This is a genomic window from Psychrobacter aquaticus CMS 56 (assembly GCF_000471625.1).
In the GTDB taxonomy this organism is placed as follows: Bacteria; Pseudomonadota; Gammaproteobacteria; order Pseudomonadales; family Moraxellaceae; genus Psychrobacter; species Psychrobacter aquaticus.
Genome location: NZ_AUSW01000006.1, coordinates 1 through 57,671, shown reverse-complemented (window position 1 = coordinate 57,671; position 57,671 = coordinate 1). Strand labels below are relative to the sequence as shown.

Here is a 57,671-nt window from a genome sequence, read left to right as displayed (position 1 = left end):
TGTTCATCAAGAAGCGCATAAGGGTATTTATCGACACAATGGACGCTGGGCTGCGGTACTGAATTTTCGCGATGGTGTACAAGCGAGCAATGACGAGCGCTCACGTGGAGCGTTAGTAACTGAATTTTTAACCAGCTGTTTAAGTCCGATGGATTTTGCACGCAACATTGATTTGCAAGCCTATGCAGGCTTCAACCTTATCGTTGGCGATGCGACACAAGCCGTTATCATCAATAATCGTGGTCATGCGCCCACGCCATTATATGCAGGGCTGCATGTTATCTCTAATGGCCAGCCAGAGGATAGTTGGTTTAAAACTGAACGGTTACGTGGCAGGTTGCGGCAAGAAGTGCTGCCACTAATTGCTGAGAATAACTCGCCTGAATACTGGCAACAAGCTGCTTTTAACGTATTATCCGATCACACAAAAGCGCCAGTAGACGAACTACCTGACACCGGTATGGCGTTTGAGATTGAGCAAACACTGTCTTCTGTTTATATCGAACCTGTTGCTTTTGGCCATAATGGAAAAAATGTACCAAATTATGGCACACGTACCCAAAGTATTTTAACATTGAGCAAACATAGTAATAAAAGCGCTCATGTGACTGCTGAAATTATTAGCCGAGAGTTTGATGACTGTTCAAAATGACTACAGTTGAGTCGCTATACAACGAACACAAAGTTGTTAGGATAAATGTCGTATCTTCTCACTGCGTAAGCAAAGCAACCGAGCAAGAACACCCATAAAAATACCCACGTTAATTGCTAAAATCTCTAACAATTAACGTGGGTATCGTTTGTGACATTATCAATCAAGACGCTGATTACATCAGCAAATGATTGTCTTGTTGAGGAATAATCAGCTCTTGCTTTAGGGGGAGTTCGCGTACCAATTCTTGTAAGGCACGACGGTATACCCCTCGTTTAAAGTGAATCACTTGTCCGAGTGGATACCAGTAGCTGACCCATTGCCAATGGTCAAATTCAGGTTTCCCTTCATCAAAGCGGATGTGTTGGGTATTCGGCTCATCTAAGCGTAGCAAAAACCATTTTTGTTTTTGCCCAATACACAAAGGGTGCTGTCCATGCCGCACATAGCGTTTTGGCAGACGATAGCGCAACCAATCTTGCGTCACTGCCAATAAGTCTACGTGACGCGGATGTAGGCCGACCTCTTCCCAGAGCTCGCGATACATTGCATCCATCGGCGTCTCCCCGCGGTCGATACCACCTTGCGGAAACTGCCAAGCGTTGTGACCAATACGTTTTGCCCACAGTACTTGCCCTTGTGTATTTGCCAAGATGATGCCGACATTGGCGCGAAAGCCGTCTGCATCTATCATGACTAAACCTTTTTAATTTGTTTAAAATATTGCTTATTTAAACAGGACATCGTGATAGCAATCATAATTATTATAAGGTGATTATTATCGATATCAGGTAAAAATAAGATTAATTACGCTTATTAAACCAAGAAACAAGCAAAATGTGTAACAGTATTTTGCTATAAAATGTTTCACGAGTTTTACGGTTTAAAATCAGTAAGTTATAATTAGACTTTTGTAAGTTTTTTTAAAAATATTACGATATAGAGAGGTTGGCGTTAGCATGTGAACTGGCTAACTACTTATCAAGCCAGCTATAAAATATTATTTGTGAAAAGCAAATTGTTGAGAAATAAGGATATTAATGTTCATTGCTACCATGATGACGACAATATCAGACACGGACGTTATAAAATCTCGCTTTTGCTTATGCTACACTAGGCAAACTGCATATATTTCAGACAATAAAAATAGGCAACGTGCCCATTGATATAAGGATAAGCTAAGATGTCAGAATCAAAAGCAAGCGTTACATGGCAAGAAAATAAAGCATTCATGGGCGTATCACCGTCAGGACATAACGTACAAATCGATGCCGATAAAGGAGAAGGTGCCAGCCCAATGGAACTGATTTTGTTAGGGCTTGGTGGCTGTGCCAGTTATGATGTGGTATCGATTCTACAAAAATCTCGTCAAGAGGTACAAGACGTGCGTTGTGAGCTGACCGCACAGCGTGCCGAAACCGTACCAGCGGTATACACTGATATCCATATGCATTTCATCGTGACGGGTCAAGACATTAAAGACAAGCAAGTTGAAAAAGCCATTCATTTATCAGCAGAAAAATACTGCTCGGCCAGTCGGATGCTGGTACAAGGCGGTGTAAATATTACTCATGATTTTGAAGTTATTGCAGGGTAGGGGCAAAGATACTAATGAATGCAATCTTTGGATTGGTCTCTGATACAGCTGCGTCAGCAATTTGGGCAATGGTGGTGGCAAGCTTGTTGCCATTAGCAATGGCTTTGACAGCGAAAATGTTTGGCGGGTTTCATCTGGCTGACAACTCGCATCCGCGTGATTTTTTGCAAAATACGACAGGTGCGGCAGCTCGTGCTAACGCAGCACAGCAAAACAGTTATGAAACGTTGCCAGTATTTTTGGCCGCAGTCTTGGTGGCGATGTTGTTCTTTGTGCCGCAACTGATTATCAACACGTTGGCTTGGCTGTATGTATTGATTCGGATCGGCTATTGCGTGGCTTACATCACCAACTTGGCAACGTTCCGCTCTATTCTTTGGGTGTTATCGATTGCTTGTTGTGTGATGTTATTTTATTTAGCGATTCGCGTGAGCGTTTAACGTCAAACATATATAGCGGTTATCTTTTCAAAATGAAGGCAGTTGATTATTATCAGACACTGGCTTGCAGTGCGCTAATAATGACTGCTCTATTTTTTTCTCGTTTGATACCTTCCCATAGTGTCTGAGCCTCGCTATAACCTTTGGTTAGCATGCCTAGCCATTGCTTATAGCGACCGACCAAGACCACATCGCTTTTGGCCGCGCCCTCTAAAAATTTAATTTGATGAGCAATCAAGTCCGTCCATAATAATGTAGTTAGGTTTTCTGAATTTTTATTATTGTCATTATCGACTCTTGCCACCAGATCAGGACGCGTGACTGCGCCGCGACCTAACATCAAATGCTGCGTACCTGCTTGCATCATACAATTCTGTGCTTGCTCAGCGTTCCAAATCTCACCATTGGCAATGACTGGAATACTTAGCGAATTAAAATTCTGAATTTTGTCCCAATAAGCTGGCGGCTTATAGCCTTGGGTCTTGGTGCGCGCATGAATGGTTAGCCAATCCGCCCCACTATCAGCAATCGCGCCGCGAATGTCATCCATCTTGCTGGTATCGGTATAACCCAAGCGAATTTTTGCGGATACTGGGATATGAGCAGGAACGGCTCGGCGTACGGCGCTGATAATCTCGTACATGACTTCTGGTTCATCAAGCAATACGGAGCCGCCGCGATGACTATTAACCGTCTTGGCAGGACAACCAAAATTGATATCGATGGCTGGTGCGCCAAGCTCGGCAGCATAAGCGGCATTTTCTGCCATGAGCTGAGCTTCACTACCAAGCAGTTGCACGTGAATTGGCGTGCCAGAAGCAGTCTTGGCATCATGATGCAGCTCGGGGACGTACTTATAAAATACATGCGCGGGCAAGACGTGCTGCGTTACGCGGATAAACTCACTGACCGACCAATCATAAGGACGCCCCAAATCTGCTGCAATTTGGGTCAAAATTTGGCGCATGAGCGGATCGGTTAACCCTTCCATTGGTGCAAGGAGGCGGACGGGATTGGCGAAGAATTGGTGTATGGTGTTTTGGCGTACTTGAAGTGGCTGATTATTATTCATGGCGCAGTAATCGTCATTAAAAATTGAGGTGGTAAAAGGGTTTTAGAGGGTAACAATGCGCATGTGCTCATGCTAACAAGAATGAGAATATTAAGAATTGCCGAAAATCACTTTTTTGCCCGTCTGTAACCCTGATATCAAGTCTTTGATATTATGAATGTCTAAATTGCTCTGCGCACGCGTACAAGCCACGTAGAGCAGGCGCAACTCTTCTGGGCTGATTTTGACCGCGTTGGTGGTGATATCATAATAGAAATCATCATCAAGCTGTACCTTCCCCCATTCGAGCCCTTTTGCCTTATGTGCCGTGGAGATGACATAATCGGCATTTTCGATACTGGTCAGGCTATTGACCGCTTGACTGAGTACATTGGTACCATGATCATCAACCAGTTTGACCAGTGTTTTTAGGTCGCTGCCCTCATTGGTTTCCGCATATTCTTGTACATCACCCCAATTGTAAAAATACGCCAGCTCAGGCACGCCATAAGCTGATTTGCCGTTTTTTAAGTTTTCAGCAGCCTGACAGAATTTGAGCATACGATCGGTATCGGCTTGTAGCGCCACGCGGTGGCCAAGCTTCAGTCCTGTCAACAACTGCGTCATGGCAGCGGCATTGGTACGGCACAAAATGGCATCTTTTTTACTGTGTACCATGCCTTTGTCAGTAGAGGATTGTTTATTAGGATTGCCTTTTAAGGGTACGTCTTCTTGTAATGCTTTTAATAGCGTGTTGGCCACTTCCGCAATCGGTTCGCCAAAGCGAAAAGACTGCGTCAATAAGGTTTGCGGCAATGGTAGTTTTTTCATTGCATTGACCGCGCCGCGCCATTCATAAATTTGCTGATGAGCGTCACCCACATAAATGACCTGCCTTGGCTGCTGCGTCAAGATTCCCATCATTAATGGGTCAGCATCTTGCGCCTCATCAAATAAAATAAAGTCTGCAGGAATACTAGGTTTAGACAACGCCCAAAGCTTCAAATAAATATCATGACCAATACCAGCAGGATGACGGGCATCAATCGACTGTAGCCAGCGCTGTTCCACAGCAGGGTAGAGCATTTCACGCAGCTGCTCTGCGTCCGACGCATCAAGCCAACTCGGAAATAGTATGTGCCGAGGCGCAGGATAGCTGGCATGAGTACTACAGAAGTTGCTTACCGCATCACTGACAAAACGTGAGAGTCGAGCTGGCGTGAGCGTAATATATTTATTCACTCCCTCCATTTGCCGACGTACTTGCACCGGTCGCAATCCTAAATCATCACCAAGACGCTTAGGTGAAAAACGGGGCAAGGACAGTTTTGCGGTAATATCACGAGCAACATGGCGATAAGCAAGCGAGTGAAACGTGCGACATTCTACATGTGGTGGAAATTTCTGCCGAGCATCATTGGCAATCGCTTTGTTAAAAGCCAAATACAAACCCCGTCCGCGTAGACGTTCGCCGATTAGTTTGAGCGTTGTCGTTTTGCCAGCACCTGCATAAGCGACCACTTTAAATGACTGATGATCCATAGCCATATTCAGCGCATTCAGCTGCTCATCAGTGGGATCGCTCATATAAGCTGGCATAGATGCGGACATAATAAAGCTACCTAAAGTACAAAAAATGAGTAAAAACAACGGAGGCAAAAAAAGCCACTGAATAAACAATGGCTGGCGGATGATGGCGATGCTTAAGCGTCACAATAAGCTTTTTATTCTTTCTCTGCAACCAGAGGAGGATTGGACTCTTCTTTAATTAAGATTTTGGCCAAAAATAAACCAAGCTCAAACAATAACCACATTGGAATCGCTAGCATCAACATCGATATGCCATCAGGTGGCGTAACGACTGCGGCCACCGCAAAACAACCAACAATAATATATCGGCGTTTTTCCTCTAGGCTCTGAATGGAGACAATGCGCGCCAATATCAACAGCAAGGTAACAACTGGAATCTCAAATGTTAACCCAAACACCATAAACAGTTTCAGTGCAAAGCTTAGATAGCTGTCGATATCTGTCATCGGCAATACGTTTTGTGGCGCAAACGTGATAAAGAATTTCAACACTCCTTTAAGCACAATAAAATAAGAAAAAGCCACACCAGCATAAAATAAGAAGATGGAAGACATCAGTACTGGGATGGCAATTTTCTTTTCTTTTTTGTATAGACCGGGTGCAACAAACGACCAGATTTGATACAGGATAAAGGGCATCGCCAAAAATGCGGCAACAAATACGGTCAGACGTATCGGTGCCATAAAGTTCGAAGTGATGTCTGTCGCAATCATGGTTGAATTGGCGGGCAACTGTGCAACTAAGGGATTTGATAAGAAATTATATAGCTCGCGTGAAAACCCTGCCAAAGCTAAGAAGATCACTAAGACAGCTACACATATCTTGATTAAGTGCCGACGCAGCTCAATCAGATGTTCGGTGATAGGCATGTCAGCCAATGTGCTTAACACATCGGTAGATTCATCATTAGGAGTGGTCGCGGTCGCGGCTTTGATATCTGAATCAGCAATATCTGAATCGGTGACTTTTTCTTGGCGGCTTTTTTTGCGTTTGAATAACATCATGAATCAGTCACCTGTTCCTTTACAGCAAACTCTTTACCTAAATGACTGTTTAATAAAGCATCAGCCTTATAATTAGGTAAATACGGCGGTACGGGCAGACGACGGGCTTTATCATAAGCGCCAAGACGGAACCACATGTTTTCCCACGGTCGGGTGGTGAGAGGTTGAATAGTTTGACGAGTATCATTACGAGAAGCGTTTTTTATATTCTCGTCATCCCCTTTCTTAGCAACTTGTTCAGTACCTTGTATTGATAACGGCTCATGATTTTGTGATTGTTTATCCTGAACGTCTTCATTGTTAGCAATGTCGCTCTCGCCACGTTTATTATTAGACGCAGTTTGCGACGGCTTTAAATTCTGGCTCTGAGAATGCTCAAACTCTTTCATGTTGCCGCGTATCTCTGCCATTTCTCGCCTCATATCCGCCTCAGTTTGACGAATTTTGGCAAGCTCTTTTTGCATGAGTTGCCGTGTCTCAGCCAAGTCAAGCTCAGCCTCTATTTCAGACTGCAAAGTAGAGACCGTCCGGCGTATTTTGGCATACCATTGCCCAGCCGTACGCGCTGCCTGAGGCAGTTTTTCTGGGCCCAAGACAATTAAGGCAATGACGCCAAAGAGAAGTAATTCCGAGAACCCAATATCAAACATAATGGTTGAATGTCACTATCTAAGTGCTAAGTGTGGCAGGCTAAGTGCCGCAGGTATTATACGTTGTGCTTATCATCAACAGGGGTGGCGCTGATATCGACATCACTAATTTTGGTGCTTGCTGAGTGATTTGTATTTGTCGTTCGTGCATTGCCATCGTGGTCAAGGACAACCTGCTTTTTAGCATGATCTGTATTTTCGTCTTTGACGGCTTCTTTAAAACCTTTGACAGCGCCGCCCAAATCCTTGCCAGCGTTTCTAAGTTTTGAAGTGCCAAATACGACAACGACAACCACTAGTAATATCAGCCAATGCGTAATAGAAAAACTGCCCATAATGGTATCCTTGTAACTTAGTTTTCAATCTTTATATGAATGCTTTGTGTTTGTAAGAAAACTTACCTATAGTCAGTTCAAAATAAAAAAGTCATTCATATAGTTGTTCAAAGTAACGTACGACTGACATAATTCTTTCAATTGGAACGACTACATTAAACAAAAAACATCGACATATAATACGAGGTAAAACAGAGCTATATTATAACCTGCAGTTATGACAAAAAGGTGAAAACAACAATAATCAAACAGGGTAGTTGCTTAATTTATAGTCAAGCCACTATAAAAGAGCGTCAGCGAGACTGGCATCAATTTCTCGCAGCCTCTGTCGGCGTAAACACAGCAAGCTAGAAAAATTTATACCAGTTCCGTATCATGATGTCGTGTATTCATTTTACTTGGTATCGACTATTGAGTAGCTTAAGTTATCTAGCCGCTTTTTCATCGATACCTGAGAGACCAAAGCGCCGTCCCAGCTCGTTCAACACGGCGTCTGACTCTATGTCGAACCACGCTAAACCAACTAATGTGTGAAACCAGACATCTGCCACTTCATAGATGAGCTCATGGCGTGCTTCGTCGTATTGAGCTTTGTCTTTACTTTCATCACAATTGGCAAAATCTTTGGCAGCGATGATACTCTCTACGCTTTCCTCGCCAACTTTCTCTAAAATTTTATTCAAACCTTTTGCGTATAAACTGGCGACATAAGAGCTGTCGCTATCTGCCTGCTTACGTTCTGCTAAGACTTGGTCAAGCTGTTGTAACACAGAATAATTGTTGGTTTGAATGTGAGTAGTGTCAGAATCGGTGTCGGCCGTATTATTCGCCGTCGTATCGTCGGCTTGCAGGTGAGTATGGCTTGACTTGTTTGAGGTATAAATATCGGTAGGGTCTTTTAATACCTTGTCAACGGTTTGCCACTCAGGTGTTTGTCCAGACAAATCTAAACGCTGATAAAAACAAGACTCTCGCCCTGTGTGACAGGCGATACCACCTGCCTGAGTGACACTAAGAACGATTACATCTGCATCACAGTCCAAGCGAATATCGTGTACGGTCTGCGTATGCCCTGATGACTCACCTTTATGCCATAATTTGGCGCGTGAACGGGAAAAATAAACTGCTGTCTGCGTTTGTGCGGTCAGTTGTAAGGCTTCAGCGTTCATCCAAGCCATCATCAAAATACGCCCAGACTCATGATCTTGCGCGATAGCAGGGATCAAGCCATCAGCATTAAAATTTACGGCAGCCAGCCAAGTAGGTAAAGTCATCATTTATCCGTCTTCTTTATGGGTAAAAATAATAGGTTGTTCTGATATAGTCAATTCACGATAAAGTGAATACTGTTAGGACAAATTTTCGCAGCCTCTGGCAGCAACGGCACAGCAAACAAGAAAAGTTATGCTAACAGCATTTTATAATAGTTATATCTCTTTTATTTAGGATCAACTGTAGCGTTTGGCTTGTCTCATAGTCCATCTTATACTTAAACATAGCTTAAGCTGACATTCAATCTATTTGGGAGAGAATCTGCAACTCGATGACAATTTTGATGGCAAAGTTTATTAAGATAGCTTTTACTGCTAGATTATTATAGTTGTTGTTTACTTGGCTAGGAATAAAAGTTTCCTTGGCAAAACAGCGCACTATCTGCTAAAATAGCGCCTCCCACCTCGAGGCAAATAGAGGTTTAGGGCTTGTTTTTATAGCCACTATCCGTTATTGACTATTTGACGACCAGGTTCTATCAAAGACAAAGAGGCAAATCATCATGAAAGTTAAGATGAAAACCAGAAGCGGTGCAGCTAAACGCTTCAAAAAAACAGCGAACGGCTTTAAGCGTAAGCAAGCATTCAAAAGCCATATCTTGACCAAGAAATCAGCTAAGCGTATTCGCCAGTTGCGCGGTCTAAAGATGGTGGACAAGTCTGACGAAGCAGCAGTTCGTCGTATGTGCCCATACATCTAGTAGGCTATCGTCATTTATCTTTAATTAAGCGCTGTTTAATGAATAGCGACTGAATTAAAAACATCTGACTTTGCAATCTGATAACGATGTCTATTATTCAATGACATCGTGATTCGTTTAACAGTAATTAAAGAAATCTTGGAGTAATTTATGGCCCGTGTAAAACGTGGTGTACAGGCGAATCGTCGTCACAAAAAAATCCTAAAACGCGCAAAAGGCTACTACGGTGCCCGTTCACGTGTTTACCGCGTAGCGGTACAGGCAGTGACCAAAGCTGGTCAATATGCTTATCGTGACCGTCGCAACAAAAAACGTACTTTCCGTCGTCTTTGGATTGCACGTATCAATGCTGGTGCACGCTTAAACGGCTTAAGCTATAGCCGCTTTATCAATGGCATGAAAAAAGCTAACATCGCAATCGATCGTCGCGTACTTGCTGACATCGCTATGCATGATGCAGCGACTTTCACCGCATTGGTCGAAAAAGCAAAAGCGGAATTGGCCTAAATATTAACCGTCCTTTAGGTATCACGCTTCTTTAAGCAGTTATCTAGATGGATAGGACTAATATTGATTAATAGTATGATATTAATAAAAGCTACCGCTGGTCGGTGGCTTTTTTTATAGTATTAATTTTAATATGATATAGTCAGGTCAATATAAAAAAGAGTCAGCGAAACGGGGGTAAATTTACTGTCACCTCTGTCTGCGCAGGCACAGTAAGCAAGAAAAATTTGTACCAGTCTCTCGCTATAATGCTGTAGCTCTTTTATTTAGGATCAACAATAGCGTTGATAATCAATCAGGATTTAAGCTGTCTAAATATTCAAGCCATTTATATCATTGGCTTTTTTTAAAATGGTTGGGTAAATGGTTTGCAATATTTGGTCAAATCCCTACAATTAATAGTCCGTTCAAATCAGGAATAATGCGTCTTATGACTAACCCTGCTGCCACCAACGACTTGTCGGCGCTACCGACCTTGTCTTCAGAGCTCAATGAGCTTAACGAAGCTCAACTCACCGAATTTGCAAATGCTGCTGAAGCGTTCATTGTACAAGTCACTGATGCGCGTACACTGCAAGATTTGCGTGTGCAATTGACTGGTAAAAAAAGCCTATTAACTGGCTGGTCAAAGCAAATGGGAAAACTAGATGCTGATGACAAAAAAACCTACGGCGGCTGGTTGCATCAGGTGCGTAGCCGCATTCAGCAAACACTGACAGACCAACAGCAACAGCTAGAAGTAGCAGCGCTTAATGCCAAGCTAGAAAGCGAAAGCATTGACATTACCTTACCTGCTCGCGGTGGTCAAAAAGGTCACTTGCATCCAGTCACGATGATTACCCAGCGTATGCAGCAGTATTTTATTCAAGCAGGATTTAACGTGGCAACTGGCCCCGAAGTCGAGAGCGACTACTATAACTTTGAGGCGCTTAATATCCCGTCGCACCATCCTGCACGCGCGATGCATGACACCTTTTATTTTGATGCACATTATCTATTACGTACGCACACCAGTCCGGTACAGATTCGTACGATGGAGAAAAATGAGCCACCGATTCGTATTGTTTGCCCCGGTCGTGTGTACCGCAATGACTCTGACCAAACCCATTCACCGATGTTTCATCAGCTAGAAGGGCTTATGGTGACTGAGTCGAGCACTTTCGCTGAGCTAAAAGGCTTGATTAGTGAGTTTTTAGAAGCGTTTTTTGCCAAAGAACTGACCGTGCGTTTTCGTCCGTCATTTTTCCCATTTACTGAGCCTTCTGCTGAAGTAGATATCCTCGATGATAATGGTAAATGGCTTGAAGTCATGGGCTGCGGTATGGTGCATCCACAAGTACTAACCAATTGCGGTATTGATGCTGAAAAATATACAGGCTTTGCTTTTGGGATGGGTATTGAGCGCTTTGCGATGCTGTATTATGGTATCGATGATTTGCGTTTGTTTTTCCAAAACGACGTACGCTTCTTAAAACAGTTTGGCTAGATTGTCGCTTTCGGTTGTTAATATGCATACGACTACCTTTACTCCAAAATCTTTATTATAAAATTCTGATCCGAGATATTTATGAAAATTAGCGAACAATGGTTACGTCAATGGGTAAATCCCAAGAATACCAGTGAGCAATTGGCTGAACAGTTAACCATGGCAGGGTTAGAGATTGACGATCGTTATGCGGTTGCTCGTGCCTTTAGTGGTGTGGTCGTTGGTGAAGTCATCAGCGTCGAGCTGCATCCAGATGCGGATAAGTTGCGCGTTACGCAAGTAAATATCGGCGATGCTGAGCCGTTACAAATTGTTTGCGGTGCGCCTAATGTGACGGTCGGTATGAAAGTGCCAGTTGCCACCGTTGGTGCAGTATTGCCGAGTGATGATGCCAGTAATAAAGAGACAGGTTTCAAAATTAAGAAAAGCAAGCTGCGCGGTGTTGCCTCTAACGGTATGCTGTGCGGTGCTTCTGAAATTGATTTGGTGGATAACATTGATGGTTTGCTTGAATTACCTGAAGATGCGCCAATTGGTAAAGATATCCGTGAATACTTAGGATTAGACAATCAGATACTCGATATCTCGATCACGCCAAATCGTGGCGATTGTTTTAGCGTCCGCGGTATTGCTCGCGAGATCTCAGTCATTAATGACTTATCTATGCAAATGCCAGAAGTCGCTGATAATGTAGCCGTCGTTGATAACGGCGCGATACCAGCGGTGACAGTGAGTGCAGTAGAAGCGTGTCCTCGTTATTTATTGCAGTCAATTAGTGATATTGATCGTAGCATCGATACGCCAAAATGGATGCAAGATGCGTTGGTTCAGTCGGGATTACGTTCGCATAACTTCTTAGTTGATGTGACCAATTATGTGCTGATGGAGTTAGGTCAACCATTACATGCGTTTGATGCTGATAAGATCAAAGGCGATATTGTGGTACGTTTGGCACAGCCAGATGAAACCATTACCTTGCTTAATGAGCAAACTATTACGCTGACTGGCGATGAGTTGGTTATCGCTGATGATGAAGGTGCACTTGCCCTTGCAGGTATCATGGGTGGTCAGCGCAGTAGTATTACTGACAGTACAACTAACATCTTGTTAGAAAGCGCCTTTTTTGACCAACTTGCTATTGCTGCGCGCGCACGCCGTTTTGGACTGCATACCGATGCCTCACAGCGTTTTGAGCGTGGGGTCGATTTTGAGTTGCCAAAAATAGCACTGGCACGAGCTTGTAATTTAATCACTAGCATCATGGGTGGCCAAGCTGGTCAGATAGTAGCGGTCGAAAACCTTGAGCACTTACCGAAACGTGCGCCAATCGCGTTGCCAATCGCTAAAGTACGTGATGTCATCGGGATTGAAATTGACCCATCAGAGATGGTGCGTATCTTGACTCAATTGGGCTTTGAGGTAGAGCAACAAAGCGAGGCACTTGTTTGCAAGCCACCATCTTATCGCTTTGATATGAGCATCAAAGAAGACCTCATTGAAGAAATTGCGCGTATCTATGGCTACGACAATATCCCAAGCGTCTTGCCACACCTGCAAGTGAGCATGGATTATGATGATACCGCAGATCTAACTCACGAAATGAAGCTGGCATTAGTCGATAATGGTTATATGGAAGCGATTAGCTTCAGCTTTAGTGATGCCAAAATAGAAGCCTTGCTGGATGATGATGCGCTAGGAAAAGTCCTGGCACTGGCAAATCCTATTTCTAGCGATTTAGCCGTAATGCGCCGTACTCTGCTGTCAAGCTTATTGCCATGTGTACAGTATAATTTAAACCGTCAGCAGCCGCGCGTACGTTTTTTTGAGACGGGCCTTAGCTTTGTCGGACAAAGTATTAGCGAGTTGGTACAAACGCCAAGCATCGCTTTGGTGGCAGTTGGTGATATATGGGACGAACAAGCCTATCAAAACCGTGCGCTAGATTTTTATGACTTAAAACATGATATTGAGCAGCTGTTACCAGCGCAAATTGATAACGTACGTATCCGCTATGAGCGCAGTGGGCTGACCTTTTTGCACCCAGGCCAAAGTGCCAAATTGTATATCGATGATGAATATATCGGTTGGCTGGGACAATTACATCCTAATACTGCCAAGCAATTAGACTTACCAGCCACTTGGGTCGCTCAATTGTCACTTGCACCATTGTTAGCGCTTGCCCGTGAGCAGCATGCAATCACCACGCCAAGCAAATTTCCACAAGTTCGCCGCGATATTGCTATCTTGGTAGATAGCGACATCAGTTTACAGACACTGACATCGACTATGCGTGCGGCTGCTGGGAAACTGTTGACCAATTTATGGTTATTTGATGTTTATCAAGGTAACAAAGTACCCGCAGGTCAGCGTTCGTTAGCCTTTGCATTAATATGGCAAGAAAGTACGCAAACGTTGTCTGACGAAGCCGTAAAAACTGCGACTGATAACGTTGTACGAGCACTGGTTGACCAGCACGGCGCGCAACTGCGTGACAGCTAAAATTTAGTATTGACAACACATAATGCTCTGTAGTCTTTTGATCTGGCTTACAGAGCATTGCTTTTTATAGGAATTGTTATTGGTAGAGTATGCTAAGTAATTATTAATAAAGGATTTTAATGCAGTCTTTGTTAAAAAGAGGGTAAAAAACCTTTATAATAATCAACAGTCATCCTCATACCGCTAAACCATAATATGAGACATCACGACATAGCATAGGAGTCGTACTGTGAACACCTTAACCAAATCTGACATGATTGAGCATTTGATGAGTCATCTTAACCTAACACGCCAAGAAGGTCGTTGTCTGGTAGAAAACTTTTTTGATGAATTGTCAGAAAGTTTGATCGATGGCAAAGAAATTAAGCTCTCAGGGTTTGGTAACTTTGAGCTAAAAGACAAAAATAGTCGTCCAGGTCGTAACCCCAAGACAGGAGAGCCTGTTGCGGTTTCTGCACGTCGTGTGGTGACTTTCAAAACTGGGCAAAAATTTCGTCAAAAGGTTGATGAGCGTTTATTTGATACCTAAGATAAATTTACGTGTCAGTATTGTCGTTTTCGTTCAGATTGAGGACACGCCCTAATTTCAAAAAATATGGTTAGCTGTGTCAAACTGATTAGGCTTAATCAATGTCATACAGACACACGTTTTCCCTTTTAATTAAAAATGTGAAAATGACGTTAGTAATTAGGTTATGTTATTTGAAATCATAAATGACAAACATAAAAAAAGAGAGCAAAAGCTCTCTTTTTTTACTACAGTATATTTATTGCTTAAGCAATAAAATTACTGAGCTGGTTCTTCAACAACTACAACTTCGTCAGCGGCGTCAACAGCAGCAGGATCAGTAGCAGGAGTTTCGCTAGCTACGTCTACGCTAGTAGTAGCGCCGTCTACAGGAACTTCAGCGTCCATTTCTTCAGTAGCAGTGGCAGCTTGAGCAGCAGCAATTTCAGCTTCAGCACCGGCAACAGCAGCATCAGCGTCAGCAGTAACTTCGCCTTCAGTAGCAGCTTGGTCTAGCTCTTGTGAAGCATCAGTCACTTCTTCTTGCGCGTCAGATAAATCTTCAGCAGCGTTTTCTTTGTTGCTGTCACAGGCAGTTAGGCCCATAGTTGCAGTCATGATACCAGCTAGAGCAAGTAATTTTAAGTTCATAAGGTTTTCTCCGGGAAAATGAAATGAGCAGTAGCAGCAACAAAGGTTGAAATCCGAGATTTCTCAGAATTCAACTCATCTTAGTCACAGCTACTCAGCTTCCACGCATTCTATATGTTTTTTATTTAAATAGAAATAGTCCGTACAATTAAGTAACAATATAAATGAAAAAATTATTTTAGATTGTCTGTTTAATATAATTTCTCATACAAAAATATGAATTAACATAAGTATAATCAACAACATCACTCACTCTAGAGTGCTGTTCCGAAGTTTGATTTCTATGATATTGCCAATCTTCTACAGTACTTGTATAGGTGCAATTGTGATGAAACGAGCTAATCGGGTGATATTGCGCTAACAATTATATTATATGAATAACTGTCAATACGACTCTTGATGTATATCGTATGTTTGAGGAATAAAATTATGAAATGGCAAGGCAGACGAGGCAGTTCTAACGTACGTACCAGTAAGGGCGGCGGAAAGATGATCGGCGGTGGTATCGGCGGTATTATTATAGCAGGTATTTTGTGGTTGGTGTTTGGAGTAAATCCAATGACCGCCCTGCAAACGGGTCAAGCAGTCACCGGTGGTGGGGATAGCGCATCTACTGAACCTGCAACCAGTACCGATAGAGACACACAGTTTGTGAAAGTGGTATTAGCCGATACCGAAGAAGTATGGCATCAAATATTCAACGAAGCAGGCAGTACTTACAAAGAGCCATCATTAATTCTCTTTAATGGTCAAGTCAGTTCAGCTTGTGGTAGCGCTAGCTCTGCGACTGGCCCATTCTACTGCCCAGGCGATCAGACTATTTATTTGGACACGTCGTTTTTTGTGGAGATGCGTCAGAATCTAGGGATTGTGGGCGATGAACAAGGCTCTGGTGGTCAAGATAACCAAGGTAAGGCGGGTGATTTTGCTCAAGCTTATGTTATCTCGCATGAAGTCGGTCATCATGTTCAGACATTATTGGGTATCAGTCAGCAAGTGAGTGAGGCCAGTCGTCAAGTCACGCGTGCAGAAGCCAATAAGTTATCTGTGTTACAAGAGCTACAGGCTGATTGTTTTGCGGGCGTCTGGGCGCAGCGTAATCAAGCGCGAGTACAGTTCTTGGAAGCGGGTGATATCGATGAAGCCATCAATGCCGCTAGCCAAATCGGTGATGATCGCTTAGCACAAGCAAGTGGCGGTGCGGTAGTACCTGACAACTTTACGCATGGCACCAGTCAGCAGCGTGTTCAATGGTTCACTCGTGGATTGGAAAGTGGCAATATCCAATCTTGTGATACTTTTAGTGGTGCGCTTTAAAAACAGTGATGCATTATGAGCATGTCACGAAAAAATGAAAATGCATAAAAAAGCCTGCAATTGATTGCAGGCTTTTTATCATCTTTTATCTAGTACCATCCAACCAATTGTCAAATGGTATCAGAGTAGAAAGATTTAGTTGTTATCAATAACATAACCTGCACCTGCACCGACTGCTGCACCAGCTAATGCACCGCGTGCGATGTCTTTACTGTCGCCTTTACTTCTGATAAGAGCACCCGCAGCAGCGCCAGCTGCTGCACCTTTGGCGGTATTGCTCACACCGCTATTGAATCCGCCACTTGCTGCGCAGCCACCCATAATAAGAGCAGAGCTGGTAAGCGCAGTCATTGCGATAGTTTTAGCAAATTTCATAGTATCACCTGTTAGGTTATCAAGTTGTTTTATCAAAATTAAAAGACGATATTCTTACATCTAAGTTTGATAGCAAGGTATGTTTATTCTGCTTTTGATATTACTCTATTCAACTGTTTCTAGGCGTAGTAAAAGCGCTAAGCTTTGCAAGCAACTTGTAAAATATGTTTCTCCACTGTGTCGATGTATTGAAGCATTCATGTTATTTTTTATTAATCATATAGCCGATACTGAATAAAACTGATACAAGACATTATAAAGTGAGACTGGCAAAAAATTTTCTTTCTGTGCCTACGCCGAGAGAGTCTGCGAAACTTCTCGTTTAAAGATAAGCATACCATTCCCCGCTGTATCATTTTTATCATGAACTCACTATGTAAAATTGACCGCGTTTACTGGTGACTTTTTTGGTGCTATAAAAAAAGACCACCAGCAGGCGGTCTTGATTGTAAATGTCGTACATCTATTATATTTTATCGTTCATCCACTATATTTAGCCAATCACTTAAAAAGCAATAGGTTTGACTTAGTTTTGTGATTTGCGTTTCATCTGCTCAAAGAACTCATCGTTGGTTTTCGCTTCTTTTAGGCGATCCAATAAAAATTCAGTGGCTTGAACCCCGTCCATTGGCTGTAGCAATTTACGTAAAATCCAAATTTTACGCAGTTTGTCTTCATCCAGCAGACGCTCTTCGCGGCGTGTACCAGATTTTTTGATATTCATCGCAGGGAAAACACGTTTTTCTGCCAAATCGCGCTCAAGCGTAATTTCTTGGTTACCCGTGCCTTTAAATTCTTCAAAGATAACGCTGTCCATCTTACTGCCCGTATCAATCAGCGCACTGGCAATAATGGTCAAACTACCGCCTTCCTCAACGTTACGTGCTGCACCAAAGAAACGTTTTGGGCGCTCTAAAGCATTGGCATCCAAACCACCAGTCAACACTTTGCCTGAAGAGGGTATAACGGTGTTATAAGCACGGGCAAGACGAGTAATAGAGTCAAGTAGGATGACAACATCTTGTTTGTGCTCGACCAAACGTTTGGCTTTTTCGATGACCATTTCGGCGACTTGTACGTGACGCTGTGGCGGCTCATCAAAGGTAGAGGCAACCACTTCACCGCGAACAGTACGCACCATCTCTGTGACTTCTTCTGGACGTTCGTCGATTAGTAGCACGATGAGATAACACTCGGGATTGTTACGAGTAATCGACTGAGCGATGGTTTGTAACAGCATCGTTTTACCAGCTTTTGGCGGTGCGACAATGATAGAACGCTGACCTTTACCAATCGGGGCGATGAGGTCAATAATACGACCGGTCAAATCTTCAGTCGTACCGTTCCCAAGCTCCAGCTTTAACTGTTCCGTAGGGAATAGCGGCGTTAAGTTCTCAAAGATCAGCTTATGACGTGAGCGATCTGGTGTGTCAAAGTTGATCTCACCAACCTTTAATAAGGCAAAATAACGCTCAGAATCCTTGGGCGGACGAATCGTACCAGCAATACTATCGCCAGTTTTGAGGCTGAAACGGCGGATTTGGCTAGGGCTGACATAAATATCGTCAGGACCGGCCAAATAAGAGCCTTCTGATGAGCGCAAAAAGCCAAAACCGTCAGGAAGAACCTCAAGGACGCCGTCACCATATATGGCTTCGCCGTTACGGGCATGCGTTTTTAAAATAGCAAAGATAATGTCTTGTTTACGGCTACGCGCCATGTTGTCAAGACCCATTTCTTTGGAGATGGCCAGTAGCTCAGCGATTGATTTTTTCTTTAATTCAGTTAGATTCATAGATAGGTCATTAGCAATTGATCAGATGAGAGATGCCATTAGCAGCACAAGTCACGACATTGATTAAAACAACGATAGTGTGGCGATAGAGGATGCGTGCACAGAGCTAAAAATTATGTAGTTTGGATGTTGCGTGTCAGCTTATGTACGAATTGCAATCAGTCAATGCAAGGTAATAAGAAATAAAGATAAAAAGGCTACATAAGAGTCTGCGTCAAAAACTCAGTATCAGTAATTTTGTTTAGTCATTTCGTTTAGCAATGGTATTTATAACGACGATTGTGTTTTTGTTGATAAACACGAGGAGAATAGCGATAAGACATTTAGGAAAACCGTTAGTTTTCTCTTGTCAGCAGACTATACGGTCTTCACAATGGCGTTGTCAATAAATTTTGCCAAAAAATTCATATAATTGCGTTTTTTGCATAAAAAATAAGCAAAAAAGCCACTATCTACGTTAGATAATGACTTTTTCAATGATCGCGTTGCTTTTATAAAATGCTCGCATAAAATTGATGAAGGCAAGCAAAGCGCAACTTATAAATGCTTGTCTAGTACCTTGGCCAATTCAGCTTTTGGCTGTAGACCCATGACTGAATCAACTTTTTCGCCATCTTTAAATACAAATAGCGTTGGGATATTACGAATACCAAAACGGCTGGCGGCTTGTGGGTTATTATCCACATCGACTTTGACGATTTTAACTTTGCCTTGGTACTCAGTCGCTAGATCTTCTAAAATAGGGGCGATTGCTTTACAAGGACCGCACCAAGTTGCCCAAAAATCTACCAATACAGGCACGTCTGATTGCAATACGTCTTGGTCAAAGTTTGCATCGGTGGTGTTTACAATAAGGTCTGACATAGTTTTATCTCTCTTGTTTTATTATTTCTATGATCAGTCAGCAAGACTCATATTGGTTTAATAATAGGCCAGTGACTGGTTAAAGAATCGTTTAGAAGTGGTAAAAATGTGCCATTATATTAACATGTTTGCTCACGCTTAGCAGAGTCAGTCTGGTTAAATTGTTTAACAATTACGATTAGCACAATAAATCGAAACACAACGACACAGGTTATGTTTTGTCTGTCACTTGTTTTATTGATGGCTATAGTCGATTCTACATAAAACAGATATATTATATTCCAACGCTGAACTGGTATAAATTTTTCTGGCTTGCTGTGCCTGCGCAGCTCGATGCTGCGAACCTTCTCGTTTAAAGATAAGCATTCCAGTCCTGCTGACTCATTTTTATACTGAAATTACTATAGCGTTGCTTCAAATCCTTGATTGGCTCAAACTGTCATTCATAACTGAGTGAGACGTTCATAGGATCGTTCACTCATATAAATACCCCACTATATAAGTAGTCCGTTTTATGCCTTTTACTGAAGAAGAAGTCCTTACTCTAAACGCCCAAGAAAATGCTTATCCGCTTGAATTTTTTCGAGCATTTGCGCAAGACATTACCGTCTATCAAGACGACGATATTTGGGTAGTCGACAAGCCCGCAGGACTGTTAAGCGTCGATGGTAAAACGTTGAAGGTGAGTTTGCTGGCGCGACTTGAGCGCGCCAATCCAGCGGTCAAGCTGATTCATCGCCTTGATATGGATACGTCGGGATTGCTGATTTTTGCAAAAAATGCGGCGGCACAAACCCATATCAGTAAGCAATTTATTGAGCGTTTGCCCCAAAAAAGATACCAAGCACGTGTCTTTGGCAAGTGGGAGAACGTGGGCGCAACTGGTGAGATATCCGTGCCAGTACGTTACGAGCCGACGACTAAACCACGCCATATCGTCGATCATGACTGGCCAAAACATGCATTGACCTTATATGAAGTGCTGGCTCATGAAGAATGCAATGGTCAGACAGTCACGCGAGTCATGTTAAAACCAGTGACGGGTCGTAGTCATCAGCTGCGCGTTCATATGGTACATGTCGGTCATGTGATGATTGGAGACCCAATTTATGCGGAAGGCGCGGCATTGGCTATCGCCCCAAGGCTCAATTTACACGCCCAGCAACTGCGCCTTAAGCATCCCACGCTTGGCGCATGGATGGATTGGGAAAGTCCTAGCCCTTTTTGAGTCAATATGATTACTGGTAGGTTTAGATTGTTAGTTTAGGACGGGCAATTCAGAATAGAAGTGGTACATACAGTTATGATGTTCTACTGGTATGAATTTTTCTCGCTGGCTGTTCGCAAGCGTGACAGAGGTTTCAAAAAATTCATCCCAGTAGAACTGTACTCTTTTTAAATGGATAAGCTATATAAACGTTATTGCGTAAAAAATCATGCAAGTACAGGGATGCATGCAAATACAAGGATGAAAAGTATGCTTGATATCATTACTTTCAAACAGGCGGTTAAAAATCGTCTTAAATTAAAAAAATCCTCTTTGGATACGCCAGTGGATTATGAGGTCCTTATCATCGGTGCAGGAATTGCTGGTGTAGGAATGGCCTGCCGATTACAGCAGCAAAAGCACAAGGGGTTATTTGGTCATAAAAATCCTAGTAAATCAAAGCGTAATCACCCGAAGCCTCACAAGAAAAAAACGACTCAACGATTTGCGATATTAGAAAAGCGAGCAGATTTGGGCGGAACATGGGATTTATTTACTTATCCGGGCATTCGCTCTGACTCTGATGCATTGACTTTTGGTTATAGTTTTCGCCCGTGGTTAGACCATAGGATGCTGGCAAAAGGGGGTGATATCAAACGTTATATCGCGGATACAGCCCGTGAATTTGGTATTACCGAGCATATTCGCTATCAGCATGAAGTGCAGCAGCTGTCTTGGTCAAGTATGACTCAGCAATGGACGGCGATGGTGAAAAATCATAGTAATGGTGACGTATTTACTTTGACCGCCAAATTCGTGGTGGGTGCGACTGGCTATTACGATTATGAGCAAGGCTATCGGCCTTATTTTGACAAAGAAGAGGCGTTCCAAGGTCGCATTGTCCATCCACAGCATTGGCAGAACCTCAATTATCAAGATAAAAAAATCGTCATTATCGGTAGTGGTGCTACCGCGATGACGTTGCTACCCGCATTAGTAGACGAAACTGCCGAGCAATGCGTGCGCCATGTCACCATATTGCAACGTTCGCCCACGTATGTGGCCAGTGTATCGGGCGATGATTATGCACTTGACTGGCTATCTGGTAGGTTTTCTCCTTTATCAAAAGAGCAAGCTTACAGGGTGCTGCGCGCCCGCAATGTGTTGGTGCAACAAGGTACCTACCGAGCGGCTGTCTTTGCGCCCAAGGCCATGAAAGCGCTATTAAAACACGGCGTTAAAACTGAGTTAAAAGGTAGTGATGTGGACGTGGCGCATTTTGTACCCGATTATAATCCTTGGGATGAAAGGCTTTGTGCGGTGCCAGACGGTGATTTGTTCAAAGTCTTACATGGCAAACGCGCTGACATAGTGACGGATCAGGTTCGCCACTTTACTAAAACAGGCATCCTGCTCGAATCTGGTCAGCATCTCGATGCCGATATCATTGTCACTGCGACTGGGCTAAAGATACAAATGCTTGGCGGTGCTACCGTATATATCGATGGTCATGCTGTTGATATCGGGACTCGTATGACCTACAAGGCCACCATGATTGAAGGGGTGCCAAATATGGTGGCACTGTTTGGTTACACCAATGCCTCATGGACGCTAAAAATTGACTTGGCATGTCAGTATGTCATGCGCTTGCTGGGTTACATGCACAAGCACCGCTATCAAGTGGCATTGCCACACGCAACGACCGACCATGCCGAAGCACACATTCAAGCAGATACGGTTATGGGTGCATTATCGGCAGGATATGTGCAGCGGGCGAAAGACAGGCTGCCAAAGCAAGGCGATCGCTATCCTTGGTACGTGACCAATAATTATCTCAGCGACCGCGTGATGCTTAAGTACCGTAAAATAAAGGACAACTGGCTACACTTCAGTCGTTAATAACGATGAATGGCTATGAGCGGTTATCAATAAAATCTGCCACTTGCTTGCTGAGCATTTGCCATAAAGTCTCTTGCGCGCTTTCACTGCCCCAAGCATTGTGCGGGCTAAATATCACCCGTGGATGATCGGCAAAGGTTAATAGAGGATCATCGCTTGTGATCGGTTCTTGTTCGAAAACGTCGCTGGCATAGCCGATGATTTGCTCACTATTGATTGCATCAGTCAATGCCTGACTGTCGACAATACCGCCGCGCGCGACATTGACAATAAGTGGCTGCTTTGTCATTTTTGCCAAGGTGTCTTGGTTAATAAGATGCTGGGTTTGTTCGTTTAATGGGCAATGCAGGGTGATAACATCCGAGCGGGCGAGTACTTCATCAAACGCTGTGTAATCCTCATTACGCGGCGCTTGTCCTTGATGCTCTGCCCAAAGTACGGTCATACCAAAGGCGCGGGCGATTTCGGTAACGCGTTTACCAATGGTACCGACGCCAATAATACCCAACGTTTTATTTTCTAAATCTATCAGCGGGATATCAAGCAGACAAAAATTACCGTTTGCTAGCCACGTGCCATCAGCGACTTTTTGATGATAATAAATACCTGCGCGCATAGCCGTCAGCATCAGCATAAATGTGTGCTCAGGGACGCTTTTGACCGCATAACCAGCGACATTGTAAAGCGCGACATCATGCTTATTGCAAGCGTCTTGATCGACGTTATTCATTCCTGTGGCAGTTAATTGGATCAGCTTTAGTTTGGGCAAGCTTGCAATCACATCAGCGCCAATCTGCACTTTATTGGTAATGATAATGTCTGCGTCCTTACAGCGTTCAATGATAAGATCAATGTCTTTTGGCGTGTCATTATAAGTGACGTAATCGCTCACACCTGCTGGTGCTGGTAAGTCAATGCCATCAGAAAAAGTGCCTTTGTCTAAAAAAACCGCTTGCATGAGTCATCCTTAGTTATTGTTTTGATGTCGAGAGTGATGAGCGTCTTAATGTAGCACGTGATAGTTCTTAGTCGAAAACGAATCTTAGTCAAAAACGAATCTGTTTTATTCAAAAACGAATTTGCCAAATATCTTATAATATCAATGGCTATCGTAAGCCCTCTCTTGAAAATTCAACTTAACGCACTCATCTAGCCGCTAACGTTATATAATGGTTCGGTTTAACGGTTGGCTTGTTTTATATTACAGCATCGCGCGCACGTTTTTTGATGTAATGCTGCGTGAGTCACTTTAGCCGTATTATAGCCATCATAGCTATCTATTTTCTTATCATCTGAGTACAAAAAGACATCGCCCTATGACTATCTCTATCGCTTCATTGCACAGCACCGAATTTGCCGTTGGTCAACGTTATTTATCTGATACGGAGTCCGAGCTGGGCTTAGGTGTGGTCATCGATGTCGATGACCGATGTGTCCATATTTTATTTCCTCAAAGCGAAGAAACACGCGTCTATGCCAAAAACTCTGCGCCACTATCACGCGTAGTGTTCAAAGTAGGCGATAGCATCTACGACCAAGATGGCAAGTGCTATACGGTCAATGCTGTCGATGAAGTCATGGGCGTACTCAAGTACGGGGTCGATGAGCACGAAAGAGGCATCATGGAGACGCGTCTGGCGGCCAATATTACGCTCGCAAAACCGCTTGAGCGTCTGCTGGCAGGGCGTATTGAACGCGGTGATTGGTATGAGCTGCGTCAAGATATCTTGCGTATGCAGTCGGCGCTGGCAGGTCATCCGCTCAAAGGGTTGATGGGCGCACGCGTTGATATCATTGAGCATCAGCTCTATATCGCGCATGAAGTCGGCAAACGCATCGCGCCGCGTGTCTTACTGGCGGATGAAGTGGGCTTGGGCAAAACCATTGAAGCAGGTTTGATTATTCATCAGCAGCTACTCACTGGTAAGGCTGAGCGTGTGCTCATCCTTGTGCCAGACAGTCTGCAATATCAGTGGATGATTGAGCTGCGCCGTCGTTTTAATCTAAACTTTGCATTGTTTGATTTGGTACGTACTGCTGCGATTAAAGAGCACGATCCTGAGCAAAACGTCTTTGCTACTGAGCAATGTATCATCGCTGGTATGGATCTGTTGCTTGACCATCCTGACTTATATGACCAAGCGATGGAGGTAGGGTTTGATTTGTTGGTCGTTGATGAGGCGCATCACCTGCATTGGGATGAGGCGCAAGGCGGCAATGATAAGTACGACTTGATTGCAGATTTTGCCGAAGAAACACCAGGCGTCATGCTATTGACAGCGACCCCTGAGCAACTGGGTGCCCAAAGCCATTTTGCGCGTTTGCGCCTGTTAGATCCAGATCGCTTTGATGATTTAGATGAATTTATCGATGGTCAACAGGCCTTTGCTGAGACAGCAGCCGTCGCTGGCGTGTTAATAGAAGATAAGCCCGTAAGCGATGGGCAAATTGCCGCGTTAAGCAGCTTACTGGATATTAGTACTGACGAGCTCGCGGCAATCAATGACGATGAAAAATTGCGAACGTATGCGCTCAATGAGTTGCTTGATCGTCATGGTACTGGGCGTATCCTCTTCCGTAATACGCGTGAAAGCGTCAAAGGGTTTTATGGTCGTAGTAGTCAGCCTTATCCACTGCCATTGCCTGATGCATGGAAAGACAGCTATCAAACCAACGGCAAATTACGTGAGCAATTATGGGGTGAAGAGAATCAGCCTGATGGTGGCTGGCTAGAAGACGACCCACGCGTGTCTTGGTTGATTGATATCTTGCGAGGCGAGCTTAAGCACAAAAAGGTCTTATTGATTGCTCGTAGTGGCGCGACCGTTGAGAGTTTAGAGGCGGTATTGCGTCTGCATGCAGGTATTAAGACCGCTATCTTTACTGAGCAGATGACCTTGCTCGAGCGTGACCAAGCGGCGGCGTTCTTTGCGGATAGCGAAGGCGCACAGATATTATTGTGTTCAGAGATTGGCTCAGAAGGTCGTAACTTCCAATTTGCCAGCCAGTTGATACTATGGGATTTGCCCGCCAATCCAGATACGCTAGAGCAGCGCATCGGTCGCCTAGATCGTATCGGACAAACGCAGCAAATTATGTTGCATGTGCCATATGTCCAAGGCACGGCGCAAGAGCGTCTTTATCAATGGTATAACAATGCCTTGAATATGTTCAATCAGATTTCACCAACGGCACAAAGCGTACAAGAGCAGTTTATTCAAGAACTAAAACCGATGCTTGAAGGTGCTGATACCGCCGATAATCGTACGACGTTACAAGACGTCATCGCAGCAGCGCTACAAACGCGATTGGGGCTGGAAGCACAGCTACAAGCAGGTCGTGATCGCTTGTTAGAGTATAACTCGTGCCGCCCGCGTGTCGCTGGTCGTATTGCCGATGCCATGCGTGATTTTGATGGACACAATCTATTACCACAGTTTATTGAGCGCTTTTTTGCCTCAGCCAATATCGATCACAATATCCAACGTGATGGCTCGTGGGTTATTGCCCCGATTGATAGCACCGAGATTAGTGATTATATCGATGGCTTACCGCTTGGTGATGAAGATGGTATGACCTTGACATTTGAGCGTGAGCAAGCGTTGCAGCGTGAAGATATCGAATTTATCACGCATGAACATCCTCTGATGCGCGCCATCTATGAGCTGGCAAGTACCAGCACCTTTGGTAATACCACGGTTGCGATGCTAAAAAGCGCTGCTGTGCCACAAGGCATGGTGCTACTCGAAGTGAACTTCCGCGTTGAAGCGATTGCGCCAAGATTACTCAATTTGCCCGCGACCTTAACCACGCAAAATATCCGTGTTTTTATCAGTGAGCAAGGCAGTGATTTATCCGCACGTATCAGTGCCGACATGATTATGCCGCATATCGATCGCTTAGATAAAAACCGTGCACGCCAAGTCATTAAAGCACGTGGCGACGTGATTGAGCAGCGTTATTATGAAGCAGAAGACATCGCTCGCCAGCAGTTGGTGGAGATTGGTGAACAAGCGAGTGAGCGCTTTAGCCAACAGTGGTCACGTGAAATCAAACGCCTAAAGCATCTACAGACCATCAACCCCAACGTCCGCCCTGCAGAAATCGAACGCTTAGAGCAGCTAAAAGCTCAAGGCGAGCAAGCGCTAGGCAATTTATCTTTAGTACCAGATTCTATTCGTGTGCTGGTGGCAGTGAAGCCATAGGTTTGTGAGAATATTAAAAAACGAGGTGTATCAGACATCTCGTTTTTTATGGTGAATACTTTTTTTATCGATTTTTTATTCTGTATTGCTTCGGTTAAATAAGCCGAGCGATACTTACAAGTAAGCGGTTAGTCTCTAGTCAAAGCCATCAATATTGGGTAAGATGTTTACCTTGCTAATTTGTAACAAATGCCTAGGTAACAAATACTGAGTGATAGCACTGCTATGACTGTATTTCCTGTTCTAAAATCTCGCTTGTGTATGGTTAGCAAGTGATTTCATATTATTTTAAATTCAAACGCAAAGGAGCTGTCGCAATATCATAATTATATTGATATCGCTGGGTGCTGGGCGTTTTTTGTAAAAATAAGGAAACATATCGTCATGTCCGATTATTCGCAACTGATTGATGAGCTGCTTACTACCGTAGCGCTTATCGAAGTGACCCCTGATGTCTTTGAAGGGAAGAGCCATGACTATGTTGGCAGTCGTATTTTTGGCGGGCAAGTGCTGGCGCAAGCGATTATGGCGGCGGCGCATACACTGGATAAAGACAAGCCTTGTCACTCATTGCATGGATATTTTTTGCGCGGTGGCGATATCAATCAGCCGGTTATTTATCAAGTGCGCCGCTTGCGTGACGGCCGCAGCCTGTCTGCGCGTGAAGTGACCGCCATTCAATACAAAGAGATGCGCGGTAAGCCGCCCATCGAGCAAGTCATATTTTCGATGATTGCGTCGTTCTCACCGATGGAAGAGGGTTTGGAGTACCAAGAAGATATGCCCGTTTATCCGCCGCCTGAAGATTTGCTGGCCGAGCAGGATTTAAAAGAAGAGTATGTGGGCAAAGTGCCAGATGCGCTCAAAGCACGCTTTATGCGTCGTCGTCATGTGGAGATTAAACCTGTCAAACCGCGTGACCCTATTCATCCAGAGCCAATGAAACCCAAACAGGCTAACTGGTTACGTATCCGCGAGCTGGGCAATCAGCCAGTGGCTATTCAGCAAGCTTTATTGGCATTTTCGTCGGACTTCTATTTGGTAGGCACAGGGCTAATGTCTCACGGTGTCAGCTTTATGACCAGCGGTTTGCAAGCTGCCAGTATCGACCATTCGATGCATTTTCACCGTGATTTTGATCTAAATAAATGGATGCTATATGACATGTGGAGTGATACCACATCTAACGCCAAAGGTCTAAATCACGGACAGTTTTGGCAGGATGGCAAGCTGGTCGCCACGGTACAACAAGAAGGTTTGATGCGTCTGCGTGTGCCCAAGTCCTAGAATCCAGCCTTAAAAGTTTAATTCTTAAAAGCTGTTCCAAAATTTAGACTTAAAATTCAGAACGTTCAATGATAAAAAAGTTCTAAGCCCTACCTTTAAAAATAATTTTAAAAATAGCGCTTAGAGTTTACAGTTAAAGTTTTATTATCGATTCTGAATTTAACGCTCAATAATTTTTATCATAGCGCGAGGCAGTCCTAAACTGTCTTGCGCTTTTTGTTCTGATAACCATTTAAAGGCTATTTCAGCTGCCGCCAATTTCTCATTCAGTTTAGTCATTTGTTTCGCGTTGATGGTCAGTTTTTGCGGTGTTAAATACCAATGAAAATGCGTCAGTGAATGCTTAATAGGATCGTCATCCAGCAATGTGCTACTGGTTGATGCTGCGACTAATTGATTTTCTGTTAGCCATTCATGGATAATCTGCTCAGCGGTGGTGAATTCTGCTTCATATACTTTTTCACTGCTACGTACTTCCAATTTTTTATTATCGCTAGCGTCTGGTTTTTTAGCGGTAGTCTGACCACTTGCCTTACCGTCAATTTTCTCCACAAACTGCAAAGGCAGACTCCATAACCCGCCCCAGATACCGTTATCAGGACGTTGTAGCCACAGTATGTTGCCATCAATATCTTCCATCAATAGCGCATTGCTAAACTTACTGGGTTTGGGCTGCTTTTTTGCTTTAACGGGATAATCGGTCTCGCGCCCTTCAGCATGTGCCAAGCAATCGTCTTTTAATGGACATAATAGACAAGCAGGCTTGCTACGCGTACATAACGTCGCGCCCATATCCATCATGGCTTGCGCAAACAATCCTGAGTTCTCTATTGGGGTTAAACGCTCCGCTAATGCCCATAGATCTTTGGTCGTGGCAGACTTGGTAATATCGCCGTCGATGGCCGCCCAGCGCGTCAGTACACGTTTAACATTGCCATCGCAGATAACGCCATAACGATGTAAGCCCATGGCCATAATGGCTCCAGCAGTTGATGGCCCAACGCCAGAAACCGTCTCCCAGCCTGCAAGCGTCTGCGGGAAATCTCCTGTCTCATCAATCACTGCGACCAGTTGCTTAGCGCCTTTATGCAGATTACGCGCACGTGCATAGTAGCCAAGCCCTGCCCAATGCTCAGCGACAGTATCCCATTCTGCTGCGGCCAAATCTTGTACCGTTGGAAATGATGTCATAAACCGTGCAAAGTAGGGTAGAACGGTGGTGACTTGCGTTTGCTGTAGCATGACTTCTGATAGCCAAACAATATAAGGATTTGGCTTGTCGGTCTGATGTTGTTGCCACGGCAAATCATGGCGGCCATTTTCGGCAAACCAATCAAGAAGGCGCGGGGCGAAGGAGTTTAGAGAAGAGGTGGATTGATTAAAAATTGTTTCTAATGAGGTAGCGTTTGAATTAGCAGTTGGCTGGGTCATAGGCTTTATTATTTAGTTTTTTGAAGGTAAACAATTATACCTGATATGCGTATTTGCTACGACCCAACTTTAAAGTAGTGATATTAAATAACATAATAAAAATAACTACTTAACGATATCGAAAAGTAGAAGGTTATTAATGGTATGGTCGATGTAATTGTAAAGATAAGAGTCGTTACTTATACCATTATTTTCTATCAAAAGATTATAGTGTGGCCCATCTAAGATTTTTTGCGCTAACTTCTGTATTGCTACTCCACTACCACTTTGAATACTAACAACTTGATTTCTGACGATTTTGTTAAAGAGGATCAATATAAAGCTTTTTACAGGATTATCTAAGATATTACTACTCGGTATAGATAGAATATCAGAATTCATGAAACCAAGAAATTCTGAAGCTAAGATGTCTCTATTTGCTAAACTCATAAGCAAACCTTTATCAGTAATATAAATAAATGATAAAAATGCCATAATTATTTGCTCAAGCACTAACAATTTGCTTTTTTCTTTCTCTTCAAAAACAAATAGTGTTTCAATACAACGCACAATCTGTTCAACATTTCTCAGAGATAATTTGCTAATATCCAAAAATCTTGAAGTTTCGTAAATATAATTATTGTCTTTGAATTCTTGTGGAATAACTTTGCTAGCTTGTACCGTGGTTTTAAAAAAAGTGACATTGTTCTCAATAGATATTCCTTCAATATCTTTACTAGTCGTAGGTAGATTAATTTGATATTTAAAAAATTTATATAAATAGCTGTGTGAATCGGTTTCGCTACCATAGCTGTGTTTGATAGTAGCTTTTAACTGTTCCGCATTAGTTATTAAGATGATTTGTACGTTCTCAACATCGAAGACATGCTTGATAGTTTCTAACATCATTACTGCAAAATCTGGACGACACCGATCAAGTTCATCAATCAGGAGTATAACGGGATTGGTAGCTGCTATATCTTTTAAGGCATCTTTAAGTGTTGATAAGTTCTTTTCAGCCTCAGCTTGGTCTTCGATGAGAGATTCTAATGAAAGGTCTATTAACTCCTTTGAACCCTCTTCTATGGTTTCCATACCCTTAGAAAACGCTTCAGGTATATCCGCAGCATAGCGCCCAAAAGCAAAGCCTAATCCTGCCTTCAAACCAATACCACCAACCAAGCGTAAATAAGGAACAGCATTTTTTATCAATCTTTTTCGCTGATAACTTTTTTTAGGATAGAAACTTACAATTTCTGAAATTAAAGTCAATAACGGCTCGTTAGCGTGGTCAGCTTGAAAGGCATTAACATAGCCAACTTTATAATCATTCGTATCGTCCGCTTCAATCAGATTTTTAAGTTTGAAGCAAAACTCCGTTTTACCTGTACCCCATTTACCATCAATGATAAGTGGTGACACATCAATATCTGAATCTAACAACCTAATAATTTTCTCAGCAATGGGTTTACGCGTGAACTCATCTCTGCTACCAAAAGTTAAGTCTTTCATTACGCTGTAATCTGTCATTAAGCACTCTCTATATTTATAATTTTGATATACGATACTTATGTTATACAGATAATACAGACATAAAAAAAGCCCATCAGGGCTTTTATATAGACAATTATTTTTTGAGTAATGAGCCTTGAGCTAAAGTTACTTCCGATTCTGACGTGTACGCTTTTTACGTAGACGTTTTTCTTCTTCTTTAGCTTTACGCTTCTCTTCAGCAGCAAGGCGCTGTTCAGCGACGACGATTTCTTCCACCTCGATCATGGCTGGGGTCTCAAGCGTAATACGACCAATCTTAGCGCTACGCAGCTCATTCACGAGTATCTCAGACATCCGGTAAGTATCGACTTGGTTGCCCGAACGCACACAGCCACGATTGCGACCAGCCACTTCAAAAAATTCCCAATCAGTCTTGGGCAATTCGTCAATTTTATAGCGAGTTTTTAGCAGCTCAGGATAGGCGTGCATCAGGTACTCAGCGGTATAACTGGCAACATCCGCAAAGTCAAAAGCCGTATCTCGAATACCGCCCGTTGCAGCTAAGCGATAGCCAGAGTTTTCGTTTTCGACCTTTGGCCACAGCATACCGGGCGTGTCATAAAGCATGATGTCATCGTCGAGCTTAATAAGCTGCTGCGATTTGGTCACAGCTGGCTCATCGCCCGTTTTTGCCACAGCGCGTCCAGCTAACGTATTAATCAACGTTGATTTACCAACGTTTGGAATACCCATAATCATGGCTTTGATTTGGCGACCTGTCCCGACTTTATTGGGGACGAGTTGTTTACAGATTGCGATGATGCGCTTTACATCATTGGCCTTATCGGTATCGCAAGCAATCGCTTTGACACCATTTTGCTGCTCGAGATGATCCATCCATGCTTGGGTCAATTCAGGGTCGGCAAGATCGGCTTTATTTAAGATTTTGATAACGGGTTTTTCGCCGCGTAAAGCCGCGACCATCGGATTCTCACTACTATGAGGAATGCGCGCATCGATCACTTCGATGACTACATCCATTTGTGGCATGATTTCTTTGATTTCATTGCGGGCTTTGTTCATGTGCCCGGGGAACCATTGAATACTTACTCTCTTATCCATCTGCTTTCGTAACCTTTTTATTCATAAAATTTAGTGCTAAAGATAGATCATGCTTTGATTTTAAACATATCTTTAGTCAATAGTGCCAGTTTACTACAGAACCTGCGTGCTCACGGCACAATTTCATCTAACCAGATGTGCGACTACTCTTGATACTGATCCGATACTTCCTCGCGTGCAGGTGGTAGTGGGGCGAGGTAGCCAATTAATAGAATTAAACTGCCTGCACCAAGGAAGGAAATAACGCGCCAAATCGCCTCGGTCTGGGACAAATCAACCAAGACCAGTTTAAGGACGACGATGCCTAATAGACCAATGCCCATAAACCAAAGCGCGCGCTGCCAATAGCGACTCGCCATGATGGTGGCAACTAGTGCGAGGAGCGTCCATAAAATCGTCAGACCTGTCTGCACTTGCTCGCTGTTCCATGCGCCACCTTGAGAGCTGTCCCAAAGCGGTGTGCCGATAAAGGCGTGTAGCGTTCTGATGAGCATGCTGGAGATCAGCCAAAAGCTAATCAGTCCCAAAACAATCAGTAAATTGTCTGTGGTAAATATTCGTTTGAATTTGAGGTCAGTATTTGATGGGCTTAGTTTATCATCATGGGGATTTTGGCTCATGTAATACAAGCCAAAACCAACCAATAGCGTTAGCCACGATGTGACATCATATAAATTTAGTAGAGGAAAATAGGGCATATCCCAAATCACGCCGTCATAAGACCAGTTGGTAATGATGACCCAGCATAAAGCCATCGGGGTGAAGACAATAACGCAGTTTAATAGTGCACGCTGCCAATCAAACCAGTATAGCCAGCCTTGATTTAGCTCGTCACGCACTTGCGGATTTTGCTTGCGATGTTTGGCATCGCGATTGCTGAGCCATAATCCTATCAATATCAAGCATGCTGGAATCAAGATGGCCATGACACCATCAGAGTCTGGAAGTCCATAATGAGCAGCGGCAGCGATAAGCAAGATACCCGTACCGAGCCAACTTGCCCCAGCATAGCGTGACGTATTTTTATTATCCTTATTATCTGACTGTGTCTTTAACCAGAGCTGACCGACAATCAACCAGCCGATTATCAAACCTATGAAAACAAACCATTCCGCTGTTGACCATGTTAAATTTAGCTCAAATTTTTGTGGTAATTGTAGTACTAGCATCAGACAAAATAGCCATAACAATCCCTGACTGAGCTGTCTGATCTCCAGCCACGGGCGGTAATGATTGATAACCCAATAAGCGCTTAAGCTACTAAGTGCCGCTAGTGCAACCAGTGCCGTTCTTGACTGCCAGATGTCAAACCAATGACGCAAATCAAGCACCAGCACGTGCAGCATCCAAGCCACTGCGGTCAATGTTAAAAATTTTATCACTCTAGGACTGTGCCAAACGATTTTGAATACGAGACTTTGACTATCGATTGAGGTCAGCCATTGTCGCGCTGCTTGGGTGCTGATACCCAGTGCATGGGCATAAGTGTCCAGCGTATCTGAGCTACTGCGTAATTCTGAGGCGTATATGACAGAGGGTACTACGTCGCCATTTAACTTATTCGTTAATATAGTAGGGGCGTTGCTGGCTCGTAGGATAAAGACAGTTGTTAGATAGCTGATCGCTGAAATACTAAAGGCCAACAGGGGATAGTTTTCGTTATCAAATACCGCGTTCGTCACTAGCATACCGATACTGATGAGCTGTAAAAGTAGTCCAAACAACACTGACCAAGCGCGCAGTGAGCGCCTACCAAACCAGACCAACGCCAGTCCTTGCACCGACCAGCCAAAAGCAATCCATTCAGCATTTAGCGCCAATGGAATTACCAACGCCAAAAATCCAAAACCAAGCGCCAGCATACCTTCGGTAATTAAGGCATAACGTTGGTTTTGCTTAATAAATACCCAGCCCAACCCAAGATAAACAGTGGCTAAAATCGCACTGGTAATGGTCAAAGCATTAGGAACATCATCGAGTAAGGCGGCAAGTAAACCAAAGGCCAGCAGTGGCACTGAGAATAATAAACCCGTATCAATGGGAAACAGATAAGTCGTCTGTTCATTGCCCAAAGTTTTTACGGGGTCTGTTTTTTCATTGGTGGGATGATTTGTATTAAATGCAGATTCATTTAGTGTGTTGTAGCGAATGATTTGCTGTGCGTAGCGGATGACGACGAACAAGTAGAGTAGCCAATGTAAGGCAACCAAAGTTACTAATAACCAGCGCTGCGACTCAATGACAGCGCTCATGTTCTCGCTCACACCCCAATAGTAAGCGAGTCCAAATGTCACCATCACGCCAAACAGATTTAATATTTTCCAAGGACGATAATGAGCAATAATGGCAATCGTAACATTTAACAGCAGATAATAACTGAACAAGACCGCCAAACTGCCCGTATCCTCACTGGTCAAAATTGGCGCAAAAAAACCACCCGACAACGCCAATAGTGCTAAAGGAAACGCATTTTGACGCACAGCAAGCGCAATGGTAATCGCAGACAATAAGCCAAGACTAATAAAGCTCGGTATACTCGGAATGATTTGATAGACGCTATAAGCAAAAAAGGCGCTCAAGTAAGCAATCGCTAAACCTGTGCCTTGCAAGGTAATCCCATAAGAAAACCGTTTTGCCGTCAACTTAAAGCCAAGTCCTGCCAATCCCAACCCTACAATGCCAATCGCCATAAGCTTTGCAGTAATCGAAATCTCAATATATTCGCTTAATAAACGTAGCAATAGCACCACACCGACCAGCAATACCAAGACGCCAACACGTACCACCAGATTGCCACCGAAAAACCAATTTTTGATGGAATGAATCAGTGACGTGACGATAGGCAAAGAGCGCTCATCAGGCTCTATGGGCGCGTCTAGGTTTTTGGTTGTGGCAGTAGTTTTTGTAGTGGTTTTCGTAATAATTAAAGAGCGGTCATCCACTGATGCCGTATCAGAGAGGTTTGACGGCAGATTTGTTAGAGGCGTAGATGGCAGTGATGGTGGCCACGGAGGTGACGTTTCATCTGAAGATAGGCCATTGTTTTGTTGTTGCTCAAGCTCGATCTGTAGTTTGGTTATATCACGCCGCAATTGCCCGATCTGCCGATTTATCTTGGCATATAGTGCGACAACCGCGATTAATAAAGCCGTAAAAGCCAGCCAACCCAATTGGGTTATCAATAGATATAACATCTTCGCACTCAATCTGTCTCATAATAAAGTGATAATGACGTGATTTAATCAGAAGTACAAGACAGGCTATGTCACTCTCACGGATTCAGCGAATGACTGGCAGCAATAAAAAAGAGGTCAGCTCAAATGTTTAGCTGACCTCTCATTGACTTCTTGTTTGCTTCAATTTTATAAAGCAGTCTTTTCACATGCTTGGTTACAGCTTATGACAAGTTGGCTTTCATAAACTCTAGCATATTTTCCCAGCTCTGTTTGGCGGCGGCTTCGTTGTAGCCAAGGTCGGCATTATTTTCAGCGGCGCGCTCGTCTGCATGTGGATTGGTGAAACCGTGTTTGGCATTGTCATACACATCAATCGTATAGTCGACGTCTGCTGCGTCTAGCTCTTTTTTGAGGCCTTCAATCGCGTCCATTGATACCATTGAGTCATCACGACCATGAGCGACCAACACTTTGGCCTTGAAGTTTTTGTCAGCGGGCTGTTTTGGTGTTGGGTTACCATGGAAGGTAGCAACCGCTTTCAGTGGCATGCCCTCGCGCGCCATATCGAGGACGATTTTACCGCCGAAGCAGTAACCGATGGCCGCTAGATTGTCACCATTGACGGCCAATTGGTCGCTAAAATCATTGAGAATCAAACGGCAGCGCGCCATCAGCATATCTTGATCAGCAAGTACTTGCTCCATCCACATGTTTGCCATCGCCGCATCGGTGGTCAGTTTGCCTTCACCATAGACATCCATGGCGACGGCAGCGTAGCCAGCTTCTGCCAAACGCTCAACGACTGATTTGGGATGGTCAACCACACCCCACCATTCTGGTGCGACCAAAATACCAGCAACGGGATGATCGTCTGAAGCGTTTTCTGGCAGTGCCACATAGCTGATAAGCTCAACATTGTTCTCGGTGGTACTGATTAATTCAAAAGTCTTAATTGACATAGTATTATCCTTTTTTATGTAATGAGTTTTATTTATTGGTCATTGTGATGGGTCGTGTTTCTGACTTTTACTACCTTAACGCCCATGCCCAGCAAAAACAGCTATAATACTGTAACGCTCTTTATCAAAATGCTACTGCCACTTTATGACTATAAATTTGTTAAACAAACATGATGACAACTCAGACTTGTACTCAGACCATGATACATCTGTTACGCCTGAGCAATCTGTGACGTTGTTCCCTGAAATCTCTGCAACTTCTGCAACCAATGCACTGCGCCCCCAGTTTTGGTCACGCTTTGCATTAACAGAATTAAATCATAGTGAGTGGGAGGCGTTGTGCGATGGCTGCGGCAGTTGTTGTTTAATTAAGTACATCGACGAAGATGAGAATGGCGATGTGGATGAAGAACTGGTCGAATATACCGATGTGACTTGCCAGCTGATGGATTGTGCGACGGGATACTGCCAGCATTACGCGACGCGCCAAGAGCACGTACCAGATTGTATTCAGCTGACTATTAACAATTTGCCAAACATGATGTGGCTGCCTGCGCATTGTGCTTATAAGCGGTTGTATAAAGGACAGAATTTACCAAGTTGGCATCTGTTATTGACTGGGGATGCGGTAAAGACTCAGCAGCAAATGCGCGCTGCCAATGTCGGCGTGGCCGGTCGCTGCGTGAGTGAGACTAGCATGTCTGATGAAGAGATGGAGACACGTGTGGTCAATTGGGTGAAGCCTTAAATGGTTTCAATTTTTACTCTTTTACACAATATTATTCAGATATCTGAGAGGCAGATCTGGCCTGTGCTTCGGCACCTGCTTTTGAGTGAGCCAATGGTGGCATAGGAATATCTTGACGAATTTGCTGAGAAAACGCACGACCGTTCATACCAGACGTTACGTCGATTTGATTGTTAAACCCTCTTACTTTTGGGTTAATGTGCGTGCGCTCATACCACGTGTCCATTGACCATTGCTGACCGTCCTGCTCTGGATTGGCATCGAGCATACCGACATCATATAGATAGTTTGGTAGCCAGCCAGATACCCAAATCCGATAATCCCATGGCAAACGGTCACCACTGACGATACGCGCCATATAAAAAATGATATTGGTACAGTTACTGAGCAGTGTGTTGTACCATGCAGGCGCTGCATTCAAGTCATCGGCAGCGGTCAAGTACGACTCAAACAGTGATCTCACCTCATGCTGTTGTAGGTTGCTGACGGGAAACAGATAAACCTGCTCGCCGCGTGCGTTACTGCGGGTATAGATAATATCGCGCTCTTCTGCGGCAATCAGGCTCAGCTCATAACGTCTAAAGAACCCAGCAAGTGCAGAAAACGACTCGTTCTCTTCTTTACGGATTTCAAATGAAAAGGCAAGTGGTCTATCGTCTTCAAAGCGAAAACTGACCAAAGTATGAGCAATTAAGGGCCCCATCCAATAAGAATTGGTAACATCGACCCCAGATAATTTGGACAAATCGACAGTACGCGTTTCCCAGCGTTCGGTCGCGTCCTTGTCTATGTGCCAATCAAAATTACGGACATGGGTCAGTGTAATCAAATCAGGGTTGGTCGCATCGCGCTCATAAGCAACCTGCTGACTCACCTCAGCCATCCAATTACGCTCTTGTTTTGGCTCAATAGCAAAAAACCAACCAAGTCCAGCGAGCCAAACAGCCGCATATAAACCGGTCAGCCATTTAACATGGGTGAGTCTTCTGGTGGAAAAGTGGTTGTCAGCAGTACTGTTAGAGCCACCATGAGAGATTGTATTTTCAGTCGCTTTATTGTGCAATTTAACAAAAAACTCAGGCAAATAGTGAACCGCAAACAGCGCAGACAATAATCCTACAACCACTATTGTTGTCAGCCAAGTGATGGGGCTAAATACCCCAAAGTGATAGAAAATGGCCATCAGTAACCAAACAGCAGACAGTATCAGCACCTTTGCAATAAAGGCTTGGATAATACAGCGTCGCCATTTGGGCGGTGGGCGGTTTGCAGCAGGTGTTTTATTTTTTATGCCGTGACGGTTCAAGCCTTCATCTGAATGATGGCTTGAATGAGAAGAAAATAGGCGAGAAAACAAAGAACGTAGCGACATAAGAATCGTTTTGATAAATAAAGGCTTTGACCATAGCAAAATTTATAACACACTGACAGTACAATTTGAGTGAATTTGTCGTTGAATGTCGGTGACCCATGCGATAAAGTGAAGCTGATTTATATGGGTTTATTTATGACTTAATCATAAACGCCCTGTTTTATTTTCTGCTTTTGTCCCCATCTAGGTTTTCTGTGTTGTTTGCTTATTATTTTCATTGTCATTAACTAAGTTGTTATTAACTAAAGAGGTTAAATCATACCACCATGTCTGACGACGCTCCTAGCCCGAGTAGTTGGTCGATGCGCGGCTTAAAACGCTGGCTATCGACCGCTCCCGAAACCCGTGATGAACTGATTCGTTTGGTACAAGACTCGCGCCAATTCTTAGAGCCTGATACCGTTGATATGTTAGAAGGCGTGCTCGATCTACCAGCGACTCAAGTGCGTGAAATCATGACGCCGCGTCCGCAAGTGATTGGCTTGCACGAAAGTACCAGCCTTGCTGAAGTGATGGATATCATTCTTGAGACCACCCACTCGCGCTATCCTGTGTTTGACAGTCAAGATGATGATGCCGTCATCGGCATCTTACTGGCAAAAGATTTGATTCCTATCCTTGTCCATATGGTGCGTAACCAAGAGGACAAAATTGATAGCAAACGTCTTAGAGACTTGGTGCGTCAGCCGCTGTACATTAGCGAGACGGCACGCTCTGACACGTTGTTACGCTCATTACAGCGGACGCAAGTACACATGGCGATTGTCGTCGACGAATTTGGTAACTTTGGCGGTGTGGTCACGATGGAGGACCTGCTCGAAGAAATCGTCGGTGACATCGTCGATGAGCATGATGATTTTGATGAAGACAGCGATATCAATAATATCATTGCTGATCCCGAAAAACCAAACACATGGCGCGTCCAAGCCTCTACAGTGATCGAAGACTGTAATGATGAGCTTGGTAGCAATTTTGATGATACCGATGTCGATACCATGGGCGGTTTGGTTATGCAGTCGCTTGGCTATGTAGGTGACTTAGAAGGCGAAAGCGTGGTGATAGATGATTGGAAAATTACTATCACTGATGTTGAAGGTCGCTTTATCCAAAACTTAGAACTTACCAAAATGAACGTGGATCAAAAAATATTGATAGGCAGTCATTGATTCGTTGGTACTATCTTTATAACTGATGAATCTTTATAACTGATGAACATAGTGGATTCTAAATAAAAAAACACGATTGCGGTCGTGTTTTTTTTATTTTGGCCATTGGCTTTTGCTACGCAATTTTACCCATTGATAAGATTAGGCTGGTATCATGGGCGAATTTTATTTTTATACCAAACCCAAAAAATACGCTTAGCCGCGTTAAACTTGTTTAGCCCACCATGCGTAGTATTTGCACTTGTTTTCTTTGCTACTCTGGTTTTTGGGATTGGGATTGAATACGATATAAAACATGATACGGTTCGCTTTGGCTTGGCTTTTGCCTGAATACTGAAGCTTTAACATTTTGGGAAATATAGTCTTGGATACCTGCTATGCGTCTGTCTACTGTTGATTTACAAAAACGTCTAAACCCCGCTAAGCCAAAAGGCTTGCCTATGGCGCTGACTTTACTCATTGCTTTGCTGGCTGGCGCTGTCTTTATATTTGCACTTGCGCCTTATGGTTTTTGGCCAATCGCACTAGTATCACCGGCTATTTTATATGCGTTACTGATGCCTGAGATGAGTGGCAAGCGCGCCTTTTTTATCGGTCAGTCGTACGGTACAGGGCTATGGTGTGTGGGCGCATTTTGGCTATACACCTCTATCCACGTCTATGGTAGTACGCCCGCATGGCTTGCACTGATTATGATTGCATTGATGGGTCTGGGTATGGGGTTGTTCCACGGCTTTTTGGCATTACTCTTTAATCGAGTGGTCGGCAAGCAGCCATTATCGTTTGCGGCTCTCTGGATTTTGCAAGAGTGGATGAAAACGTGGCTATTTACCGGTTTTCCGTGGTTGTTCGTGGGTTACGCTTTCACTGAGCAGTATTGGTTATCTTCGCTAGCACCTGTCGCTGGCGTCTTTGCCGTCTCCTTTGTTGCCATATTATTGGCTGCCAGTGTGGTTGAGCTGTTACGCCGCCGCGGCGGTTATATGATTCCTGCGCTGGCTTTGTTGGTCATTAGCTCTGCGTTATGGCTGATCAATCCGCAATGGACGAAGCCCAAAGGCACGCCTGATTTGTCCGTGTCGTTGATCCAAGGTAATATTCCTCAAGATTTAAAGTGGCTCACTGAATATCAAATAGAAACGCTAAAAATCTATGCAACCTTAACCAGTACAGAGTGGGGACGGGATATCATCCTGTGGCCTGAGTCATCGATTCCGATGTTTCAGACGGAAGCGGTTGGTTTTATCAATGAAATGGTCAAAATGGCCAGAGAAACTGACACCACTTGGGTGACGGGTATTCCTTATAAGGATGAGGCAGCGTTTAATGCCAGTACGGATAAATATCCACCGTTTTACAACAGTGTGATTGCCTTGGGCGCCCAAGCAGAAGGGCTGTATAAAAAACAACGTCTGGTGCCGTTTGGTGAGTATATTCCTTTTGAAGGAGTGCTAGATATTCTACCAAACTTAGCGGGTAGCCAAGACATCATGAGCTATAGCCGTGGTAGTGATGAGCAGTCACCGTTGCGTGTACGAGGACACAATTTAGGTGCCGCCATTTGTTATGAAGTGGCGTATCCAGATACCACTCGAAAGAATGCGATTGGTACTGACTTTTTACTGACTATTTCTAACGATGCTTGGTTTGGCACATCCGCAGGTCCGTTGCAACATCTACAAATGGTGCAGATGCGCGCGCTCGAAAATGGCCGCTGGTTCATGCGAGCCACCAATACGGGTGTAACGGCTATCATTGACCATAAAGGCCGCATCGTTGAGCGTGCACCGCAGTTTGAGCGTACGGTATTACGCGGTGATATTCAGGCAAGGGTTGGTAATACCCCCTTTATGCGTTTTGGTAATTATCCTATTTTGTTTGTCATGGCGCTGTTGCTCATTTTGAGCTATTTTGGCAAACGTACGGTAACGTCAGTCCGTTTGAATAAACAGGCAAAATAATTCGTGATTATCTATCATAAAGGCCGATATAGTGCGTTCAATATAAAAACGATATACCAGTTCAGCGCCGGAATATAATGTATCTGTTTTATTTATTATCGACTCTAGGGCGTGTCCTCAATTCAATCGATATCATCTAAATGGGCTAAAAATGGCTAAATTTTGCCAAACATCGTCAAATAGCTGGTTAATATCTCGACATTAGCGGCGCTATTTTCCTCGTTTGACGGCAATTTATCTCATTTTTATCACCATTTTTAAAATGAGGACACGCCCTAGTAAAAATTGTCGATAATAAATCCTTTAAATACTTAAGGGTTTTAACAAATCGGTATAAATTGCGATATAATAGGCCAATATTTCAAATATTTTGTGCAAGGTGGATCAGGTATGTCAGAAGGTATCGTCAATAACAATCCAAAGAAAGAGCTATTGTTTACTCTAGGCGGCATTGCCTTGTTTTTAGGTATTGTCTTACTTATTGGTGTTTCTGCATTTTTGCGTCCAGCAGGCGAACATATCACTGCTGAGACCACCGAAGCATCGGCTGCCGCTGATGAAGCAGAAGTCATTGCCGCCGAAGATACGGCACCAGCCGATCCAGCAGCACCCGCAGAAGTAGAAGCAGATACTGAGACGACTGACGCGGCGGCGACAGATACTGCAGCAGATGCGACCGTGACCCCAGCGACCGATGGTGATAGTGCCGTGGTTGCCGCCGAAGCGGGTACAGCAACGGCCTCTGGTACTGTCAGCCAAGCCGCGGTTGCTGATGCGGATTTAACCGCTGAACAAGCTGATGCAGACTTAGATGCTGGTGATGCCGCTGATGATACAGCAACTGCCCAGTAAATTTGCAAGGCAACGGTTTCATGACATGATGACTAGCATTTAAAGAGTCGCATTTAAAGACTCAAATCTTAAATAGGGGCACAAACATCCGCTTTGTTTAAAGACCGAGTGAGATAGTGTTGTTATTAATGCCAAAAAGAAAAACTCGCTCCCAGTCATGGGAGCGAGTTTTTTTGTGGGTATTTGTGTAATCGTTAGCAAACTTTTTCTTTACTTGCTTATAACCAAGTGAAACAATAATGCGCTTATGTGACCGCTTATCGGCATAAGTAGGGTTTTGGTCATTAATACGGTGGTCTTTAAAGGAATAAAGTTATGAATACAGAAGCAAAATCAGAGGCTAGTGCGGCTGAGCTGGAAGCACTAGACAATGGCTTTATGGGACATCCCAAGCCATTACGTTCGCTATTTTTTACTGAAATGTGGGAACGGTTCTCTTATTATAGTATTCGTCCGCTATTAGTACTCTTTATGGTTGCGACAGTTGGTAGCGGCGGTTTTGGTTTTGACGAAGTAACCGCTTCGGCTATCTACGGTATTTTTGCGGGTTCATTGTATTTAGCCGCTGTACCGGGTGGGTGGTTGGCAGATAACTGGCTCGGTCAAGAACGTGCCTTGTGGTGGGGTAGTATCATCATCGCTCTTGGTCACTTGTGTATTGCGTTATCTGCGATGTTTGGCATGACGCTGTTTTTTGTTGGTTTGATATGTATTGTACTGGGTTCAGGGTTATTTAAAACCTGTATTTCCGTCATGGTCGGTGCCTTGTATCCTAGAGGTGATGTGCGCCGTGATGGTGGTTTTACTTTGTTTTATATGGGTATCAATATTGGTGCATTATTGGCCGCACTTATCGTTGGTATATTTAAAGAAAAAGGCATGTGGCATGCAGGCTTTGGTGTCGGTGGTTTGGGTATGCTGGTATCCTTATTGGTCTACCGTTTTGCAGCACAAAAGAATTTAACGCGTTATGCACAAGCCAAAGGTATTACTGCTGAATGGGAGCACGCCAATGACCGTTATAAAAACGTGGGTCGTTGGGTCGCAGGGTTTGTGGCATTACTGGTAGCACTCGTGCTTTTGGTATCAAGCGGTATGGTCTCGTTTAATCCGCAGTTGGTTGCAGAGTATATGACCTATATCATCGCCGCCGTGGTTATTCTGTACTTTGCTATTATGTTTATCTCACCGCGACTAGATAAGACAGATAAATTGCGCTTGCTGATTTGCTTTATTCTTATCATTGGCTCGACGCTATTTTGGTCAAGTTTTGAGCAGCAGCCAACGTCATTCAACTTATTTGCCGATCGTTATACTGATCTAAATGTCTTAGGTTTTGAGATACCAAGTATTTGGTTCCAGTCGTTGAACCCTTTATTCATTCTAATATTAGCGCCTATCGTGAGTATCATTTGGGTCAAGCTTGCTAACCGAGGACTTGAGCCAAGCAGTATGGCGAAGTTTGCGCTTGGTATGCTACTCGCCGCCGCGGGCTTTACGCTGATGATCTTTGCGTCAAAAAGCATTTTGGGCAGCGATGGTGGTTTGGCTTCACCTTTATGGTTGGTAGGCAGTTTATTATTGCTGACGCTGGGTGAATTAGCGCTCAGTCCGGTTGGTCTGTCTTCTATGACGAAACTTGCGCCAAGAGGCATGCAAGGTCAGATGATGGGGCTTTTCTTTGCTTCTATCGCTATGGGTAACTTGGTTGCGGCTTTCTTTGGTGGTCACGTCTCAGCCGATAAAATCGAAGGACTACCGACACTGTTTACTACCATGACGATATTTTTGGTGGTTACCGCCGTTATCCTATTGGTATTAGCAAAACCTATTAACAATATGTTGAAAAAAAGCGAACAGGCGGATCAAGTTAGTTGATTAATAGTGCTTTTGGTCAGTCGTTAGGTATGCGTACGGCATAAGACACTGACCAATGATAAGACGTGTTACCATGACTGGTAGCACGTTTTATTGTTTTACTTGGTGAGAGTTTTCTTTGAGATCATTGAAAGCCTAATTTCTGCCCGAACATCTAGTGATGTTCCGTTGCAATAATATCGAGCCTCATTCATCTGGCTGCTTTTATCGGCTATTTGTTAATAAAGCAATTTGTCCCAATCGAATAAGACGGCTATCCATAGTCGCCTCACCGTTCTATTTTTTTTAGTCCTATTTTCCAAAATCGATAAGGAAACCTCTTATGAATAAACAAATCATCCATGATCGTATCGATAGCCTGCGTCAGACTCTGATTGCACAAGACCTAACCGCGATTATCGTACCGTCTGCAGATCCGCATTTGTCTGAATACTTACCAGAGTATTGGCAGGCAAGACTATGGTTATCAGGGTTCACCGGTTCAGTCGGTACGTTGGTTGTGACCTCGGACTTTGCTGGCCTGTGGACTGACAGTCGCTATTGGGTACACGCCGCCGATCAATTAAACGAAACTGGAATCCGCTTAGAGAAACTTGCGCCCAGTCAGCCGAACCACATTGATTGGTTAGCTGAGCGTCTGCAAGAAGGCGATAGCGTTGCCGTTGATGGCAATGTGTTGTCTATCGCTGAGCAAGATCGACTATTAGATGCGTTTGACGCTCATGATATTACGTTGATTACTGATCGTGATGTCTTGTCAGAAACATGGACGGATCGTCCAGCGTTGCCAGCCGCTAATTTATACGTACACGACGAGTCGTTTATTGCGCAGTCTGCGACATCGAAACTTGCAGCTGTGCGCGCAGGTATGGCAGAAGCAGGGGCAACGCATCATTTACTGTCGAGCTTAGATGATATTGCTTGGCTCACCAATCTGCGCGGCGCTGATGTCGATTATAATCCTGTGTTTTTAGCGCATATGCTAATTAGCGAAGACAGTGCAACGTTGTTTGTTGATAATAATAAAGTCAGTGCTGACATTGCCAAAATTTTAGAAGATAGCGGTATCACACTGGCTGATTACGAGTCTGTGCAGGATGCATTGAGTACGCTGACACCAGAGGACTTGTTGTTATTAGATCCAAGCAAAGTGGCGGTAGGTACGTTATCAAAAATAGTAGATGATGTGGGCTTCATTGAGCAAATGGCGCCAAGTACTTTATTAAAGTCTGTGAAATCTGATGCTGACATTAATCATGTACGTGAAGCCATGCGCCAAGATGGGGCGGCACTCTGTGAGTTTTTTGCCACGTTTGAGCAACGCCTTGCGGCAGGTGAGCGTCTGAGTGAGCTGGATGTTGATAGTATGCTGATTGAGGTACGTAGTCAGCAGCCACACTATGTCTCGCCAAGTTTTCCAACCATCGCAGGTTTTAATGAAAATGGCGCCTTGCCGCATTACCGTGCGACGCCAGAAAAATTCAGTTATCTTGATGCGAATGAAGGCGATGGCGGCTTATTGCTGATTGACTCAGGCGCTCAATATCAAAATGGCACGACTGACATCACTCGCGTGGTCGGAATCGGACACGTAAATAGCGAGCACAAACGTGACTTTACCACGGTATTAAAAGCGCATATTGCCTTGGCACGTGCTCATTTCCCTGATGGTATCGCTTCACCGCTAATCGATGCGATTTGCCGTGCGCCATTATGGCAGGCACAGATGGATTATGGCCACGGTACTGGCCACGGTGTTGGTTATTTCTTGAATGTCCATGAAGGCCCACAAGTCATTGCTTATAGTGCCAGTACCCCAAAAGAGCGTGCGATGAAAGTCGGCATGATTTCAAGTAATGAGCCGGGTCTATATCGTGAAGGCAAGTGGGGCATTCGTATCGAAAACTTGGTCGTCAATACGCCAGTGGCAAACCCCACTGAGACAGAATTTGGTGATTTCTTGAACTTTGAAACCATCACTTATTGCCCAATCGACACACGTTTGATTGAGCCGTTATTGTTGGATCAAGTAGAGATTGACTGGCTCAATGAATACCATAGTCAAGTGTTTGCAGAGCTAAAAGATCGCGTTGATGGTGCTGCGCTTGAGTGGCTGACTGAGCGTACGCAAGCCATCTAAAAACAAGTTGTCTAAAATAAAACGACTTGTTTTGTGAAATTCATTTTTGCAATAATAAAGAAAGCCCCGTCATTCATTGACGGGGCTTTTTCGTATGCAACGTTTGGTGTCTCAAGGTTTAACTATTTTAGAAAGATATATAGTACCAATCAAGCACTAACCATTAATGACTATTTTTCTTAGCAACTTCTTCATTACCCGCTGATGTACCTTGCTCATTTAAATGCTGAGTCATCTCGGCACGTAACCAAGATTTTAAGTTTTCAGACATCAGCATCATCTGATCGCTTAGATAGTCATCAATCTGCATTTCTAACTCACGGATTAACTCTTGATGCGTGGCACTCAATTTTGCATCTTTTACGGCCAAGCTGATCGCTGCACTGGCTTTAGAATTAACCGCCTTAATACTGTGATCATTTTTAATGTGTTTATCATGGTGAGTATTGTCAACACTGCTACTGCCAATAGCATTGGCATGTTCGCTAATGGTTTTATTATCAGAGCTGCTTTCGATAGAAGTGCTTTCAGAACTGGCTTTTGCGGTACTACTATTTACGGTACTACTATTTACGGTACTACTAATAGTAGTAGGGCTGTCCGCGTTTATATTACCAATAGCGGCGCCTGCTTCATCGCCGTTATTTTTCTCACTGGCTGACTGTGCATCTTTCTCTTGTTTTTTCTGCGCAGCTTCTGTTTCTGCATAAAGTCTGGCTTCTTCTAACTTAGCTATCTCTTTGCGCTTAGCGTCTTCTTCGGCTTGTTTTTTTTGTTCTTCTTCTAAACGTCGTTTTTCAGCCGCTTGCTCTTGCGCTTGTTTGTCGGCAATCGCCTTAGCAATTGCTTGCTCAGCCTCATGATTTTCATACAGTTCATCGACATGAGTATCTAAATCATGGGTATGAAACACAAAGCTTTCAAATGGCGTATCATTTTGCAGTAGGGTGGTGATGTCTTTTAGCTCTTGGGTGATGGCTGCGCGAATAGGTTCGGGCGCACACGTCCAGCGCTGGTAAAACTGATGAGAAAATGAGTAGCTTGACATGGTATCGTCCATAAATGTTCCAAAAATTACCCCTTATCATACGCAAGTACGATAAGGGGCTGCAAGTGGACAAACGTAGCAAATCTGACGCCAACGTTACAACGACTTGCGTTGCAAACTTTTATAGGTTAGTGACTGATAGGCCAGCGCGCAAATATCAATGAGCCATTAGTACCGCCAAAGCCAAAGCTATTGGATGCGGCATACTGTAGATTGTCAACTTTACGCGATTGGTTGGCCACATAATCGAGGTTACAGTTGTCCTCAACATTTTCCAAGTTAATGGTTGGTGGCACATGTTGATGCTGTAGGGCGAGTACGGTAAATATGGCTTCAACACCACCCGCAGCACCCAGCAAATGACCCGTCATAGATTTGGTTGAGCTCACCAATATACTGTCTTTTACTGGTGCAAACACGGTTTCAATAGCAATCGATTCAGCAACATCACCTGCTGGTGTGCTTGTGCCGTGTGCGTTGACATAACCAACAGCGGAAGGATCGATACCTGCATCATTTAAAGCATTGCGCATGGCTCGTGCTGCCCCATTACCATCTTCTGGCGGGGCAGTAATATGACTGGCGTCATCACTCATGCCAAAGCCAACCAGTTCAGCCAGTATCGTCGCACCGCGTGCTTTGGCGTGGGCAAGGCTTTCTAATACCACCATACCCGCACCATCACCAAGCACAAAACCATCACGGTCTTTATCAAATGGACGTGATGCTTTGGTTGGCTCATCATTACGAGTCGACAGCGCATGCATGGCACCAAAGCCTGCCATACCAAGTGGGCTTGAGCCTTTTTCACTACCACCAGCCAGCATAACATCCGCATCGCCATAAGTAATCAAACGGGCTGCCAGACCCATAGCGTGTGTGGCAGTCGTACAGGCGGTCGCTGTCGCAAGATTGGGGCCTTGTAAAGTATGCTTAATCGCTACCAATCCAGCGGCCATATTTACAATAGAGCCTGGAATGATAAAGGGAGATACTTTGGTAGCGCCTTTTTCGCGCAGCATGTCGCGACTGCTTTCGATGGTTTGAATACCGCCAATACCTGACCCTAAGATAATGCCAAAACGCTCTTGATCTACCCCTTTTACAGGGCTGTTATCCGCGCTCACCTCATCGATAAATCCGGCGTCTTTTAATGCCATGGCCGAGGCAGCAATACCATAATGGATAAAATCATCATAGCGGCGTGCGTCCTTGGCACTCATGTATTGCTTGGCATCGAAGTCCTTAACGACGCCTGCAATTTGCGCACGATAGTTTGCAGCATCAAAGTGGGTAATGGTGGCAATGCCGCTATCACCATTAAGTAGGCTTGCCCATGAGCTATCTACGTCTAGACCAAGTGGGGTAATGGCGCCCATACCTGTGACTACCACTCGCATATCGTCAGTGCGTTCGTAGTGTGGTGGCTTATGACGCATTTTATGGTTCGGTGCAGCGGCAGTATCGTTTGCAGCTTGCGCGGTGGATGAACTGTCGTGTTGGCTCATGCGATATATCCTGTACTTACGAGTCCTAAGAGGAGGGCATTTCAAAATTCATTATAAAACACATAGGTGCACGTATGTAAACTAAAATTTGACCAATCAGGCAAAACACACTTGCCCCAATACCACGCCTTTACTTGCTCCCGTTACCGCTGGCAAGTTACCCGTTTCACCCATTAATGTTTGTCTTGCTAGCCATGCAAATGCGACCGCTTCCACCCAAGTGGGATCGAGTCCTAAGCTTGCCGTGGTCTCTACTGTACAATGCGGTAAATGCGTTTGCAGACGTTTGATTAAATAGTCGTTAAGCGCACCGCCACCGCACACATAGACGGCACTAGATTTTAGCCCGTCTTTATTTAGGAATTGTTTGATTTGTACGCTAGCACTAATGGCTGTCAGCTCGGTCAACGTTGCTTGCACATCAGCAGATGAGTAGCGAATATTGGCAGACGCTTGGTCGAATTTTTGTAGCTCATCCTGTAGCCATGGTAGGTTAAAGTCTTCACGGCCAGTACTTTTAGGATAAGATCGCGCAAAAAACGGATGTTCTAAAAACTGATTAAGCAGCGGCTCCACGACTTGCCCTGACTGCGCCCATGTGCCACCATCATCGTAATCTTTATCGGTATGCAATGCTGTCCATGCGTCCAATAATAAATTGGCAGGGCCGGTATCATAACCAACAATATCACCAACGACATCATTTGCTGGCTGATGATTCGAGTCTTCATGAGCAATGGCTGGCAAGACCGTTATATTGGCAATACCGCCCAAATTTAATAATACACGCGTGTTATCAGCTGTGGCAAATAGTGCTTGATGAAATGCTGGTACTAATGGTGCACCTTGTCCACCAACCGCCATATCACGGCGTCTGAAATCACTGACGACACTGATACCAGTACGCTCAGCGATAATATTGGCATCGACGAGCTGCAAGCTAAAGCCCATCTGCGGACGATGGCGTACGGTTTGCCCATGACAACCAATGGCCAGAACAGCCTCTACATCTGTATTTGCTTGCTGCAATAAGTTATTGACCACGTCGCTGGCAAACTCAGCATATTCACGACTTGCCCAGCCGAACCAGTCCAATTCGCTGTTTGGTTCATCCGCTTCTGGTGTTAATTCATCCACACCATTGGGCTGGCAAAGTGCCAACAAAACCTCACGTAAACGCGTTGGGAAGTCTTGACTGTATGTCGCAAGCAAGCGCATGGGTTGCTGCGTCTCGTTTTTACTATCAATCTTGTCATCAAACTGACAAAGAACGGCATCCATACCATCCAAGCTCGTCCCTGACATCATACCGATATACAAGCCATCATCAAAGTTTTCAAACACGGTTTGTTCGAGCGCTTCGGTTAGCGTTGCGTAATTTAAGTCGTCACTATTATTCAAATAAGTATCTAAGTAATCATCTGACGGGTTATCTAATTCATTATCTAAACTTAAATCTGTATGAGTATTATCAGGAGTATCAGTCATTGATGCGGGCTTGGTCATGGCAATTTACCTTAAAAAACGCTAGTATATCTGCCAAATTCTAACATTTTTTGACGGCTACGCGATTTTAAATAGTCCACGTGCCTTTACCCTTTAATAAAGACAATAAAGAGATAATCATGACGACGCAAACCTACACTCTAGAAGAACAGCTTGCCCTTATCCAGCGCGGCACGCAAGAAATCCTATCGGAAGAAGATTTGATTGCTAAGCTTAAACTGAACCGTCCATTGCGTATCAAAGCAGGTTTTGATCCCACTGCGCCCGACTTGCACTTGGGTCACACGGTTTTGATCAATAAGCTCAAGCACTTTCAAGATTTGGGTCATGAGATTTATTTTTTAATTGGTGATTATACTGCCAAGATTGGCGATCCTTCTGGTAAGAACAGCACACGTCCGCCATTGACTGATGAGCAAATCAAAGCCAATGCGACCACTTATGCCGAACAAGTCTTTAAAATTTTGGATAAAGAAAAAACCCGCGTGGTCTTTAACTCCGAATGGTTTAATGACATGTCAGCCGCTGATATGATTCAGCTTGCCAGCCAACAAACAGTCTCGCGTATGCTTGAGCGTGATGATTTTTCTAAACGTTATGCGTCGCAAACGCCCATTTCTATTCATGAATTTCTCTATCCATTGGTGCAAGGCTATGATTCTATTGCGCTAAAAGCCGATGTGGAGCTTGGTGGTACCGATCAAACTTTTAATTTGCTTATGGGTCGTACTTTGCAAGGTCGCTACGGTCAAGAGTCGCAAGTATGTATTACCGTTCCAATTCTAGAAGGGCTGGACGGCGTCAATAAAATGTCTAAATCCTTAAATAACTACGTTGCAATTCATGATGCACCAGGCACGATGTACCAAAAACTTCTATCGATGCCAGATACTTTAATTCGTCGTTATTTTGAATTTTTAAGCTTTAAGCCGATGGAAGAGATCGAAGTCTTAATGGCAGAGATGGAAGGCGGCCGCAATCCACAAGAAATCAAACGTATTTTGGCCGAAGAGTTAATCGAGCGTTTTCATGATGCTGATGCCGCTGCCAATGCACACAAATCAGCCGGTAATGTGCTTGCTGATGGCGAATTGCCTGTTGATTTACCAGAAGTGACGTTAACGCTTGAGGATGGTCAAGAGTCGTTGTTTATCACACAGATACTAAACCAAGCAGGTTTGACTAAGAACAGTGCTGCGGCGAAAGATATGTTAAAACGTAATGCGGTAAAAGTAGATGGCGAAGAAGTCAATGCAGGTTTTAGTTTAACGTCAGGTCAGACAGTCGTCATTCAAGCAGGCAAAAAGGCGTATGCAAAAGTGACGGTGGGGTAGTCAACATGAATAAACTAGAAGAGCTGGAGAAGCTGAAAATAGAGGTTCAGAATCTGGAGCGTGGCTATACTAATAAAAGAGAAGCTCTTCTACTTAAAGCAGGAGTAATAGTAGATAATTTTTTTGAAGGTAAGAAAAAGTATCACGATGTTTTAAATTCCACTAATTTCTATTTTAGAGGTTTTAATTCTGGAGGGAACAATACAACTAAAGAGCAAATGTGGAATAGTGGTAAAAATAAGCTTATTGGTTTAATAGATACTCTAATTTACGATTTAGAGGTTTCTAAAGGTTCGCAAAAAGAGGATCAAATTATTCAAACAAACTTTAGTGATAAATTGAAAGTCTTTATCGTTCACGGTCATGATGATGGTGCTAAAGAGACAGTAGCCAGATTTGTCGCCAAGCTTGGATTTGAGGCTATTATTCTTCATGAACAAGCTAATTCAGGCTCTACCATTATTGAGAAATTAGAAAAACACACTGATGTTGGTTTTGCTATTGTGCTTTATACCGCATGCGATATCGGTGGCGTAAAGTCTGAACCGAATAACCTAAAGCCACGAGCAAGACAAAATGTCGTATTCGAGCATGGACTTTTAATTGGCAAGATTGGTAGAGAAAATGTAGTAGCGTTAGTAAAAGAAGATGTTGAAACCCCTGGTGATATTTCAGGCATGGTTTATGAACCTATGGATATAGGCGGAGCTTGGAAGTATAGAATCGCTAGAGAAATGAAAAGCTCTGGCTATGATGTCGATATGAATAAAATTGACTAATTGGAGTTGATAATGACTGAACCAAACGTACCTCAAGGCATTTACCGCCATTATAAAGGTAGCCTTTATCAAGTACTTCATACCGCACAGCATTCAGAGACTGAAGAGTCGTTAGTCGTGTATCGTTGTCTTTATGGTGAATATGGCGTTTGGGTGCGACCTTTAAGCATGTTTGCTGAAACGGTCACAGTTGACGGCAAAGACGTAGCAAGATTTGAATTGATTAAAACGTTGGCTGATTAGTGCTAAGTTTTTGCTAAATAGCTCGAGCAAATAAAAAAGCGACTTTTGGAGTCGCTTTTTTATTGTTATCTAAACCTTGTTATCCAAAAAATCCTTTAATACCTTATAAAACCTAATAGGCTCATCCAGCGGCACCGCATGACCTGAGCGCGGCAAAACAATTTCGTGAGCATTGGGAAGCATCTGCGTGATTTTTTGTTGCCATATTGGGTCGTATAGTTTGGAGCGACCGCCGATGAGATTAACTACCGGAATCGTAACGTCTTCTATTATTGTCCGAAAATCATAGGGCAATGCCAAATAGGCTTGTAGGCAGCGCATTTTATGTTGCCACGTACTGTGGTCATAAAATACCAATTTATGATCTTTTTGATGGGTCAATATTTGTACGATGGCCTTTGAGCGCGGACGATTCACGGATAATAAGGAAAACAAACGTTCGACATCTGTGACGCGACGTTTAAGAGCAAAAGGCAAGTGCGTAAAGCTATCAAGCTTGGCATACGGCAGTGTCATGTCTACCACCTCATGAAAGATATCAAACATCTCTTGTTGCTGTTTTCCAAACAGCCCACCTTGCCAATCCACTTGATTATGAATCACAGGGCTTTGATCTATATTCATATAGCGACTAACTCGTGATGTACCAAAACGCTCAAAATACGCCCACATCACGAGTGCGCCCATTGAGATAGCGGCGACTGGTAGCGACTCTACGTGACGAGTCATACAGATTTTTTCAATCACAGTATTAACATCATCGGCATACTGACGCACAAAATCAAACTGAGTGAGCTTGATATCTTTTGCCGCGCCAAATCCTCGAAAATGCGGTAAGTAAAACTCATACTTATCTATTAACGGTAGGATAAAAGGCAAAAACTCACGCGCATCCATCCCATACGCATGTAGTATCATGACGGGTTGACCGTTGCCAATGACAGATACCGGCAATAGCGTACCATCAGCCAGTGCCACATTTAGCGTCTGTAATTGATAATGCCTTGGTAAAGAAAGGAGGTTTATTTTCATAAGGTGATATCGCTTTGGTTTATCGATCTATAGTGATTTCAGTATAAAAATTTATACCATTTCCGCGTCGGAATATCATGTATCTGTTTTCTTGAGAATCGACCTATCTTGGGCAAAATATATCATGGCAAAATTCTCTATACTCTGAATGAAAGACTGTTATATTAAAACAGTCACATGACCATAGTATAGAAGTTGGCTGATGGTACAAATAGTGGTTGTGATATTTGATGACTGACAAGGATATCGGCGCATGAATCAATCGACATTACCATTACTTGATAGCAGCTTGTATCCACAAGTTTGGCAGCAGCAGACGTTTATCACTCCGCAAACACTCTTAAAGGCGATGCTCACGACTGACCTTATCCCAGATGCACCTGCTTTTACCCAGCAGTTGCTAGCAAATGACACGTATCAAGAATGGGTTAATAGCACGGTATTTGGACGTTACCTTCATCGTAATTTTACGGCGTTTTATCAGCAAACAGAAGACAGCTTTAACACGGATATGCCTACCTTATTTCGGCAAGAATTAATGCGTCACGCCCAGTATTTACCATTGGAGCAGACAGTGTTTTTTGCAGGAGACTTATCCAAAAGCATTCGGCAAACCAAGATTTTAGTCACAACCGTCAATCCCGCTACCGCGATCATTAATGCCCAGAAAATAGCTGAAAACATAAAAACATCTCATTCAGCGACTATTGTGAATCATGTAAAAATCGTCGGCAAACAAGTATTGGGATTTCCAATACGCCACAATAAACGCACTAGCGAGCGCCTGCGTAATGAAGTACTGATTTTAGATTTTCAGGACTTGCGTTTGGTCAATGAGATAAAAATTGAAAATATAAAAAAAAGCAATGTAGATCACTCTATACTGCTTCGGTTTTATGAGCTACGTTGATGAGACAGAGTGATATAGTCGGTTCGATTTAAAAAGACTAAAAGGTTGCTGGGCTGAATTGTTCGAAGCCTCTGTCTGCAACGGCACAGCAAGCGAGAACAATCAGCCCAGCAAAAAGCTTGTTTTTCGCCCCCTTTTTTATCTTTAACTGATTATAGACTACGAATCGCGCTTAGCAACCGTCAAACCATTATAGGTTTGCGCCACTGGCATCACTTCCAAACGATTGACGTTAACATGCGCTGGCGACTCGATAAGCCATAATAAAATGTCGCCAATATCTTCGCCTGTCATGGTTTTAAAGCCATCATAAACTTTTGCGGCCTTATCATCGTCACCATGATAGCGCACGTTGGAAAACTCCGTACCTGCAACAACACCTGGCTCAAGGTTAGTGACGCGCACTTGTGTACCAAGCAGATCCGCCCGCAAGTTTAAGCTAAACTGTTTTACAAAAGCTTTGGTCGCACCGTAAACATTGCCACCATAGTACGGCCAGTTGCCCGCAATCGAACCTACGTTAATAATATAACCGCTGTCACGCGCTACCATCGCTGGCAAGATGGCATGGGTCAGTGCCATCAAACCTTTAATATTGGTATCGGTCATGCGCATCCAATCATCGAGACTGGCCTTATGCGCAGGTTCTGTACCGAGTGCTAGCCCTGCATTGTTGACCAAGACATCAATTTGGTTAAAGCCATCAGGTAAGTCAGCGATGATTTGCGGAAGAGAGGCAGTATCACTCACATCCATAACGACAGGTAAAAAATTATCGCCTAAGGTTTTTGCCAGTGCATTAAGTTTATCGATACGTCTCGCACAACCAATGACGCGATGACCTTTTGCCACTAAACGTTCAGCCAGTGCTTTACCAAACCCAGCACTAGCGCCTGTAATCAATACGTTCATTATCTATCCTTATCCTTGAGGCTGTATATTTATACCAGTTCAGCGTTGAAATATAATGTATCTGTTTTATTTAGAATCGATCATATCACCTGAAATACTGCTAGTTACTTATTTAATAATTGCTTGCCAAAAATTTTATCACCTGCATCACCAAGACCCGGAATGATATAGCCATGCTCATCCAAATGACTGTCTAGCGCGGCGGTATAAATGGTTACGTCAGGATGCGCTTCGTTAACCAAACGTACGCCTTCAGGAGCGGCAACCAAAACCAATGCTTTAATGTTAGTACAGCCATTTTTCTTCAGCATTTCAATGGTTGCTACCATTGAGCCACCAGTCGCGAGCATTGGGTCAATAATGAGCGCTGGGCGTTTGTCCATGTGACTGACGAACTTTTCAAAGAAAGGTACCGGCTGCAACGTTTCTTCATCACGTTGTAGACCCACGACAGAGATTTTTGCGGTAGGAATCAAGTCGAGCACGCCGTCCAACATACCAATACCCGCACGTAAAATCGGTACAATCGTCGCTGTCTTACCCATGATTTGCTCACCAGTGATTTCACCACACCAACCTTCCATTGGAAATGTTTCAATTTCAAAGTCACGGCTTGCTTCATACGCCATTAAGCGCGCAAGCTCTTTGGTCAACGTCCGAAATTTATAAGTACTACAGTCTTTTTCGCGCATTAGGCTGAGTTTATGACGGACTAATGGATGATCGATTACCGTAATTTTTAGACCGCTATTTAAGTCACTCATAAGGATTCTCTTAATTTTTGGGCTAATGCTTGCGCAGTTATTGCGGTTGCTATTAGTATAAAAGATACAAACACTTACTGCACTTTAACTCTAGGTTGGCACATAAATAGTAAGATTAACGCTCTGATAACAAAGTAAGCCAAATGCATTTATAACAGGATTGGTTTTATTTAAGTCAATTGTATTTGGCGATAGTCAGGTCAATATACAAAACAGTCCCGTATCATAATATTATGTATCCATTTTACTCAGTATCGACTATATATAACGTCATTCAAGTGAAGCAGTGTTTAGGCCTGCTATGATACCAAAAAAACCCCTTTTCTGATGAAGAATATCATGACCATACAACCAGCTAATGCCGAAAATAACGCGAACCAAGCGGATAATCAGTTTATATTGTCTGAAACAAGAGCCGCAGCAGTAGAAACTCATCCGTTCCCACCTGTTTTACCGCCCAATGCCACCGTGATGATGATGGGGACGTTTCCACCGGCTGCTGATAAATGGGCGATGTCCTTTCATTATCCTAATTTCTACAACGATATGTGGCGTATTTATGGACGCGTGTTTTTTGACGATGCCGATTATTTTAGAGTAGGGGAAGAGAAGCGTTTTGATCCTGAACGTATTCGTAACTTTATGTTTGAGCGCGGTATCGCTTCTTGCCCAACGGTGAAGCAAGCCATTCGCGAGACGGGCAACGCCTCTGATAAAAACTTAACCGTAGTGACATCAGTTGATTTAGACAATATCTTGCCGCAAGTGCCAAAGGTGCAGACACTTTTTACCACGGGCGGTAAAGCAACAGAGGTGTTGATGAGTTTGCTTGCAACACCACCAGCCAAATCTAAATACCCTAAGACCAATCAAAGTATGGCGTACCCTTATCAATGGCAAAATGCAGACAGTCATCAAACCACTGATGTAAACGATTTAACCTTATATAGATTGCCTTCTACCTCACGCGCTTATCCGTTAGCGTTAGACAAAAAAGTCGCGGCCTATAAAGATTTCTTTAAAAAAATAGGTAAGTTATAGATAGATAGATAGATAGATAGATAGATAGATAGATAGATAGATAGATAGTGGTCGTGCAACTTGTGTCTATAGAAAATTGCTACAGAGACAAGCTATAGTGAGTTCAGTATAAAAATGAGTCAGAAAAACTGGAATGCTTATCTGTAAACGAGAAGTTTCGTAGCATCGAGACTGCGAAGGCACAGCAAGTGAGAAAAGTTTATTCCAGTTTAGCGTTGAAATATAATGTATCTGTTTTATTTAGAATCGACTATATAAAAGAGAAAATTGACGTTAATAAACCCAAACACTCGATAAGCGACCACGTTTAAAAATAAATTCAAACATATGGAATAGCTAACTCATTGAAAGATAGTTAGTATTTTCAATCAACCGAAATAAACTGCTAAATCCTTCAATAATCACTTGACCGGTTTCCAGAAGTG

General features: G+C 43.6%; 48 protein-coding genes (1 of these 48 running past the window's edge). 24 read left to right on the top strand and 24 right to left on the bottom strand.

Translation table 11 applies throughout. From position 1 onward, the window contains the following. A protein-coding gene (locus M917_RS00535; protein ID WP_021812791.1) for an NRDE family protein crosses the window boundary here: on the top strand, window positions 1-652 show its 3' portion. It extends 164 nt beyond the left edge of the window; the window shows 652 of its 816 coding nt (coding positions 165-816); its start codon lies beyond the left edge, outside the window; the stop codon is at window positions 650-652. Between the two features lie 175 nt (window positions 653-827). Here the strand turns inward: M917_RS00535 and M917_RS00530 are convergent, their stop codons facing one another. Then, window positions 828-1,346, bottom strand: coding sequence for an RNA pyrophosphohydrolase (locus M917_RS00530; RefSeq protein ID WP_021812790.1), 519 nt, complete (start codon window positions 1,344-1,346; stop codon window positions 828-830). Window positions 1,347-1,835: 489 nt separating this feature from the next. On the opposite strand from M917_RS00530, the gene M917_RS00525 reads away from it, so the two are divergent. Together M917_RS00525 and M917_RS00520 are read left to right on the top strand one after the other, a co-directional pair. Continuing rightward, window positions 1,836-2,249, top strand: a complete 414-nt coding sequence (locus tag M917_RS00525; RefSeq protein ID WP_021812789.1) for an OsmC family protein — start codon at window positions 1,836-1,838, stop codon at window positions 2,247-2,249. Window positions 2,250-2,263: 14 nt separating this feature from the next. Next, complete coding sequence (locus M917_RS00520; RefSeq protein WP_021812788.1) at window positions 2,264-2,689, top strand: MAPEG family protein; 426 nt, start codon at window positions 2,264-2,266, stop codon at window positions 2,687-2,689. Between the two features lie 52 nt (window positions 2,690-2,741). Here M917_RS00520 and M917_RS00515 read toward each other — a convergent pair whose 3' ends face one another. The 6 genes from M917_RS00515 to hisI all read right to left on the bottom strand — a co-directional run bounded on the left by M917_RS00515 (window position 2,742) and on the right by hisI (window position 8,593). After that, the gene (locus tag M917_RS00515; RefSeq protein WP_040641497.1) at window positions 2,742-3,761 is read right to left on the bottom strand and encodes a tRNA dihydrouridine synthase; all 1,020 of its coding nucleotides are present in this window, start codon (window positions 3,759-3,761) and stop codon (window positions 2,742-2,744) included. A gap of 90 nt (window positions 3,762-3,851) precedes the next feature. Next, the gene (locus M917_RS00510; RefSeq protein ID WP_021812786.1) at window positions 3,852-5,351 is read right to left on the bottom strand and encodes a UvrD-helicase domain-containing protein; all 1,500 of its coding nucleotides are present in this window, start codon (window positions 5,349-5,351) and stop codon (window positions 3,852-3,854) included. Window positions 5,352-5,464: 113 nt separating this feature from the next. Further along, window positions 5,465-6,334, bottom strand: a complete 870-nt coding sequence (gene tatC / locus M917_RS00505) for a twin-arginine translocase subunit TatC (RefSeq protein WP_040641494.1) — start codon at window positions 6,332-6,334, stop codon at window positions 5,465-5,467. Further along, window positions 6,331-6,984, bottom strand: a complete 654-nt coding sequence (gene tatB / locus M917_RS00500; protein ID WP_021812784.1) for a Sec-independent protein translocase protein TatB — start codon at window positions 6,982-6,984, stop codon at window positions 6,331-6,333. The genes tatC and tatB overlap by 4 nt, the downstream gene beginning before the upstream one ends. Window positions 6,985-7,040: 56 nt before the next feature. Then, entirely contained in the window at window positions 7,041-7,319 is a 279-nt protein-coding gene (gene tatA / locus M917_RS00495; protein ID WP_021812783.1) for a Sec-independent protein translocase subunit TatA, read from the bottom strand. Between the two features lie 425 nt (window positions 7,320-7,744). After that, on the bottom strand, window positions 7,745-8,593 hold the full coding sequence (gene hisI, locus M917_RS00490; protein ID WP_040641530.1) for a phosphoribosyl-AMP cyclohydrolase: 849 nt from the start codon (window positions 8,591-8,593) through the stop codon (window positions 7,745-7,747). A gap of 500 nt (window positions 8,594-9,093) precedes the next feature. On the opposite strand from hisI, the gene rpmI reads away from it, so the two are divergent. The 5 genes from rpmI (at window position 9,094) to M917_RS00465 (ending at window position 14,312) form a co-directional block, all read left to right on the top strand. Then, entirely contained in the window at window positions 9,094-9,291 is a 198-nt protein-coding gene (gene rpmI / locus M917_RS00485; RefSeq protein ID WP_011281253.1) for a 50S ribosomal protein L35, read from the top strand. 150 nt (window positions 9,292-9,441) lie between these two features. Beyond that, window positions 9,442-9,798: a 50S ribosomal protein L20 gene (gene rplT / locus M917_RS00480; RefSeq protein ID WP_011281252.1), complete on the top strand. Its 357-nt coding sequence runs from the start codon at window positions 9,442-9,444 to the stop codon at window positions 9,796-9,798. 430 nt (window positions 9,799-10,228) lie between these two features. After that, complete coding sequence (pheS, locus tag M917_RS00475; RefSeq protein ID WP_021812781.1) at window positions 10,229-11,284, top strand: phenylalanine--tRNA ligase subunit alpha; 1,056 nt, start codon at window positions 10,229-10,231, stop codon at window positions 11,282-11,284. Window positions 11,285-11,365: 81 nt separating this feature from the next. Further along, window positions 11,366-13,783, top strand: coding sequence for a phenylalanine--tRNA ligase subunit beta (gene pheT / locus M917_RS00470; protein WP_021812780.1), 2,418 nt, complete (start codon window positions 11,366-11,368; stop codon window positions 13,781-13,783). Between the two features lie 229 nt (window positions 13,784-14,012). Next, window positions 14,013-14,312 (top strand): integration host factor subunit alpha, encoded by a 300-nt coding sequence (locus M917_RS00465; RefSeq protein ID WP_021812779.1) that lies wholly within the window; start codon window positions 14,013-14,015, stop codon window positions 14,310-14,312. Window positions 14,313-14,570: 258 nt separating this feature from the next. Here M917_RS00465 and M917_RS00460 read toward each other — a convergent pair whose 3' ends face one another. Beyond that, the gene (locus M917_RS00460) at window positions 14,571-14,942 is read right to left on the bottom strand and encodes a hypothetical protein (protein ID WP_021812778.1); all 372 of its coding nucleotides are present in this window, start codon (window positions 14,940-14,942) and stop codon (window positions 14,571-14,573) included. Window positions 14,943-15,371: 429 nt separating this feature from the next. On the opposite strand from M917_RS00460, the gene ypfJ reads away from it, so the two are divergent. Further along, window positions 15,372-16,259, top strand: a complete 888-nt coding sequence (gene ypfJ, locus M917_RS00455) for a KPN_02809 family neutral zinc metallopeptidase (RefSeq protein ID WP_021812777.1) — start codon at window positions 15,372-15,374, stop codon at window positions 16,257-16,259. 135 nt (window positions 16,260-16,394) lie between these two features. Here ypfJ and M917_RS00450 read toward each other — a convergent pair whose 3' ends face one another. The 3 genes from M917_RS00450 to trxA all read right to left on the bottom strand — a co-directional run bounded on the left by M917_RS00450 (window position 16,395) and on the right by trxA (window position 19,293). Beyond that, complete coding sequence (locus M917_RS00450) at window positions 16,395-16,634, bottom strand: glycine zipper 2TM domain-containing protein (RefSeq protein WP_021812776.1); 240 nt, start codon at window positions 16,632-16,634, stop codon at window positions 16,395-16,397. 526 nt (window positions 16,635-17,160) lie between these two features. Beyond that, window positions 17,161-18,429 (bottom strand): transcription termination factor Rho, encoded by a 1,269-nt coding sequence (gene rho, locus M917_RS00445; protein WP_021812775.1) that lies wholly within the window; start codon window positions 18,427-18,429, stop codon window positions 17,161-17,163. 537 nt (window positions 18,430-18,966) lie between these two features. Further along, window positions 18,967-19,293, bottom strand: a complete 327-nt coding sequence (gene trxA, locus M917_RS00440) for a thioredoxin (protein ID WP_021812773.1) — start codon at window positions 19,291-19,293, stop codon at window positions 18,967-18,969. A gap of 514 nt (window positions 19,294-19,807) precedes the next feature. Here trxA and M917_RS00435 point away from each other — a divergent pair. After that, window positions 19,808-20,521, top strand: coding sequence for an RluA family pseudouridine synthase (locus tag M917_RS00435; RefSeq protein ID WP_021812772.1), 714 nt, complete (start codon window positions 19,808-19,810; stop codon window positions 20,519-20,521). A 312-nt stretch (window positions 20,522-20,833) separates the two neighbouring features. Further along, window positions 20,834-22,399, top strand: coding sequence for a flavin-containing monooxygenase (locus M917_RS00430; protein ID WP_040641529.1), 1,566 nt, complete (start codon window positions 20,834-20,836; stop codon window positions 22,397-22,399). Window positions 22,400-22,412: 13 nt separating this feature from the next. On the opposite strand, the gene M917_RS00425 is transcribed toward M917_RS00430, so the two are convergent. Then, window positions 22,413-23,357 (bottom strand): D-2-hydroxyacid dehydrogenase, encoded by a 945-nt coding sequence (locus M917_RS00425; protein WP_021812770.1) that lies wholly within the window; start codon window positions 23,355-23,357, stop codon window positions 22,413-22,415. A gap of 358 nt (window positions 23,358-23,715) precedes the next feature. Between M917_RS00425 and rapA the strand changes: the two genes are divergently transcribed. Then, window positions 23,716-26,604: an RNA polymerase-associated protein RapA gene (gene rapA, locus M917_RS00420; protein ID WP_021812768.1), complete on the top strand. Its 2,889-nt coding sequence runs from the start codon at window positions 23,716-23,718 to the stop codon at window positions 26,602-26,604. A 384-nt stretch (window positions 26,605-26,988) separates the two neighbouring features. After that, complete coding sequence (locus tag M917_RS00415) at window positions 26,989-27,891, top strand: acyl-CoA thioesterase (protein ID WP_021812767.1); 903 nt, start codon at window positions 26,989-26,991, stop codon at window positions 27,889-27,891. 159 nt (window positions 27,892-28,050) lie between these two features. Here M917_RS00415 and mutY read toward each other — a convergent pair whose 3' ends face one another. The 5 genes from mutY to M917_RS00390 form a co-directional block, all read right to left on the bottom strand. Then, a complete protein-coding gene (mutY, locus tag M917_RS00410) occupies window positions 28,051-29,322 on the bottom strand; it encodes an A/G-specific adenine glycosylase (protein ID WP_021812766.1) in 1,272 nt (423 codons plus the stop codon). A 105-nt stretch (window positions 29,323-29,427) separates the two neighbouring features. Continuing rightward, complete coding sequence (locus M917_RS00405; RefSeq protein WP_021812765.1) at window positions 29,428-30,831, bottom strand: KAP family P-loop NTPase fold protein; 1,404 nt, start codon at window positions 30,829-30,831, stop codon at window positions 29,428-29,430. 129 nt (window positions 30,832-30,960) lie between these two features. After that, window positions 30,961-31,917 carry a ribosome biogenesis GTPase YlqF gene (ylqF, locus tag M917_RS00400; protein WP_040641488.1) on the bottom strand — a complete coding sequence of 319 codons (957 nt, stop codon included), beginning with the start codon at window positions 31,915-31,917 and terminating at the stop codon, window positions 30,961-30,963. Window positions 31,918-32,060: 143 nt separating this feature from the next. Continuing rightward, window positions 32,061-35,123 (bottom strand): DUF2339 domain-containing protein, encoded by a 3,063-nt coding sequence (locus M917_RS00395; protein WP_227500796.1) that lies wholly within the window; start codon window positions 35,121-35,123, stop codon window positions 32,061-32,063. Between the two features lie 191 nt (window positions 35,124-35,314). Then, window positions 35,315-36,052, bottom strand: coding sequence for a dienelactone hydrolase family protein (locus M917_RS00390; protein WP_021812762.1), 738 nt, complete (start codon window positions 36,050-36,052; stop codon window positions 35,315-35,317). Window positions 36,053-36,197: 145 nt separating this feature from the next. Between M917_RS00390 and M917_RS00385 the strand changes: the two genes are divergently transcribed. Further along, the gene (locus M917_RS00385) at window positions 36,198-36,800 is read left to right on the top strand and encodes a YcgN family cysteine cluster protein (RefSeq protein ID WP_021812760.1); all 603 of its coding nucleotides are present in this window, start codon (window positions 36,198-36,200) and stop codon (window positions 36,798-36,800) included. 31 nt (window positions 36,801-36,831) lie between these two features. On the opposite strand, the gene M917_RS00380 is transcribed toward M917_RS00385, so the two are convergent. Beyond that, entirely contained in the window at window positions 36,832-38,172 is a 1,341-nt protein-coding gene (locus M917_RS00380) for an Lnb N-terminal periplasmic domain-containing protein (RefSeq protein WP_040641486.1), read from the bottom strand. Between the two features lie 266 nt (window positions 38,173-38,438). Between M917_RS00380 and M917_RS00375 the strand changes: the two genes are divergently transcribed. The 5 genes from M917_RS00375 to M917_RS00350 all read left to right on the top strand — a co-directional run bounded on the left by M917_RS00375 (window position 38,439) and on the right by M917_RS00350 (window position 46,169). Continuing rightward, window positions 38,439-39,338 (top strand): CBS domain-containing protein, encoded by a 900-nt coding sequence (locus tag M917_RS00375; protein WP_021812757.1) that lies wholly within the window; start codon window positions 38,439-38,441, stop codon window positions 39,336-39,338. Between the two features lie 377 nt (window positions 39,339-39,715). Next, a complete protein-coding gene (gene lnt, locus M917_RS00365) occupies window positions 39,716-41,299 on the top strand; it encodes an apolipoprotein N-acyltransferase (RefSeq protein WP_021812755.1) in 1,584 nt (527 codons plus the stop codon). Window positions 41,300-41,689: 390 nt separating this feature from the next. Then, window positions 41,690-42,151, top strand: coding sequence for a hypothetical protein (locus M917_RS00360; RefSeq protein ID WP_021812754.1), 462 nt, complete (start codon window positions 41,690-41,692; stop codon window positions 42,149-42,151). A 315-nt stretch (window positions 42,152-42,466) separates the two neighbouring features. Continuing rightward, on the top strand, window positions 42,467-44,029 hold the full coding sequence (locus tag M917_RS00355; RefSeq protein WP_021812753.1) for a peptide MFS transporter: 1,563 nt from the start codon (window positions 42,467-42,469) through the stop codon (window positions 44,027-44,029). Window positions 44,030-44,351: 322 nt separating this feature from the next. After that, on the top strand, window positions 44,352-46,169 hold the full coding sequence (locus tag M917_RS00350; RefSeq protein ID WP_021812752.1) for an aminopeptidase P family protein: 1,818 nt from the start codon (window positions 44,352-44,354) through the stop codon (window positions 46,167-46,169). A gap of 163 nt (window positions 46,170-46,332) precedes the next feature. On the opposite strand, the gene M917_RS00345 is transcribed toward M917_RS00350, so the two are convergent. The 3 genes from M917_RS00345 to M917_RS00335 all read right to left on the bottom strand — a co-directional run bounded on the left by M917_RS00345 (window position 46,333) and on the right by M917_RS00335 (window position 50,231). Next, entirely contained in the window at window positions 46,333-47,229 is an 897-nt protein-coding gene (locus M917_RS00345; protein ID WP_021812751.1) for a hypothetical protein, read from the bottom strand. A 116-nt stretch (window positions 47,230-47,345) separates the two neighbouring features. Beyond that, window positions 47,346-48,656, bottom strand: coding sequence for a beta-ketoacyl-ACP synthase II (gene fabF / locus M917_RS00340; RefSeq protein WP_040641519.1), 1,311 nt, complete (start codon window positions 48,654-48,656; stop codon window positions 47,346-47,348). 165 nt (window positions 48,657-48,821) lie between these two features. Next, a complete protein-coding gene (locus M917_RS00335; protein ID WP_021812749.1) occupies window positions 48,822-50,231 on the bottom strand; it encodes an anhydro-N-acetylmuramic acid kinase in 1,410 nt (469 codons plus the stop codon). A 119-nt stretch (window positions 50,232-50,350) separates the two neighbouring features. Here M917_RS00335 and tyrS point away from each other — a divergent pair, with 119 nt between their 5' ends. The 3 genes from tyrS to M917_RS00320 are packed head-to-tail and all read left to right on the top strand — an operon-like array spanning window position 50,351 to window position 52,587. After that, window positions 50,351-51,565, top strand: a complete 1,215-nt coding sequence (gene tyrS, locus M917_RS00330) for a tyrosine--tRNA ligase (RefSeq protein ID WP_021812748.1) — start codon at window positions 50,351-50,353, stop codon at window positions 51,563-51,565. A 5-nt stretch (window positions 51,566-51,570) separates the two neighbouring features. Further along, complete coding sequence (locus tag M917_RS13820) at window positions 51,571-52,344, top strand: TIR domain-containing protein (RefSeq protein ID WP_021812747.1); 774 nt, start codon at window positions 51,571-51,573, stop codon at window positions 52,342-52,344. Between the two features lie 12 nt (window positions 52,345-52,356). Further along, entirely contained in the window at window positions 52,357-52,587 is a 231-nt protein-coding gene (locus tag M917_RS00320; RefSeq protein ID WP_021812746.1) for a DUF1653 domain-containing protein, read from the top strand. Between the two features lie 69 nt (window positions 52,588-52,656). Here the strand turns inward: M917_RS00320 and M917_RS00315 are convergent, their stop codons facing one another. Next, window positions 52,657-53,619: an alpha/beta fold hydrolase gene (locus M917_RS00315; protein WP_021812745.1), complete on the bottom strand. Its 963-nt coding sequence runs from the start codon at window positions 53,617-53,619 to the stop codon at window positions 52,657-52,659. Window positions 53,620-53,872: 253 nt separating this feature from the next. Between M917_RS00315 and M917_RS00310 the strand changes: the two genes are divergently transcribed. Further along, window positions 53,873-54,529, top strand: a complete 657-nt coding sequence (locus M917_RS00310) for a hypothetical protein (RefSeq protein WP_021812744.1) — start codon at window positions 53,873-53,875, stop codon at window positions 54,527-54,529. A 159-nt stretch (window positions 54,530-54,688) separates the two neighbouring features. On the opposite strand, the gene M917_RS00305 is transcribed toward M917_RS00310, so the two are convergent. Further along, window positions 54,689-55,441 carry an SDR family NAD(P)-dependent oxidoreductase gene (locus M917_RS00305; RefSeq protein WP_021812743.1) on the bottom strand — a complete coding sequence of 251 codons (753 nt, stop codon included), beginning with the start codon at window positions 55,439-55,441 and terminating at the stop codon, window positions 54,689-54,691. A 104-nt stretch (window positions 55,442-55,545) separates the two neighbouring features. Next, window positions 55,546-56,205: a uracil phosphoribosyltransferase gene (upp, locus tag M917_RS00300; protein ID WP_021812742.1), complete on the bottom strand. Its 660-nt coding sequence runs from the start codon at window positions 56,203-56,205 to the stop codon at window positions 55,546-55,548. Between the two features lie 339 nt (window positions 56,206-56,544). Between upp and M917_RS00295 the strand changes: the two genes are divergently transcribed. Further along, the gene (locus tag M917_RS00295) at window positions 56,545-57,246 is read left to right on the top strand and encodes a G/U mismatch DNA glycosylase (RefSeq protein WP_021812741.1); all 702 of its coding nucleotides are present in this window, start codon (window positions 56,545-56,547) and stop codon (window positions 57,244-57,246) included. Window positions 57,247-57,671 lie beyond the last annotated feature (425 nt).

Excerpts from the sequence above, each read along its gene's own strand:
- fabF (WP_040641519.1), bottom strand. The coding sequence starts at position 48,656 with ATGCGTCATAAGCCACCACACTACGAACGCACTGACGATATGCGAGTG.
- M917_RS00380 (WP_040641486.1), bottom strand. The coding sequence starts at position 38,172 with ATGTCGCTACGTTCTTTGTTTTCTCGCCTATTTTCTTCTCATTCAAGC.
- M917_RS00315 (WP_021812745.1), bottom strand. The coding sequence starts at position 53,619 with ATGAAAATAAACCTCCTTTCTTTACCAAGGCATTATCAATTACAGACG.
- M917_RS00320 (WP_021812746.1), top strand. The coding sequence starts at position 52,357 with ATGACTGAACCAAACGTACCTCAAGGCATTTACCGCCATTATAAAGGT.
- M917_RS00360 (WP_021812754.1), top strand. The coding sequence starts at position 41,690 with ATGTCAGAAGGTATCGTCAATAACAATCCAAAGAAAGAGCTATTGTTT.
- pheS (WP_021812781.1), top strand. The coding sequence starts at position 10,229 with ATGACTAACCCTGCTGCCACCAACGACTTGTCGGCGCTACCGACCTTG.
- upp (WP_021812742.1), bottom strand. The coding sequence starts at position 56,205 with ATGAGTGACTTAAATAGCGGTCTAAAAATTACGGTAATCGATCATCCA.
- M917_RS13820 (WP_021812747.1), top strand. The coding sequence starts at position 51,571 with ATGAATAAACTAGAAGAGCTGGAGAAGCTGAAAATAGAGGTTCAGAAT.
- M917_RS00510 (WP_021812786.1), bottom strand. The coding sequence starts at position 5,351 with ATGTCCGCATCTATGCCAGCTTATATGAGCGATCCCACTGATGAGCAG.
- rpmI (WP_011281253.1), top strand. The coding sequence starts at position 9,094 with ATGAAAGTTAAGATGAAAACCAGAAGCGGTGCAGCTAAACGCTTCAAA.
- M917_RS00375 (WP_021812757.1), top strand. The coding sequence starts at position 38,439 with ATGTCTGACGACGCTCCTAGCCCGAGTAGTTGGTCGATGCGCGGCTTA.
- M917_RS00305 (WP_021812743.1), bottom strand. The coding sequence starts at position 55,441 with ATGAACGTATTGATTACAGGCGCTAGTGCTGGGTTTGGTAAAGCACTG.
- hisI (WP_040641530.1), bottom strand. The coding sequence starts at position 8,593 with ATGACTTTACCTACTTGGCTGGCTGCCGTAAATTTTAATGCTGATGGC.
- M917_RS00525 (WP_021812789.1), top strand. The coding sequence starts at position 1,836 with ATGTCAGAATCAAAAGCAAGCGTTACATGGCAAGAAAATAAAGCATTC.
- mutY (WP_021812766.1), bottom strand. The coding sequence starts at position 29,322 with ATGACCCAGCCAACTGCTAATTCAAACGCTACCTCATTAGAAACAATT.
- tyrS (WP_021812748.1), top strand. The coding sequence starts at position 50,351 with ATGACGACGCAAACCTACACTCTAGAAGAACAGCTTGCCCTTATCCAG.
- M917_RS00520 (WP_021812788.1), top strand. The coding sequence starts at position 2,264 with ATGAATGCAATCTTTGGATTGGTCTCTGATACAGCTGCGTCAGCAATT.
- ypfJ (WP_021812777.1), top strand. The coding sequence starts at position 15,372 with ATGAAATGGCAAGGCAGACGAGGCAGTTCTAACGTACGTACCAGTAAG.
- M917_RS00345 (WP_021812751.1), bottom strand. The coding sequence starts at position 47,229 with ATGGACGATACCATGTCAAGCTACTCATTTTCTCATCAGTTTTACCAG.
- M917_RS00450 (WP_021812776.1), bottom strand. The coding sequence starts at position 16,634 with ATGAAATTTGCTAAAACTATCGCAATGACTGCGCTTACCAGCTCTGCT.
- M917_RS00415 (WP_021812767.1), top strand. The coding sequence starts at position 26,989 with ATGTCCGATTATTCGCAACTGATTGATGAGCTGCTTACTACCGTAGCG.
- ylqF (WP_040641488.1), bottom strand. The coding sequence starts at position 31,917 with ATGGATAAGAGAGTAAGTATTCAATGGTTCCCCGGGCACATGAACAAA.
- tatC (WP_040641494.1), bottom strand. The coding sequence starts at position 6,334 with ATGATGTTATTCAAACGCAAAAAAAGCCGCCAAGAAAAAGTCACCGAT.
- M917_RS00355 (WP_021812753.1), top strand. The coding sequence starts at position 42,467 with ATGAATACAGAAGCAAAATCAGAGGCTAGTGCGGCTGAGCTGGAAGCA.
- M917_RS00515 (WP_040641497.1), bottom strand. The coding sequence starts at position 3,761 with ATGAATAATAATCAGCCACTTCAAGTACGCCAAAACACCATACACCAA.
- M917_RS00530 (WP_021812790.1), bottom strand. The coding sequence starts at position 1,346 with ATGATAGATGCAGACGGCTTTCGCGCCAATGTCGGCATCATCTTGGCA.
- M917_RS00295 (WP_021812741.1), top strand. The coding sequence starts at position 56,545 with ATGACCATACAACCAGCTAATGCCGAAAATAACGCGAACCAAGCGGAT.
- M917_RS00405 (WP_021812765.1), bottom strand. The coding sequence starts at position 30,831 with ATGACAGATTACAGCGTAATGAAAGACTTAACTTTTGGTAGCAGAGAT.
- M917_RS00335 (WP_021812749.1), bottom strand. The coding sequence starts at position 50,231 with ATGACCAAGCCCGCATCAATGACTGATACTCCTGATAATACTCATACA.
- M917_RS00390 (WP_021812762.1), bottom strand. The coding sequence starts at position 36,052 with ATGTCAATTAAGACTTTTGAATTAATCAGTACCACCGAGAACAATGTT.
- tatA (WP_021812783.1), bottom strand. The coding sequence starts at position 7,319 with ATGGGCAGTTTTTCTATTACGCATTGGCTGATATTACTAGTGGTTGTC.
- lnt (WP_021812755.1), top strand. The coding sequence starts at position 39,716 with ATGCGTCTGTCTACTGTTGATTTACAAAAACGTCTAAACCCCGCTAAG.
- M917_RS00385 (WP_021812760.1), top strand. The coding sequence starts at position 36,198 with ATGACTATAAATTTGTTAAACAAACATGATGACAACTCAGACTTGTAC.
- M917_RS00435 (WP_021812772.1), top strand. The coding sequence starts at position 19,808 with ATGCCTTTTACTGAAGAAGAAGTCCTTACTCTAAACGCCCAAGAAAAT.
- M917_RS00425 (WP_021812770.1), bottom strand. The coding sequence starts at position 23,357 with ATGCAAGCGGTTTTTTTAGACAAAGGCACTTTTTCTGATGGCATTGAC.
- rplT (WP_011281252.1), top strand. The coding sequence starts at position 9,442 with ATGGCCCGTGTAAAACGTGGTGTACAGGCGAATCGTCGTCACAAAAAA.
- M917_RS00350 (WP_021812752.1), top strand. The coding sequence starts at position 44,352 with ATGAATAAACAAATCATCCATGATCGTATCGATAGCCTGCGTCAGACT.
- pheT (WP_021812780.1), top strand. The coding sequence starts at position 11,366 with ATGAAAATTAGCGAACAATGGTTACGTCAATGGGTAAATCCCAAGAAT.
- M917_RS00310 (WP_021812744.1), top strand. The coding sequence starts at position 53,873 with ATGAATCAATCGACATTACCATTACTTGATAGCAGCTTGTATCCACAA.
- tatB (WP_021812784.1), bottom strand. The coding sequence starts at position 6,984 with ATGTTTGATATTGGGTTCTCGGAATTACTTCTCTTTGGCGTCATTGCC.
- rapA (WP_021812768.1), top strand. The coding sequence starts at position 23,716 with ATGACTATCTCTATCGCTTCATTGCACAGCACCGAATTTGCCGTTGGT.
- trxA (WP_021812773.1), bottom strand. The coding sequence starts at position 19,293 with ATGTCAGACCTTATTGTAAACACCACCGATGCAAACTTTGACCAAGAC.
- rho (WP_021812775.1), bottom strand. The coding sequence starts at position 18,429 with ATGAATCTAACTGAATTAAAGAAAAAATCAATCGCTGAGCTACTGGCC.
- M917_RS00460 (WP_021812778.1), bottom strand. The coding sequence starts at position 14,942 with ATGAACTTAAAATTACTTGCTCTAGCTGGTATCATGACTGCAACTATG.